Genomic DNA, 57,671 nt, shown 5'->3' with positions numbered 1-57,671 from the left:
CCGCGCAAACTGGAGATATCTTCTCTATTTTGCGCTTTTGTATGAATTTTAAAAAGGTTCTGCCGGTTTAAAAAGCACATTATATGATGTTCATGATGAAACAGCAGCTCGCCAGAATGTTGTGTAAAGAACTGATCTAAACGTAAAGTCATAGCTGGAGTCATGGTTTTAGCGAGCTCAAGCGGTTCAAGACCATAAATACGTAATTTCTGGTTAATCTGTAGGTCACTGCTATACCAGGCAGAGCTATACGGAGGACCAAACTCTTTATTGGATGTTGTTACTGCCAGCCCAAGTGCGGGAGCTTCAAAAACAAAGATTCCCCATAAAGTCTTCTGCGTTCTTTGTACCGCTACTTGCTGTGTATCTTGCCCGGCGATTTTTATTTCATTGATGAGATCGTACTGAAAAAGCATGATTGGCCGCTCTCGGCCCTGTTGATCTTTCCAGGTGGTGCTGGCATATACAGGTAGCATATTTGATACAGAACCCTGCTGAAATACAGGAAACAGGTTTTTAAGCCGGGCGATGAAGAAAAAAGGCTGCGTAGAATCTGGAAAATGAGGGGGTAATTCCTGAAAGTTGAGCTGATATTTTTTCTCGAGTATTTGCTGTTCCAGAAACTGAATCACTTCAGTGAGTGGCTGATCCGACTCATAACAGAAATAGGCAAATAGTCCCAAAGCAAAGGCAGTTAAAAAGCTTAATCCGGCAATAAGGCCGTGCTGTATAAAAAATATTCCAAATAATATAAAGCCACTTGCTATAACGAGCAGTATGAAAGGTAATACATTATTGAATTTCAGGCCAGGATGATCTCCCCAGGGATGGAGTTCATCTAGAATATCCTGATAGGTTTTTGCCTGTTGGCCCACTTGCCACAGCCGGGCGATATTATCCAGAACCTGCCGGTTGATCTTGCGATGAATACGTAGCGTATATTTAACAGTTTCAACCGGCATAACTATTTACCTGTTCACTGTTTTATCGATTAGCATGGCATCACCATAACTGAAGAAACGGTAATGTTTTCTTACGGCATGTTCATACGCTGCCAGAATATGATCACGTGTTGAAAGTGCTGAAACCAGCATCAGCAGGGTAGACTCCGGTAAATGAAAGTTGGTAATCAGCCGGTCTACTACACAGAATTGATAGCCCGGATAAATAAAGATCTGGGTATCTCCAGTCCATGCCTCAATTTTACCGTTATGAGCCTGCGCTGCGCTTTCAAGTGCACGTGTAGCAGTAGTACCTACTGCAATAACTTTATTACCGCGAGCCTGTACCTGTTTAATCAGCTCTACCGTATTCTCGGGCACTTCACACCATTCACTGTGCATAATATGATTTTCAATGTCTATACTACGAACAGGTAAAAAAGTACCAGCGCCTACATGCAGGGTAACAAATGCTTGCTGTACACCTTTTTCTGATAATTTGTTTAAAAGTACTTCATCAAAATGCAGACTGGCAGTAGGTGCAGCAACACTGGCAATTTTCTCTGGATCGTGAAATACCGTCTGATAACGCTCGCTGTCAATCGCCTCTGCTTCACGGTTAAAATAAGGCGGAATGGGTAATTGCCCGTGCTGATCCAGGACCTGCAAAATCGGTTGTGAAAACTCGACAACGAACAGGTTCTCATGGCGGCCTTGTACAGTGACTTTAACCTCATCTGCACCAATAAACAGCTCTGCACCAGCTTTAGGTGAATTACTGGCTTTAATATGACAGTGGGCAATAGTCTGATCAAAAATACGTTCTACCAGTATTTCAACTGCTCCACCAGTTGCACGCCTGCCTTTAAGTCGAGCCTTCATAACTTTGGTATCATTCAGGACCAGCAGATCACCGGGTTCAAACAATTCCAGAATATCGGTAAAGTGACGATCGCTATATTGGCCCTCACTATTTAAGTGTAAAAGCCTTGAAGCACTACGCTGTGCTAAAGGGTAACGTGCAATTAATTCATCGGGGAGGTTAAAAGAAAAGTCAGAAAGTTGCATGACACAAAACAATTAAAAAATTGTACCTAGTATAGTGCTTTTTGATTAATGATGGAAAAAATACGGTTTTGTTCAGCTATTGCTTTTATTGTGATTTAAAAATAGGCAAACAGTCAGTACTTTACATTGACAACATGTGGAAAGACGCTATTATACACACACCCACTCTTCTTCCCGAGGTGGTGAAATTGGTAGACGCGGCGGACTCAAAATCCGCTGTCAGAGATGACGTGTCGGTTCGAGTCCGACCCTCGGGACCACTATAATTAGATCCAAATATCTATTATTATAATTTCCTTTATTTCAAATATTTACCAGTATATAACATGTTTTGTTTCTTAATTGTTATTATTGCCGTTGTATCTATGTCTAAAGTTTGCTAATTGTTTAATAAAGATTTATTTTTAACTGATTTTTACTGAAGTTGCGGTTATTACCTACAATATTTTTAATGAGGCGAGCATGACATTACAATTATTAGAGTTAGATCAGGCTGATCAGCTCAGTGCTTGTAAATTATCGTTATTACTGGGTATCTTCGAACCGCATAACCAGGTGGAATCCTGTTTACGTTTTGCTCGACGTATTTTAAGAAGTAAAAACGCTATTTTAACTTTTAAGGCAGAGCCTTATATCTGGTATCTTTCTTCAAAGGGTATGAGACTTTTTCATAGCCATCCTGATGCAGATTTAGGACCTTATTTCAATAGTCAACCTTATATAGACCAGCAACATTCTGATTATCACGGCTTTTGTCAGCATATTCGTCACTTGGGTGTAGAGCATCAGCGCATGGTTGCTTTTGATATGCTCAAGACTGATAAAGAATCAATTGGACAGATTCTGTTTTTTGATGACAGCTCTGAGCCTTTTGAAAATGAAGATATTGAGATAGTTAAAGATTACTGTGAACGTCTGGTTCGCTATTTAGAGTTAAAATTCGAGCATGCTGAACTTAAGGAATTATATGAACAGCAATCGGCATTAAATTTTAGTAAAACCAAGTTTTTCCAGATTATTGCACATGACCTGCGTGCACCTTTTCATGGGTTGCTCGGTTTCTCTGAAGTATTGTCACAAGAGCGCAATACGCTTGACGACTCCAGTATCCAGAATATTGCAGATTATCTTTATGATACTGCACAGTCGACTTATAACCTTTTAGAAAGCCTGCTCAACTGGGCAATGGCAGAAGGCGGCCGGTTTGTCTATCATCCGATCAACTTCAATTTAAAGCAGGTCACCAAAATTGTTCGTGATGTACTTAATACACTAGCGATTAAGAAAAACATTCAGTTAATTGATGAAGTGCCGGATGATCTCAAGGTATATGCAGATATTAATATGCTGACTTCGATTATCCAGAACCTGGTATCAAATGCATTAAAATTCACGCCAATGGACGGTACGGGTAAAGTGACCATTCAAGCACAGCCCGGCCCAGATGGGGTGGAAATTTATATCCGGGATACTGGCCTGGGTATGTCTGAAGCACAAATAGCGAATATTTTTCAGCCGCGGATTACTGTCAGCCTTAAAGGTACGGCGGGGGGAAAAGGAAAAGGGCTGGGGTTGACACTCTGTAAGCGGTTTATAGACCTGAATAAAGGTGAAATTTGTGTCATGTCTAAGGAAGGTGAAGGTACTACTTTCAAAGTTACTTTGCCCGAAGCAACTGACCAGCATACGGTTTTGCCACTTGATATGGCGAAGTCAGACAGCACTACAAATTTAGTATAATTATTTTCCTAAAGCCAAATTCACCTGTTATAACTACATATAAATACAGGTGAAGGATGGTTTATGAACGCGGAGCAGTTGCAAAAGACTTTAAGAGCCAGTCAATATGCTGAACAGATACTAGGTCTTTATCAAAACGAACTTGAACAAGATTATACTGTAGATCAGTTTGCAACCCCGCTATCACATGAACAGATTAAAGATCGGGTGTCTTTTGTACTTGACTCAATTCAGGATGAGCACGCATGGATGCGAGCAATCCGAATACTTCGTGCTCGTCTCATGTTTCGCTGGATCTGGCAAGATGCTAACCACCTGACTGATGTAGTTACACTTACACAAGAACTCTCAGATTTTGCTGATGCCTGTATTTGTGCAGCAAAGGCCTTCGCCCGTATTCCACTGGTATTAAAGCATGGCGAACCAATCGGTTATTCGGGCCAAGTCCAGGACCTGATTATTATTGCTATGGGAAAACTGGGAGCACAGGAACTTAATCTGTCGAGCGATATTGACCTGATTTTTGCCTTTGATGAGCAAGGCGAGACCAATGGCCGTAAATGTATTGATGTACAACAGTTCTGTATTGCGTGGGGCCAGAAAATTATTTATTTGCTGGAGCATATCACTGCTGAGGGTTTCGTCTTTCGTGTAGATATGCGCTTACGTCCCTGGGGAGATGGTTCGGCACTGGCCATTAGCCATGCAGGATTAGAAAAATATTTAAGCCAGCATGGGCGTGAATGGGAGCGCTATGCCTGGATCAAGGCCCGTATTGTGTCTGGTGGAAGGGCGGGCGAAGAGTTACTGGAAATGACCCGTCCTTTCGTGTTTCGGCGTTATGTCGATTACACCGCGTTTCAGGCCATGCGTGAAATGAAGGTCATGATTGAACGTGAAGTCATGCGCCGCAATATCGAAGACGATATTAAACTCGGTGCCGGTGGTATCCGTGAAGTTGAATTTATTGTGCAGGTTTTTCAGTTGATTTATGGTGGTTCCAAACTTGAACTACAGGAACGCCAGTGTCTGGCAAATTTGACGCATCTGAGCGAATCAGGTCTGCTTGAGCCAGAAGCTGTAGCGGATCTGGAAGATGCCTATCTGTTTCTGCGTCGTCTGGAACACGCCATTCAGGCACTGAATGATCAGCAGACCCAGTCCCTGCCGACTGAGCCGGAGCTGCGGCAGCGATTGATTGATACCTTGGGCTTTGATAGCTGGGAGAGTTTTCTGGAAGTCCTTAATCAGAAACGGTCTAAAGTCTCTTACCAGTTTGCACATCTGATTCAGGAGCGTGACAGGGAAGCACCAGTAGAGAACTTTCAGCATCTCGAAGAAGAGCTGGAGAGTGTGCTTGATTCCAATGCACAAAAACTGATTCATGAGTTTTGGCATGGCCACGCCTTGAATAAGTTACCAGCTAAGGCCGTTCAACGTTTAAAAACCTTTTGGCCTTATCTGGTCGATGCAGTGTTACAGTCGGATAAACCACAAGTTGCATTATTACGTTTAATGCCTTTAATTGAATCTGTAATGCGCCGTACGGTTTATCTGGTAATGCTGATTGAAAGTAAGGGAGCATTACAGCGTTTGGTAAAGATGGCCACAGTGAGTCCATGGATACTGGAGGAGCTGACTCATTACCCGGTATTGCTGGATGAGTTTCTCACAATGGACTTCGAGTTGCCCAAACGCCGTGATCTTGAAGATTCACTACGGCAGCAGCTCATACGCATTGAGCTTGAGCAGGTTGAAGACCAGATGCGGGCCTTGCGCCTGTTTAAAAAATCTAATGTCTTGGCTGTAGCAGCCAGCGATGTACTGGCAGAAAGTCCGCTTATGAAAGTATCTGATGCCCTGACAGACATTGCCGAAGTTTCTATTATTGCTGCGTTGAATCTGGCCTATCAGATCGTGGCAAAAAAACATGGTTATCCACTAGATGCTGACGGACGACGCTGCTCCTTGGACTATCTCGGATTTTCTGTAGTGGGTTATGGTAAAGTCGGTGGTATTGAGCTGGGTTATGGCTCAGATCTGGATCTGGTGTTTATTCATTATATGAGCGAACAGGCGGATACAGATGGCCTGAGACCTATCAGCGGTTTCGAGTTTGCCATGCGGGTAGGGCAAAAATTTATATCTCTTATGACGACTCAGACCCTAGATGGACGAGTATATGAAGTAGATACACGTTTACGCCCTTCTGGAGAAGCTGGTCTGCTGGTGACCAGTTTAAAAGCCTTTGAACAATATCAATTAAAAAATGCCTGGCTTTGGGAGCATCAGGCATTGGTTCGGGCCCGTTCGATTGCTGGGGATGACAGTTTACGCCAAAAATTTGAAACGTTACGCTGCCGTATTTTAACTCTACCGCGTGATGAAAAATTTGTACGTACTGAAGTTTTAAAAATGCGTCAGAAGATGAAAGCCCACCTGGGTTCTTCCAAAGAACAGAAAAAAGGTGGAATTTTTCATTTAAAACAGGATGCGGGTGGTATCGTTGATATCGAATTTATGGCACAGTATATTGTGTTGGCATGGGGTGGGGCGAAACCGGATCTCGCTCACTATTCCGACAATGTAAGAATCCTAGAAGATGCTGCGAAAGCCGGTTACTTATCCAGTGACGATGCAACAGCACTGATTCAGGCTTATCTCAGTGAACGAGCCGAGAGCCACCGTTTAGCACTTGCAAATCAATCCATGCAAGTCAATGCTGCGGACTGGCACGATACCCGCGAGATCGTTTGCAAGTTATGGCAAAGATTAATAGATCCCACAGCAATACTTGCTTTGGATAGTGACTGACTGTGTAAAAATTTGGAGTGTGTGCCATGAATTTGGCTGATCGTGATGGTTTTATTTGGCAAGATGGACAACTGGTTGACTGGCGTGATGCAAAAATTCATGTCCTGACCCATACTTTACACTATAGTATGGGCGTCTTTGAGGGCGTCCGGGCATATGAAACTCCACAAGGCACAGCCATTTTTCGTCTACAGGACCACACTAAGCGCTTGTTAAACTCTGCAAAAATTTATCAGATGAAAGTTCCATTTGATCAGGCAACATTAGAGCAGGCGCAAATCGATGTGGTTCGTGAAAATAAGCTGGCGTCTTGCTATTTACGCCCATTAATCTGGATTGGTTCTGAAAAACTTGGTATTGCTGCAACCAATAATACGATTCATACGGCAGTTGCAGCTTGGGGCTGGGGTGCTTACCTGGGTGAAGAGGCGATGGCTAAAGGTATTCGTGTAAAAACTTCTTCCTTTACTCACCATCATCCGAATGTGACCATGTGTAAGGCCAAGGCTTCGGGTAACTATACGCTGTCTATTCTTGCGCACCAGGAAGTAGCACATTCAGGCTATGATGAAGCTATGCTGATGGACCCGCAAGGCTATGTATGTCAGGGTTCAGGGGAAAATGTTTTCCTGGTTAAGGATGGTGTGTTGCACACTCCGGATATTGCGGGTGGAGCATTGGATGGTATTACCCGTCAGACCGTCATTACAATTGCTAAGGATTTAGGCTATGACGTGGTAGAACGTCGTATTACCCGTGATGAATTCTATATTGCTGATGAAGCATTCTTCACCGGTACTGCAGCTGAAGTTACACCAATCCGTGAATATGATGACCGTGAGATTGGTTGTGGTGCACGTGGGCCAATCACTGAACAGATCCAGACTACATTCTTTAATGCAGTGCAGGGTAAAGATCCGAAATATGCACACTGGTTAACTTACGTAAAATAAGTAAAGCCGATATGATTAAAAGGCGAAATTTTATTTCGCCTTTTTTTTTATTATGGAATTGGGTTATGCATATTCTTTATGTTAGTGATGGAAAGGCGGGGCACCGTTCACAGGCGCTGGGACTTTACCGCGCTATAGAAAGGCAATCTGTGCATAAAGTCAGTTTTGAGGAAATTTCAATTGAACAGCTGCCATTAATCAGCTTATTTCTTTCTGTTCTCAAAAAACAATCTCCTTTTTTAAAACAGACGCCTAATTATATTGTTGGGGTGGGAAGTCATACCCAGCTTCGAGTGCTGCTTTTAGGAAAAATTTACCCAAAAGCTAAAACTGTTATTCTAATGAAACCCAATTATCCATATATATGGTTTGATTATGTAGTGGTGCCACAGCATGATGGGCTAGCTAAACGGAACAATATTATTCTCACTCAAGGTGCATTAAACCCAATTGTGAATGAACAACGACACCAGACGGATCGTATTTTGATTGCACTGGGAGGCACATCAAAACGCCATCAGTGGAATGAACAGAAAGTTCTCACAGCCATTCATGACATTGTAGAGTATAATCCGGCCTCTGAAATTATTTTAACGACCTCCCGCCGTACGCCCTCAAGCTTTTTGAATTATTTGAGCGAGCAAGATTTTTCCAAGAAAATACAGATTTTTCCGGTAGAACAGACACCACAAGGCTGGATCTTTGAAGAAATGCAAAAAGCGCAGGCAGTCTGGGTAACCGAAGATAGCGTCTCTATGATCTATGAAGCATTAACTGCCGGATGCCGGGTGGGTGTAATGATGCTTGACCGCTTAAAACATGACCGGATTACCCGATCTATAGATAATTTATTGCAACAGCACATCATCAGTACCACTACCACTTTGCAACAGCTACCTGTACAGAATACTTTTAAAGAGGCTGAGCGTGTGGCAACATACCTTTTAGCAAAGAATTAAATTTTATATCTGAGTAAATAAATGAAAATATTGCATATTGCAAATTTTGGTTTTAATAAACAGGGTGCGCACTTTTATTGTACTGATCGCAAGATTTCGGCTGGATTAATTGAAAATGGCCATTTCGTTTATGATTTCAGTTTTCGGGATATGGCCCGAATGGGGACGATTTTTAAGACAAAAAAACTGGGGGCTAATTGGGCTAATAAAGAAGTCCTAAAAGTTGTTAATAATATTGAACCTAATTTAGTTTTGGTTGGACATAGTGACTTGATGAGTCCAGAAGTTTTAAGACAAATTAAAGAATCTTATCCAAATACTAAAATCGCATTTTGGTATGTCGATCCACTTTATCTTGAAAGCAAACTCGACTTTGTAAAATTATTTTCACCCTATCTTGATGCTATTTTTTGTACGACGGGTGGCGAATATCTTCAAAAGTTAAAGCAACCCCATTTAAGCGTAGCCTATATGCCAAATATTGGCCATCATAATGTAGAAACGCTGCAACAGTTTTCAAATTCTAAAACTGACAAAACTTTTATTTTTTGCGGTGTGGTTTATAAAGAGCCCGAGCGTGAAAAGTTTTTAAAAGACTTAGCTGATGCATTACAGCAGGCTCGGGTCAACTATCAATACTATAGTTGTTTTGCACAGCAAGGTGTTTATGGCAAAGCGTATTATAAGGTTCTGTCTGAAACTAAAATGGGACTGAATTATTCACGCCGTAATGATGTCACTTTATATAGCTCTGACCGTATTGTGCAGCTGACAGGTAATGGTTTACTCACCTTTAGCCCAAGAATTCCAGGTTTTGATAAACTCTACACCGAGCAGGAAGTGGTTTACTTTGATGACCAGTTTGACTTGGCCAAGAAAATCCAATTCTTTGATCAAAATCCTGAGCAGGCTGAAAAAATAGCGAAAGAGGGATGGCAGAAGACCCGCAATTCTTTCAATGCTAAACGTATCACCCAATTTATGGTTGAAGTGACATTTAAGCAGCCCCTTTCAGAAGATTATGAATGGTCACATGAGGTTTATGCATGATGTGGTTTTTGTATGTTGCGGTAGGCCTATTAGTACTTGCTGCATTGTTATATATGCTGGGTAATTATACATTCTGGCTTCCGTTCCGTTCGAACAAATTACCACGCATTGTGATGCTACATCAGGTTACCCCTAAAGATGCAGCCTCTGGCATGAACATGCCTCCTGAAAAGTTTGAGCAACTCTTACAGTTGTTGACGCGTAAAAAAGCTATTTTTTGTTTTGTCTCTGAGCTTGAACAATATCGTCATCAAAAAAATGTGGTGGCTTTAAGTTTCGATGATGGGTTTATGGATAATTATCTTTATGCTTATCCATTACTTAAAAAATATAACGCGAAAGCAACTATTTATTTGGCAACTCAAATTGAAGGTATCGAAAAGCTGACTCATGAGCAAATTCATGAAATGGCGAATTCTGGTTTGATTGAGTTTGGTGCGCATACCCAGCATCATGTGAACTTACTTAAACTTGATGATCAAACTGCTTATGACGAGATGCTTCAGTCTAAGCGTGATATTGAAGCATTAGTTGGCAAGTGCCCGAGTTTTGCTTATCCATTTGGTCGATTTAACGAAAAACACCAGAAAATGGCTCAAGAGATTGGCTTTAAAAACGCAGTATCGACTCGTAAAAAAATCGAAGCGTATGAAGCAAATAACCAATTTAATATTCCACGTGTCAGCACGCATGGTGCCATGAATGCTTTACAGATGCGTATCGCCCTTGCTAAAGGACGTTATAAGTTATGAATAAAATTCCATGTAGTGTCTATATCGTCACTTTAAACTGTGGTGCTTGGTTAGAGCGAACTTTGCAAAGTGTCAGTGAGTTTGATGAAGTTATTATTTTAGACTCGGGCAGTACTGATAATACTTATGAAATTGCTCAGCGTTTTGAGAATACGCAGATTTCTCACCAAGACTGGCAGGGTTATGCCGGGCAAAAGAGTTTAGCTTTAGCTAAATGCAGAAATGATTGGGTGCTTAACCTAGATGGCGACGAAGTCTTATCTAAGGAATTAAAACAAGAGATTGTTGAGACCATTCAGCAAAACAAGTTTGATGCATTAATCACACCAATTAATGATGTGTTCTTAGGTGTTCCCAACAGTAAACATACTAAAAAACATGCAAAGGTGCGTTTTTTCCGCAAGTCCAAGGGGCATTATGACCTTGCTAATAAAGTTCATGAAAATGTAGTTGTAGATGGTCAATCTCAGCGTGCCCAACACGACATTTATCATTATGGTGAGTCGAGTATTTTCGTTAAGGTCGAAAAAAATAACCAATATTCCAACTTAAAAGCATTAGAGAAATACCAAAAAGGAAAGTCTCCAAGCGTTGCTAAATTGGTTTTAGTGATGCCTATGACTTTTATGAAGTCTTATTTTATTCGCCGTAGTTGCTTAAATGGTTGGCGTGGTTTCGTAAATAGTATGATTAACGCATTTTATGCATTTCTAAAAGAAGCCAAACTGTTTGAACAGACCATGAATAAAGATAAAAATAAGTAGGCAAGCTATGAAAATTGTTCAGGTATTGGCAACAAGTGGTGGAGTTGGTGGATTAGAGCAGCACACTTTTAATCTTGTTAATGAGCTTGCTTTAAATCATGAAGTACATGTGATTGCACATCCTTGCTATGTAGACAAGTTTAGCCAACAAGTACATTTTCATGCTGTCGATTTTGCACGTAGCCGTTGGAATATTTTTTTACTTTGGCAACTTAAAAATCTAATTCAACAAATCCAACCCCCCATTGTTCATGCACAAGCAGGAAAAGCGGCTGAACTGATTGCCCGTATTAAGCCATTTTTATCTGGCCCGAAGTTTGTAACGACTGTTCATGGTACTAAAAAGAATAAATCTGCTTATTTAGCTGGTGATGCGGTTATTGCAGTAAGCCAAGCGCTCACGAAAGGTATTCCTGAGTCTAAAGCACACGTGGTTTATAACGGTGTATATCCTCAACCCGTACTTACAGTTGAAAATAAAGAAAAGTTACTCCAATCGATTCAAAAAGATTTTGCTAAGCTAGATACAAGCAAAAAAGTTGTTATGTGTATTGGGCGTTTAGAACCAGTAAAAAATATCAGTTTATTGATTGAGTCGATGCAACAGATCAATGCCAATTTATGGATTGTTGGCGATGGCTCACTTCGAGCAAGTTTAGAAAAACAAGTCAGCGTATTGAACATGCAAAATCGGGTCGCTTTTCTGGGATTGAGAACCGATGCTCGAGATCTGGTGCAACTAGCAGATATCGTGGTTTTGTCATCAGATCGTGAAGGTTTTCCACTTGTTATGGTCGAAGCTTTACAGGCCGATAAAGCGATGGCTTCAACTAAAGTAAATGGTGTAATTGAGTGGCTGCCAGAACAATATTTGGCACAAATTGGAGATGCCCAAGGTTTAGCAAAAGCGATTCAATGTGCACTTCGACCTGAGGCGCAAAGTGACTTTGGCCCTTTATATGCAAAAGCCAAGGCTGAATTGACTGTACCAGCCATGGCAGAGCAGACGCTTAATATTTATAAAGCTCTGCTAAAAACTTAATTATTTTTTGGCGTCAGGCGGATGGCATCCAGTACCATGAAGTTATCTTCGACATTAATGGTATGGCAACCATCATCTGCCTGATTCCATTCGGGTAAAACCACTTCTAGTAATTTTTCTTCATAAGCTGTCGGGCTAAGTTGAATAATGGCCTTTAATTCGATATTGCCGCCATAACGTTTTAAAGAATCTTGGCTTGGTCGAACCAGTTGCCCTTTATAAATAAAAGGTTTGCCTGCCATACGGAACTGCTGACTGCCACGACATACCGGATTCATTGGGTGCTCTTGCCAGTTAGGATTTAAAATATTCTCGGTAAAGAACAGGTCTAAACGGTCACCAAACTTCTTGCAATCACGACGCGTTGAGGTAAAAAGATACCATAAGCCCTCATGGTAAAAAGGGGTACTGTCGACTGCTTCAATATTTTCAATAAGGTTCGAATGTTTTTCCCATTTCAGCGGAAACTCAGTACATTTCCAAAGCTCAATAGTTTTATTGGCAGAAGACTCTGGGATCATGTACCAAGTGTGATCTATTTTAAATACGCAAGGATAGGAGAGATGATAATCGAGTTTTAATATGCTTTCAGGTGGTGTGTAAGTGCCATCCTTAAAGACTTCTAAAACCGAAAGAAAGCCTACCGGATGCTGATCATCGACTTCTTCAAAAAAAATGAAATGGCGGCCATTTTCATAAGCATGAAAGCTATCTGCAAATGTAAACTTTCTAGGGGAATGGATCTCAAAGAGTGAATCTAATTGCTCAAGTGTAGTAAAAGGTTGTTCTAACCAGCCAAAACGCATATACCAATGGGAGTCAAAAGTTTTTGCTTTTTTTGCTTGTTGGTACTTGTACCATTTTTTTTGAATTGAACGAATCATGACAATACAAGAAAATAATAAAGCTATATTAGCTCTATTTTACATTAGATATCTGATTTGCTGTTAAAGGGGTTTTATTAATGAATATTTATATTGTCAGTATTGAAAATGAGAACTCACCTCGTTTGAATAAGTTTCTTGCCCAAAACTTTTTTGAGCAAGGGCAATTACCTATAACTAGAGTAGGAGTTAAAGGGGGAGAGCTATCAGCAAAAGAGTATTTTGAAAAAGCAGTAAAAGGACGGGCTAAACCTTTAACCCCAGCAGAATTAGGTTGTACCTTATCTCATCTTCTGGCTCTAAAAAAATTCCTGGAAACGGATCAACAGTTCACATTAATTCTTGAAGATGATGCTATTTTGCCAAATGATCTAGATTTAAAAAAGTTAGAAACAGAACTTAAAAAATTAAATCTGCCTAAAAATACATTATTTAGTTTAGGGGGAATACAAATGAAAGAAAGTTTAAAAGTTAGAGGAATATTGAGAAGTGATAAGTTTTTAGAAAGAGAAGTATTGAAAGTCCATCCTCATTTTTATAATCGGGTAAATTATGCAGTCGCGTATATAGTTGATCGTGAAATGGCAGAAAATCTTATTAATTACCATCAGCCAATTAGAAAAGCAGATGATTGGAGTTATTTATACGATTTTAATAATCAATCTAATATCTTAATGACATATTTAATTGATCATCCTATAATTAATGTTGGAGAGCAAAATACTCAACTAAGTACAATTGAAGGTGAGCGGGCAAAATCATCTGATTTACCTAAAAGCCGCTACGGTGAATCTATGAACTATAATTTGTCTAAACTATTCTATAAAAAATATCCTCTTAATAAATAAATTTTAGAAATGGACAGGAGGTAGTCGGTTTAACTGCCTCTTAATTTCAGAAATCTAAGAAAGAATTATTTTTAAATTTATTTTTAAGCACATAGGGTGTTAATAGATTTCGATCTGAACCAATTAATTTAATTAAATGAGGCATTCGTTCTGGCCTGTATTTTAAAACTAAAGATTCAATAAAATAGATATTACATTTTAAATCTATATTTTGGTATAGAAATGCATTCTTATCACAGTTAATAAGAGAAATACTAACAGGTGTCTCACGTAACACTTTTTGACAAGCTACATAAGCAACTAAATATTCTAATAATCCTATATTTTGGAAATAATCTGAATAGTTTTTTCTTGTATTTTTTATCTCTGCAATATAGTTTCTAACTCCCAACTGTAAGGCATAAGATAACTCATCTAGCCAGTGTTTAAAAAAAATATTGCCCTTCTCTGATGCTAGAAGCCAGTTTTCTATAACAGGATACTCTTTTACAGTAACGTTTGCTGCTCTATAATAAGCAAAAGTAGAGGTCTTATTCTCTATACAGTAATCGATTATCCAATCAAGATTTGTATAGGTAATCACACTGGCATCCAGCCAAATACCGCCGTAATGATAAAGAAGATAAAATCTTAATAGGTCAGATCGTTGCTGTGGGGTTAAGTTTTCATATATAGAAAAGTCTAGATCGCAGAAATCAGAGATAAGATCTGAATTTAATATATAAATCTGATACTCAGGATTTAACTGCTGTACTTGTCTGAAACAATTATTAACCAGCTTGGGTACTTCTGAATCCCAGTACATCCATATTATTTTAGGAATATCAACTTGATGATTATCTATAGGATTTAAAATGATAGGATCTGCAAAATTTTCTGAATCTAAATTTTTATATCTTACATTTTTATAAAATCTTAAATTGAATAATAAAAAGCGGAATAATTTTCTTGTAGATTTTCGTAAGCCCATAACGACCCCAATAGATAAATAAAGTTATTTATCTGAATTTCCTTTCAATACCATATAAATCAGTGAAACAAAGATTAGAAGAGCGCCACCTAAACTGCTGACACAGAAATAAAGAATTCGCTGATTAGTATCAAGAGACCATAAATCATTGGCCAAGATATAACGCATGAAAAGCCACTGCACAAATGAAAATACAATAATCACAATTGCACGACGACGGACTTCAGGACGCATAGCCATGAGCAATAACCTCAAATTTGAATGGCCTTTATTATGCCATTGCTCAGGTATGTTCACAATCCAAGAAAAAGCCCCGCAAGTCGCGGGGCTTATTTAAATCTTCAAGATATTATTCTTGAGATTCAGCTTTTGGTTTTTCACGTAAACGGATACCTAAATCACGTAGTTGATTTGCCTCAACCGGCGCAGGTGCCTGAGTCAGTGGACATTCGGCAGTTTTAGTTTTAGGGAACGCAATCACATCACGAATTGAAGATGCACCAGTCATCAGCATGACCAGACGATCCAGACCAAATGCCAAACCGCCATGTGGAGGAGCTCCATAACGAAGGGCATTGAGCAGGAAGCTGAATTTCTCTTCTGCTTCTTCTTCATTAATACCCAGTGCTTCGAAGATTGCTTTTTGCATCTCTAAAGTATAAATACGAAGTGAACCGCCACCGATTTCAGTACCGTTCAATACCATATCATAAGCAACAGATAATGCTTCACCTGGATTGTTCTTCACTTCCTCAACGCTTGATTTAGGCAGCGTGAATGGGTGGTGAACAGAAGTCCATTTGCCATCATCTGTTTCTTCGAACATTGGGAAGTCAACCACCCAAAGCGGAGCCCACTCACATGTAGCAAGATTCAAGTCATGACCAATTTTCACACGAAGTGCACCCATTGCATCATTGACGACTTTCGCTTTATCCGCACCGAAGAATACGATGTCACCATTTTCAGCACCAACACGTTTTAACAGATCCAGCACGATTGGCTCAATGAATTTTACGATTGGAGATTGAAGACCTTCAATACCTTTTTCAAGTTCATTGACTTTGATGTAAGCCAAGCCTTTTGCACCGTAGATGCCAACAAACTTGGTATATTCATCAATTGCGCTACGTGGAAGTGAGCCTGCGCCTGGGACGCGAAGTGCGACAATACGGCCTTTCGGATCTTTTGCAGGACCTGCGAATACCTTGAATTCAACGTCTTGCATTAAATCTGCAACGTCAACGAGTTTCAAGGGAATACGCAAGTCTGGTTTATCAGACGCGTAGTCACGCATTGCCTCGCTATACGGCATACGTTGGAATTTGTCGAATTTAATGCCCAGAAGTTCGTCGAACATCTTAACGGTCATACCTTCCATCAAATCCATGATGTCATCGTCACTCATGAACGATGTTTCAATATCGATTTGAGTAAATTCAGGCTGGCGGTCTGCACGCAAGTCTTCATCACGGAAACATTTTGCGATTTGGTAGTAACGGTCAATACCGCCCACCATCAATAACTGCTTGAATAGCTGTGGAGATTGTGGCAAGGCATAGAAGCTGCCATTTGAAACACGGCTTGGTACCAGGTAATCACGTGCACCTTCAGGCGTTGCACGAGTTAAAATTGGAGTTTCAACATCAAGAAAGCCATTCTCATCAAGATAATTACGGATCAGATTGGTAACTTTAGAACGGAAACGTAAACGGTCCAGCATCTCCGGACGGCGAATGTCTAAAAAGCGGTATTTCAAACGAATTTCTTCAGAGATATTCGTATTTTCATCATTCAACGGGAATGGAGGTGTTTCAGACTGAGCCAAAACTTCAATTTCTTTACCTAATACTTCAATCTGGCCACTGATCATATTGGCATTTTCTGTACCCGCATAGCGGCGACGTACACGACCAGTAATTTTCAATACATATTCAGAACGAGCTTTGTCCGCTGTTGCAAACGCTTCAGGTGTATCTGGGTCAATAACCACTTGAACTAGACCGTCGCGGTCTCGCATATCAAGGAAGATCACACCACCGTGGTCACGGCGACGGTGTACCCAGCCACACAGAGTTACGGTTTGGTCAATTTGAGCTTCTGTTAAAGAACCGCAGTAATGAGTTCGCATCATAGCGTCTAAAATCCAACTATATGGGTTAGTGAAAGCGTATACGTAAACAGCGTACCGCCTTAAGGTAATGGGAGATTATGCCTCTTAGAAGATTCTGTCACAAGAACTAGATCAAAAAACCCTGATAAATTGTGCTTATAGTTTGCAAGAGAAATATCTTGGATCGGTTCTGGTCAGATTAGTAATATTTAAGAGAAAAAATATGACTAATCCATAAGATGTTTCCGATCTAAAATTAAAAACAGGATACATCCTAAGCTGAAAATAGCCAGTGAGGCCTGACTGAACTCGTTAATAGATTTACCGGTAAAAAAATAAAGCTCAGATGAGATTAACTCTGGCTTGAAATAGCTCAGGTAGTCATAAACAGACCATGCACCAGCTAGGAATGCCAAACCAAATAATATCCAAAAATAAGTTTTAATTTTAGAAGACACTTTCAAGTGCTGCCGATAAAGCAGGTAATAACGCCAGGAAAACCAAAACAGAACAGGTAATGCCAATATTGAAGTACCAATCTGTAGCACCATATGTAGAGGATAACTACTGCCTAATAAAACAATGTTTTGGCTTAAAAAATTATAGAAGGCAAAAGTTCTGTAGTCAGCATGAGTTAGCCCGTCCCAAAGGATATGCGTTGCTGTGCCCAGTAAAATGGCAATACTACAGCTTATTAAAAAAATAAGAGCTTGCAGAGGGGTATGAATATTTAGAGGTTTATGGATACCTAAAAAACGGTATAACGCAGGCCGGTAAATCAGATACCAAACCAGTGTGAAAGCTAGGCCAATCCATAAATTAGGATGCAGTATTGAGGCCCACTGGTGAGTATAACCTGCAGCATCTGCAACAAATAAACGGATCAGGTCAGGCACCATGCAGCCAATGGCTAATGCAGCCAGAGGCAGGCGGTTACCACTAAGTTTTGCTAGTGGTGGCGCCAAAACTGCATGAGAGAGCGTAAAAGGCATGAAAACTGATAAAGACTAAAAATAATGAACCACAGTTTACTTAAAACTTTTTATTAGAATGTTTTTTATTGCAAAAATAGTGAAATGTTATAATATAACATTTTATTAAAAGTACACTTGAGTCAACAAGATGCAGTTTTCTAAGAACTTTCTAACTTTATCGATTATGGCGGTGGTTTCTCCGGTAATTTTTGCTGAAGAAAATAGCTCTGTTCAGCAGCTGGAAACAATACAGGTAACAGCTCATCCGCTGGTACAAAGCGCTGTAGATTACGCGGCGGCAGATAATATTATTGAAAAAGAGCAACTGGTCCAAGGCGGTACAACAATTGGTGAAGCTTTAAGTGATCAGGTGGGGGTATATTCCAACCAGTTCGGACCCGGTGCTAGCCGCCCTGTAATTCGCGGGCAGGAGGGGGCACGAGTGAAGGTACTGCAAAATGCCTCAGAAACCATGGATGTTTCCACCTTGTCGCCTGATCATACTGTTATGGTTGACCCTGCGCTTGCCAAGCAGGTAGAGATCGTGCGTGGGCCATCTACCTTGCTGTATGGTGCCGGTACAGTGGGAGGGCTGGTTAATGTTACAGATAGTAAAATTCCGACACGCATACCTGATAATGGTTATGAAGGTAGTGCAGGGCTGCGTTATAACAGTGGTAATGATGAGAAGCTTGGAACAGCAGGTGTGACATTAGCTTTGGGAGAACAGGTGGCACTTCGGGTTGAAGGGCTAAAACGTGATGCCAACAATTATATTGCGCCAGACTATTATCATGAGCATAGCCACGGCGACCACAGCCATCTGGTAAAAGAACGCAGGGTTGATAATACCTTCGCACAATCCGATACAGCCAGCGTCGGACTTTCCTGGATTCATGATCGCGGGTTTACCGGCCTTTCCTATACGAACCGCCAGGACCAGTATGGTTTACCTGGACATAGTCATGAATATGAAAGCTGTGAAGCCCATTTATCCGGTAGGCCTCATCTAGATTGTGGTGATGAACATCATCATGATGAAGAGGGGCATCAACACGAGCACAGTCATGAAGAGGATCATGATCATGCCGGTCCTTGGGTTGATTTGAAGTCTGAACGCTATGATTTTAGAACCGAGCTGGATGATCCTTTTGCCGGATTTAAAAAATTACGTGCTCAAGCCAGCTATACCGACTACAAACATGATGAAATTGAAGAGGGTAAGCAGCTACCACATTTAAAAGTACGGGTTATGATGCGCGTCTGGAACTGGTGCATCAGCCGGTCGCAGCATGGGAAGGCGTCATCGGTACGCAATTTGGTCGTCAGAAGCTGAATATTACTGGTGAAGAATCTTTATTTGCCGGGCCAACCACAACAGATAAGTGGAGCCTATTTGCTTTAGAACACACCCAGTGGAATGATGTACATTTTGAGCTGGCAGCGCGTTTTGATCAGCAAAAGATTGAGATTGATTCACCACAAAAAAATTATGATGATCATGCCTTTTCTTATTCAGGCGCTGCTAACTGGGAATTCTTGCCTGATTATAAACTGTCACTGGTTGCCTCGCATCAGGAGCGTTTACCTCTGGCTCAGGAACTTTATGCCAAAGGCAAGCATTTGGCCACCAATACCTATGAAATCGGTAATGAGAATCTGGACACAGAAAAATCAAATAATATCGAACTGGGTTTTCATTATGAGGGCGACAAGCTGAATTATCATGTTCATGCTTACCATAACTGGTTTGATGACTATATTTATGCTCAGACACTGGACCGCTTCGAAAACTTCCGCCTGGTTGAATATACACAAGATAAAGCACGTTTTTATGGTGCTGAAGGTGAAGTGTCCTATCAGCTGTCGCCACGCTATAAAGCCAGTCTATTTGGTGATTATGTTCGTGGCAAGATCGAAACAGAAGGTAATGCACCACGGATTCCGGGCGGACGTCTAGGTAGCAAGATTGATGCGGACTTTGGTGATGGTTTCTCTGGTATGGCTGAGTATTACCATGTCTTTACCCAAGACAAAATTGCGGCGTATGAAACTGAAACAGAAGGCTATAACATGGTCAATCTGGGCTTGGCCTATTCGGCACGAGCGACAGATAAAACCGATTACCGCATCTATGTGAAAGCCAATAATCTGCTGGATGAAACGGTTTATAACCACGCTTCTTTCCTTTCAAATATTCCACAGGTTGGCCGTAACTTTACTGTCGGGCTGGATTTTAACTTTTAAATAAAGGGCCTGAGCTATTTAAATAAAAATGGCTCACGAAAAAGCTCTTGAAAAATCAGCTGATAAAACCTAGCCTGAACCGATTGGGTTAGGTTTTATCATATGCGTATCTTTCATCGAATTCATCATAAACTGAACTGGTCAGGCCGCCGTTATATCGCTACGATTATAGCCTTAATGGCTGTAGGGTACTTCGCTTCAGCCATTTATCATATTTATAAACCTCTACCAGAAGGACTGGACTTCGAAGGCCGGTTGCGCCATGCCAATATTAAGTTTCTTGCCGATGAAACCTATATTGATATTCAGGGACGGCAGCAGGCGGACCAGCAGATATTCAATGAAATGCTGAAACTGATTCAGGAAGCCCGCACGACCATTGTGCTGGATATGTTTTTATATAATCCCGAAATTGGTGCCGCCAAGATTACTCACCGTCCTCTCACCCAAGAACTCACCAATGCGCTGATCAGTAAGCGCCGACAAATTCCGGGTATTGATATTACCGTGATTACTGACCCGATAAATTCAGTCTATGGGGGAATTGCGCCTGAACATTACCGACAATTGCGTAAAAGTGGTATTGAGGTTATAGAAACTGACTTAACACCATTGCGGGCTTCTAATCCATTATGGTCAGGTTTCTGGTATATCTGCTGTCAGGGATTAGGGAATAATCCAGAGAAAGGCTGGCTTCCCAACCCGTTCGGGCAGGAAAAGGTAACTTTACGCAGCTATTTGCATCTCATTAATTTTAAAGCCAATCATCGTAAAACACTGGTGGTTGACACTGAAGCTGGCTGGAAAGCACTGGTTACTTCAGCCAATCCGCATGATGGCAGTTCACGTCACTCCAACATTGGACTGGTCGTAACAGGCAATACCGCTATGGATGTGCTGAAAACTGAGCAGGCTGTAGCCAGAATGTCTCAAGGAGAAGCGCCAGTTGTAGTAGTCGGTGAGTTTGAAGAGGATTCAAATTATCCTCAGGTTCAGGTTCTTACAGAAGAAGCAATTTACCGGAAAGCTCTGGATTTAATCAATTCTGCCAAGGCTAATGAACAGATTGATCTGGCCATGTTCTACCTTTCGGAACGGCATATTATTAAGGCATTAATTGCTGCCCATGGGCGGGGGGTAAAATTGCGGATACTACTTGATCCGAATAAAGATGCTTTTGGCCGCCAGAAAAATGGTATACCTAACCGTCAAGTAGCAATGGAGCTGCATCAGGTGGGGATTCCTTTACGCTGGTGTAATACCCAAGGCGAGCAATGCCATAGCAAAATACTGTTGAAACGTGGTGAGAATCAAAGTGAAATAATTGCCGGCTCTGCCAACTTTACTGCAAGAAATTTGAAAAATTATAATCTGGAAACAGATTTAAGAGTAGTTGGTCAGCCGCAAGCACAGGTTTTTGTTGATGCTCAACGCTATTTTGATACAGCTTGGTCTAACCTGAATGGACGGTCTATGAGCGTACCTTATTCTCAATATGCTGATCACTCAAAATTAAAATACTGGACATATCGTTTTATGGAGTGGAGTGGTATATCCACTTTTTAGAATATTCTAAAAAGGGCAGGAGGTTTATATAATCTCGTGCCCGATAAAATAATCAGTGAGTGGGCGGGATCAACTGATCAAGTTCGGCAGGTGTCAAATTCTCCAGTTCACTCAGGTCAGTTTTAATATGCCACTGACTTTCATCATCCACTGGATTCGGCAAGCGGGCTTCTAGCCAGTCGCAAACCACATCAGGTGGAAAATCTGCATGATTACATTGAATTACCCAAGCGAGAAAGTCCTTGGCTGCTCCATTCATATAAGGTGGAGGTGAAACGGGTAAAAACTGTGTGGGCAGGCGTTCATTGGTCGATAGATAATTCAAAACATGGCCCAATTCCTGTACGGTTTGCCAAGCTAGCGGGTGTTCAATATCGATGTAAAATTTGAACCACCAGGCATGTTCACCATCATTTCCATGTGCTGCAATTCGCTGTTCCTGTACACATGGAACCCTACTGAAAAATTGATAGAGCCGTTCAAAGCTTAAGTCAGACACAGACCTGTTTCCCATAGCAAAACAAAAACGCATCTTAGCATATTTTTGCTTTTACCCGATTTCAGCCAGTTCTTTCAGTTTGGAAAATAAGATATTTAAAAAATGTTTATTTTTTATTCATATTTTAGGGCTAAGATAGAAATATATGGATCTGGAGTACTGCCATGCATAACTTATTGCGTCTAGCTGTCCTTGGCAGCCTGTGTTTGGGAATGGCATTATCTGTTTTTGCTGACAGCAGTAACCGCTGGGGAAATTATCGAGGTGTAGAGCGCCCTACGAAGCCATTGCCTCCGCCACAGTACCGTCCGCCTCATCAAAGACCTCCACAATGGGGCACAGGTCCGCATCGGCCTCATCCTCAATATTCTTATCCACAGCAGAGAGGGCCTTATGTTGAGTACCGTTACGAGCTACCTAGACACTATGAATACAGTAATCAGCGACAGGTGATCTTGAATAGTCAATTTCCAACTCAGTATCAGGGAAGCCAATATATTATTGATGAGGGAAGTGAGCCGAAATTACCTGCTCCACCAAGAGGTTACCGCTGGGCGCTATCCTCTGGTTACTATCAGCTGGTTCCAGTTCAATAACTATGTATAAATTCAGAGACCAGTAGTTTTTATGAGTATTAAATAGAGATAAGTAATTTAAGTGCTTATTTTGACAACTTTAATAAAAGATAAATCTATTTATAATGAAATAGCTTAAATTAACAAAAAGAAGCAAGCTCTTCATCGGCACAAAAGAAATTCGGTTTAAAATTTGATTATCCCTAAATTACAATAAATGTTGAGTTCAATTATGCAAAGTAATAACCCTGTATTAACCCGGGTTGAAACCTATAGTGATTTCAACCGGCCTATGACCATCCGGGGCGCAATTCAAAAATCAGTGATGCTGACTGTTGTATCTGCTGTAGTCGGTATTGCGCTCTTCTTTTACTGCGCTATGACTGCCAATGCTAACCTGGCCTATTCAGCAGCCTTGGTCGGTATGTTTGGGGGGCTGATTCTGGCATTGGTGACAACGTTTAAGCCTAATACTGCTCCCACACTGGCCGTTCCTTATGCTTTATTTGAAGGTGCTTTCTTGGGCGGTATTTCTTTTGTATTTCAACTGAAATACCCAGGCGCACCACTTCAGGCCTTACTGGCTACCTTTGTGACTACACTGGTCATGTTTGCCCTGTACCGTATGCAGATTATCCGTGCGACTGAAAAATTTAAAGCAGTGGTGATGTCTGCAACCTTGGCACTGTGTATTGTCTTCGTCATTCAGCTCATCATGCAGTTTGCCTTTGGTTCGGCCATTCCTTACCTGTTTGAGAGTAACTGGCTAGGTATTGGTTTCGCCGTATTTGTTGCAGTCATTGCTTCATTAAACCTGATTCTGGATTTTGACCTGATTGAGACAGCCACAGCCCAAGGTGCACCAAAATCCATGGAATGGCTGTGTGGTATTGCCTTGCTGGCTACTCTAGTCTGGATGTATATATCATTCCTGCGTTTGATCGGTCTGTTATCGAATGACTGATTTTTCTCTATAAAATTTGCAAAAATTGCCTCATGTATTGAGGCAATTTTTTATAAAAAGAAAAAATACGAAAAAAGGTGCTTTATGCAATTTCACAATTAGTCAAGACTTGGCATTATGCAGACAAATTATTTAAAGTGAGAATCCCATGGCACAAGGATTATTGGCAGGTAAACGCTTTTTAATTGCGGGTATTGCGAGTAAGTTATCGATTGCATTTGGTATTGCACAGGCACTGCATCGTGAAGGAGCTGAGCTGGCTTTTACCTATCCGAATGAAAAATTAAAAAAACGTGTGGATGATTTTGCTGAACAGTTCGGTTCTCAACTGGTATTTCCTTGTGATGTGGCGAATGATGCTGAAATCGAAACAGCCTTTACCGAGCTGGCAAAGCACTGGGATGGTCTGGATGGTTTAGTGCATTCAATTGGCTTTGCTCCGGCACATACACTCGATGGCGATTTTACCGAAGTTACAGACCGTGAAGGTTTCGGTATTGCACATGACATTAGTGCTTACAGCCTGATTGCCATGGCACGTGCTGCCAAGCCTTTACTGCAGGCGCGTCAGGGTTGTGTACTCACGCTAACCTACCAGGGTTCAGAGCGCGTGATGCCTAATTATAATGTCATGGGTATGGCTAAAGCTTCATTAGAGGCTGGTGTTCGTTATCTGGCATCAAGCATGGGTCCTGAAGGTATTCGTGTCAATGCCATTTCTGCCGGTCCAATCCGTACACTGGCAGCTTCCGGAATTAAATCTTTCCGTAAAATGCTGGATGCCAATGAACGTGTTGCGCCATTACGCCGTAATGTCACTATTGAAGAAGTCGGAAATGCGGCTTTATTCCTGTGTTCTCCATGGGCATCTGGTATCACTGGCGAAATCCTGTATGTTGATTCTGGTTTTAATACAGTTGGCATGAGCCAGGCTTTACTAGAAACTGAATAAAAGATATTTACTTAAAAACGGCCATTACAGGCCGTTTTTATTTTTATAGTCCTATTTTCATTAAATCTAAAAAGGTCTAGTCTTAAGTTCTTAAGGGCATTTATAAAAGTAAGTTTTACTAGAGTCGAATGGGCTGATGAAATAAAAATTTATGGCTAAGTTTAAATACTGAATAACATATAAATACTTGAGAAATTAAACACTGATTATTAACAAAATTTAAAAGAACAGGTATTAATCAGTAAAAAAGCCCAACAATGAGCTTTTTTTAAAGTTTTTCTCTGTTCAAGGAAGCTGTTGAATGGGACTGCCACCTAAAGCCTGCATTAAGGTAACATAAGCATTATATTGGTTCTGTTTAGCCTGAACCAAGGCAATACGAGCATTACGAGTAGTTTCTTGAGCATCCAGATAGTTGCTTAAAGCCACAGCACCATTGCGATAACGTACCTCATATAAACGTTCAGTCCGTTCCGCCAAAGCCAGATTCTGTTCCTGATAGCGAACCTGTTTATCCAGTTCAGTCCGGGCTGAGAGTGCATTTTCTACATCAGCGAAAGCTTGATAAAGAGTCTGTCGATAGTTCAGGATACTTTTTTCATAATCCAGTTCACTGATAGCTAAATCACGCTTCATATCATTCCACTGCAAAAAAGGCAGGCTTAAATTCGCTCCCAGCGTTAGCGCAGGATTTTGTAAAAGCTGGGTCAGGGAAGTACTGGTTGAACCCAGATTTCCAGTCAGGCTGATTGAAGGATAATAGCTGGCTCGAGTTGCATCTTTGGTTGCCAAGGCCTGACGTAAACGTAACTCGGCAGCACGTAAATCTGGGCGACGCGCTAAAATTTCTGCAGGTAGACCCGCGCCAATAACAGGCAGGCGAATGACAGGTAAGCGCTGCGGTTCCTGAATATTTAACTGCTGTACCGGAATCTGTAAAAGTATAGCGAGTGCAGTGCGTGTCTCCACCAGCTGTTGTTGTAACTGGCTCAAACTGGCTCGCTGACTTTGTACGGCCTGTTCTGCCTGGGCTACTTCCAGTCCAGACACAGCACCTGCACGGTATTGTACCCGGACCAGATCTAAAAGCTTTTGTGAACTTTGCAGGTTCTGGTTCTGTACAACCAGGCGCTCATTCAGATAGCCTAACTGCCAGTAAAGATTTGCTGTGTTACCAATCAGACTTTGGGCAGTAGCCTGTAAATCCTCAGCCGTTGCTGCAGCTTCCCAGCGTGCAGCTTCAGTCTGCCGGTCTAAGCGACCAAACAGATCCACTTCATAACTCAATCCACTGCTAAGGGATACCCCCTGCGACTGGTCATCACCTGAATTCAGATCAATCCGATGTCCTGTCGAGACACCTGCATTTACCCGGGGTAACTCGGCATTACGTGCCAGCTCGGCACGTAAACGCGCCTGACGTAGAGTTAGTCCCGCGACAGCTAAATCTGTGTTGCTGGCTAAAACCTGATTTACCAGAGTGTTTAACTGCTGGTCTCCAAACAGTGTCCACCATTGATCTGCATAAACATCGGCATGAATTTGCTTACCATTTACCGGGCTGTTCTGAAAGCTGCCCGGAATTTGTATATTTGGCTGCTCATATGGTGTTTTTACTATTGCCGCACAGCCGACCAGAGAACTTGTCAGAAAAAGTGCGGCAGCAAGTTTAGTCAACTGCAAAGACATGAAATTCTCCTTATTCTCTTGAAAGGGCGGCAACAGGATCAAGCTGTGCAGCATTACGTGCCGGTAAAAATCCAAATACAATACCAATCATGCTGGAACAGACAAAGGCTGCAATCATGGAGGTGGTGGAGTAAGCCATCTGGAAAGACCCGTTAGAGAGCTTGGTAACCAGCTGGCCTAAACCGAGGGAAAGCAAAACGCCCAGAATCCCGCCTAAAATACAGACCAGTATGGCTTCAATCAGGAACTGTTGCAGAATATCACTCTGGCGTGCTCCTACCGCCATCCGTACCCCGATTTCCTGGGTACGTTCGGTGACTGAAACCAGCATAATATTCATAACCCCTATCCCGCCCACGACCAGAGAGATTACTGCAATTGCAGACACCAGCAGGGTCATGGTTTTGGTTGTATTCTCAATGGTTTCGCGGATGCTATCCGAGTTCTGACTGTAAACGTCCTGAGCACCATGACGCTGTTCCAGCAAAGACAGAATGGCATTTTCAGCGGCCGAACTGGAATATTCATCTTTTACCCGTACAATAATACTGCGCACATTGGACTGGCCCAGCATCCGGCTCATTACAGTAGAGTAGGGCAGATATACATTTAAACTGTCGGAACCAAACATACCGGCATTGGCTTCAACTACACCAATCACTCGACTTGGTACGCTTCCGAGCAAAATGACCTGTCCAATCGGATCGGAACCATCTGCAAACAGGGTCTTTTGAGTATTACTATCAATAACGACATCCTGCGAGCGTTCATTAATAGCAAATTTATCAAATGCCTGCCCTGCAGTGAAATTTAAACCACGCACATCAAAGAACTGATCACTGACTCCATTTACAGTAATCGAAGCCTCAGTATCCTTAAAACGGCCAGTGACACTGTTATTGACTGTCGGAGAAACCCCCTGGACATAAGGCTGATCTGCCAATGCGTCGGCATCAGCCGGAATCAGGGTTTTTACCTGAGAAGAGCGTGAATTATCGCCAAATCCACGACCCTGATAAATGGTAATAGTGTTGGTACCCAGACTGCTGATATTTTCCAAAATCTGTTTTTGTGAACCATTACCGAGTGCTACCACTGACACTACCGAAGCAATCCCGATAATAATACCCAGCATAGTCAGAAAGGTCCGCATCCGGTGCGCATTCATGGCCAGTAAGGCCATACGGAATGCTTCACCTAAACGGTCCAAGGCCGAGCGCCAAGATGAAATTTTTGCTTGCGGTTCTTTTACTAAGGTTTGTACTGGCTCTAGCGCTGCTTCATTTTCCTGATATTCCGGTATGTTTTGCCGGTCATCAATAATCTGTCCATCACTGATTTCGATAATTCGTGTAGCATTTTTGGCAACATTAATATCGTGTGTTACCAGAATAATCGTATGGCCTTTGGCATTCAGTTCACGCAAAATGCGCATTACTTCTACACCACTATGCTTATCCAGCGCGCCAGTTGGTTCGTCAGCCAAGATGACATCACCGCCATTCATGAGTGCACGGGCAATTGAAACACGCTGCTGCTGTCCGCCAGATAACTGGCTTGGACGGTTTTGGGTCTTATCTCCTAAGCCTAGATCTGTCAGTAACTTCTGTGCACGTTCATGCCGTTCAGTGCTGTCTGCACCTGCATAAATTGCTGGAACTTCTACATTCCCTGCTGCACTCAAATCACCCAGCAGATGGTAGCGCTGAAAAATAAAGCCAAAATACTCACGGCGCAACTGAGCCAGCTCATCTGGTTCCAGTTTGCGGGTTTCTTTACCATTGACCTTGTAACTACCCTGGGTGGGCTTGTCCAGACATCCCAGAATATTCATCAAGGTCGACTTGCCGGAACCGGACTGACCAATAATAGCCACCAGTTCACCTGGATAAATTTTTAGATCAATGCCTTTAAGAATCTGGACAGTGCCTTCACCCGCCGGAAATTCACGAGTGAGCTGGCTGACCTCCAGTAAAGGTTGCTGCTGATTCTGACTCATGCTTACATTCTCATTGGGCCGCCACGGTTACTGCGTTTGGCATTTTCATTCGAGTTATCGGAACCATCTGCAATGATGACCTGATCACCCTGTTTGAGCCCTGCAATAATTTCTGCAGTGACTCGGTTATTCAAACCCACCAGTACCTGTTGTGGACGGCTACTACCATCAGCTTGTAATACCCTGACACTCGAGAGTTTGGCTTTACCTTGTGCCACCAGTTGACGCTGCTCGGCAGTCAGGTTAAGACGTTGCGGGCGGTTCGGGTTTGCAGATTTATTATCAGTATTTCTATCTGGGCGTTTATCACCGCCTGCTGCGCTACTGCCTTCACCACGTGTACGTTGTGGACGGTTGGCAGTTGTAAGGGCAGAAGCCGGTACAGTTAACACGTTATTGGCTTCTGCCAGAATAATGTAGACCTGTGCAGTCATATCAATACGCAGCTTGCCATCTTCATTGGGCACATCAAATAGTGCGTTATAGTACACTGCAGTACTGGATGAGCTTGAAGTATTATTGGTAGTTTCTGAATTGATTGAGGTTGGCGCAGGCTCAACCTGACGCAGGCTGGCATAGTGTTTAGTTTCACTATCACCTAGTGTCGTAAAATAGACTTTTTGGCCAGGCTCTACTTTCATTACATCAGCTTCAGAAATTTCAGCCTTGATAGTCATATTGTCGAGTTTTGCCAGCTTAACAATGGTAGGTGCACTCTGGTTTGCGTTTACGGTCTGACCTTCTTCAGTCACGATCGCAACGACAGTACCATCCATTGGTGCTACAATGCGGGTATAGCCTAAATCTTCACGCGCGGTAGCTAAGGTTAAACGCGACTGTTCAATCTGGGCATTAATTGCTGCAATTTCTGCCTGAGCAGTACGATAACTGGCGAGAGCGGATTCATATTCAGCACGTGAGGTAGCATCCTGTGCGTACATGTTTCGCTGGCGCTGGTACTCAGCTTCAACTTTAGCCAGATTGGCCTGTCTGACCGCCAGCTGCGCCTGCTGGTTTTTGATATTCGCCTCAGCGGTCTTAACTTCATTTTCTTGACGAATCGAATCAATCTGTGCAATCAGCTGGCCTTGCTTTACCTGATCTCCCAGTTTCACATTCATTTTTTTGACCTGACCAGAAACTTGGGCCCCGACATTAACCATTTGGGTCGCTTCCAGGATACCTGTTGCCAGTACCGAATCTTCAATATTGCCGCGTGTGACCTCAGCGGTAATATATTGCGGCTGTTCAGGTTCCGGCTTCAGAAAATACCAGGCAAGGGCTGCAATTACGGCAATACTGACTGCGATGATAATCGCTTTGGTTGGCTTTATTTTTCGCATGATGATTCAGGTTAAGGGAAAAAATTTGTTTAAGTATAAGAATAAAATGAGGATAAATATTGAATTTTTTTAAATATCTGATAATGAGTTACATTTACTCAACTGTTTTAATCAGGCTGAGTATTCAAATAGGCTAACACCGCATAGTTCGGCAATTGCCTGCTGACAGAGATGCTCGGCATTTTCTTCACTCATGCCCTTAATTGCAGCATCAATGTGCAACAGCAAACCCGGCCAGGTTAAAAACTGTCTCGGATTAAGACGGCGTAAAGCCTGCTGGTAACTGGAGATTTTAGTCTTCCAAATGCCCAGTTGCAGTGCATTCTGTGGTTGCTCAAATAACTGCATCAATAGCCGCATTTCACGGCTAATAGTCCAGAGTATTAGACTCATGGGTTCACCTGAGGCCAGCAGATACTGGAAAATACGGATTGACTGTGCCAGATTGCCAGCTAACAAAGCATCGCTCAGATCATAGGTGCTATAACGTGACTGGTCCTGTAAACAAGCATATAAATGTTCAGTGAGAATTAACCGCTGTTCGGGAAACGTATCACTAACACGCATCAGGCTGTTTTTTGCAGCAAGCAGATTATGTTCATGATGCTGCATGAGCCACTGCCAGGCTTCCTGATCCAGCTGGATACCTAGCTTTTCTGCCTCAATGCTTAAAATCTGCTGGCGTTCCTTAGGATAATTCGCCACTAGCGGCACCACTACACCATTTGCCTCAACTACTTGAAAAAAGGCAGATTTGAGACTGCTACTATCCTGCTTTGGCATCACCACTAACAGTAGGTTAGACTCATTATGCTGGATATAGTTTTTCAGCTGCTTGAGGGCGCCAGCATCTGGTTTGATATTGCCGTGTACTTCAACAGCAAGATGCTGTGAAAATAATGACAGGCTATTAAGCGCGTTAAAGACATGCTTCCAGTCAGAAACACTGGAAATATCATAACGCTGCCGTTCAGTTTCCTGTACCTGCCATGACTGGCGAAATGCATCAAGCAAGTTCTGTTCCAGTAATGGTTCCTGCCCGTGCAGGATCCAGGTACCGCGAGCATCCGCGACACGTTTTAAAGCCTGGAGGTAATCAATTTTCATAAACTGTATTTACAGGCTGTCAGGATGCATTCTGTATACGCGGCAAGCGGTTAGAGCTGATCTGGCGACTGATTTGCTGGGCAATATCATCAATTAGTAGCCGCTGTAAATAGCCTTCTTCCTGATTATCTGTATTTACAGTTTCCACATCATACTGGTAGCTGCGTGATGCAGTAAGGGTACGTGGTTCGGTGACCGGATTACCCTGATGATCTTCAATCTGGATGGTGACAGTCAGACGCAGTAAAACCTCGGTGAGCTTACCATTAAGCAGTTGGCGTCTTGGTGTATATTCTACTACCCGAAGTACATAAGCATCTGGTGAATTGGTCAGCTGAATGCCTGCGGCAGTCAGATAAATACTTAACTGACTCTGTAGCTCTTCAGCATTTGCAGGTAAGACAAGACTTAATTTTTGATAGGCCAGAGGCATTGCTGTAGGTTCTGTTCCCTTGAGATGAAACCCACAGCCAACCAGGCCTGCACTTAAGCCTAAAGTTAAAACAATTGCTGCTAAACGTTGGGCCAGGTGCATGCCATTTCCTCTTTGCTATGTATTTAATTAAACGACCAAGTTAACCAGTTTGTTTGGCACAACAATTTCTTTTTTGGTTGGTCCTGTCAGGAACTGCTGGATATCTGGCAGGGCTTTGGCCTGAGCCAACAGTTCCTCTTTAGAAATATCGACAGCAACTTCAAGTTTGCCACGAAGTTTACCGTTTACTTGTACCACAATAGTCTGCGTATTACGAGCCAATGCAGACTCATCCACAACAGGGAACAGTGCAGCGGTTAAATCACTTCCAAACTTGGCCAGTAATGTCTGACTTAAGTGTGGCGCGAAAGGAGCAAGCAATGTAAGCAGTGCCATGATGGATTCACGTGCAACTGCCACATCATTATCATCTTTTGCCTCAAACCTGTTATTGGCATTCAACAGTTCCATCATTGCCGCAATGGCTGTGTTAAATGCATGACGACGTTCAATATCATCACTAACTTTCTGGATGGTTTCATGTGTTTTACGACGCAAATCTTGCGCGGCAGCAGACAATGCAGTTTTGTCGATGTTTGATGCATTGTTACCTTTTTCAAGGAAGCCAGTGGCTAAACGCCATATCCGTTTCAGGAAGCGGTTTGCACCTTCAACACCTGCATCCGACCATTCAAGTGACTGATCTGGTGGGGCAGCGAACATCATGAATACACGAGCTGTATCTGCGCCGTATTGATCAATAATGGCTTGCGGGGCAATACCGTTATTTTTCGACTTGGACATTTTTTCTTGTCCGCCGATAATCACTCCTTGACCATCCCCTGTATATTTTGCAGAAATGATGCGGCCTTTCTCATCACGTTCGAGTTCGATATCAGCAGGATTAAACCAAGTTTTCTTACCATTTTCTGCTTCACGATAGAACGTATCTGCAAGTACCATGCCTTGAGTTAACAAGTTGGTAAATGGCTCATTACCTTGTACAACACCTTCATCACGCATTAATTTGTGGAAGAAACGCGCATAAAGTAAGTGAAGAATCGCGTGTTCAACACCACCAATGTATTGGTTTACAGGTAGCCAGTTTTGAGCTGCTTCAGGTTTAACCATGCCGCCAGTGAAGTCTGGAGATGCATAGCGCGCATAGTACCAAGATGACTCTACGAAGGTATCCAATGTATCTGTTTCACGGCGTGCATCGCCACCACAGCAAGGACATTTGGTCTCGAAAAACTCAGGCATTTTATTAAGCGGGTTACCTGAACCATCTGGAACAACGTCAGTCGGCAATACAACCGGAAGTTGATCTTCTGGAACTGTGACTTGACCACAAGTATCACAGTTAATCATTGGAATTGGACAACCCCAGTAACGTTGACGAGAAACACCCCAGTCACGTAAACGGAATTGAACTTTAGAATTTGCTAAACCTTGTGGTTCTAATTTCGCAAGGAATGCATCAAATGCAGCTTGGAATTCTAGACCGTCAAACTCGCCAGAGTTAACAAGTTTACCTTCTTTAGAACCGTACCATTCTTGCCACTCGGTAGCAGAGTAGTCTGCATCGTCAGCACCTTTGGCATCAATCACTTGCTTAATTGGCAAGTTGAATTTGTTGGCAAATTCAAAATCACGTTCATCATGTGCCGGTACAGCCATGACTGCGCCAGAACCATAAGACATTAATACGTAGTTTGCGATCCAGACAGGAAGCTCTTCACCAGTTACAGGGTGTTTTACAAACAAGCCTGTTGCCATGCCTTTTTTCTCGGCTGTTGCCAAGTCTGCTTCTGCAACTGAACCCATGCGGCACTCTTCAATAAATGCAGCCAATTCAGGGTTATTTTCAGCAGCTTTAAGCGCAAGAGGATGTTCTGCTGCAACAGCAACATATGTCACGCCCATAAGCGTGTCAGCACGTGTTGTATAAACAGTTAGGCCGTCAGCATAAATTTCGGTATTAGCAGATGGGAAAGTAATTTCCATACCAGTAGAGCGACCGATCCAGTTACGTTGCATGGTCAACACTTGTTGAGGCCAGCCGTCTTTTAGCGTGTCTAGGTCGTCTAATAATTCTTGTGCATAGTCTGTAATACGGAAGTAGTACATTGGAATATCGCGTTTTTCAACCAATGCACCAGAACGCCAGCCGCGGCCATTTTCTACCTGTTCATTAGCTAAAACTGTTTGGTCAACCGGATCCCAGTTTACTGTTGAAAGCTTACGGTAGATGAGCCCCTTTTTATAAAGCTGAACAAATAACCATTGCTCCCAGTGATAATATTCTGGTGTACAAGTCGCAAATTCACGATCCCAGTCTACAGACAGGCCGAGTTTTTTTAATTGGTCTCGCATATAAGCGATATTTTCAAATGTCCATTTTGCTGGAGCAACCTTATGTGCAATTGCCGCGTTCTCAGCAGGTAGGCCAAACGCATCCCAACCCATAGGCTGAAGCACGGTTTCACCCTTCAGACGATAAAATCGGCTAATGACATCGCCAATCGTATAATTACGCACATGACCCATATGGAGTTTGCCACTTGGGTAAGGGAACATCGAAAGGATGTAACGGTGCTTACCTTCAACCGTATCGGCAACTTTAAATACTTTACGATTATCCCAGTCTTGTTGGACTTGAGGTTCAATCGCGCTCGCTTGATATTCAGGGTCAATGTGAGTAGTCATAAACGTCTAATGAACAGCAATAAAAATTTTGTGGAAAGCATAGCGCAAAATATACCTAAATGTGAATTTTGCAGGTGCTTTCTTTATGAAAAGTTGTACTTTAATCAAAGATTGGCTTAACGAGGCTGCTGATTCACATTTTCTGAAGGAGTTGCCAGTGTTTGAGGGGCAGTAGCAGGAAGAACTGGAATAGCCTGCGTTTGTCCATTTTGCTGAGAATTACCGGATGGTACAGAATTAACTTGTGGCGTCTGCATATTCTGCGGCAATGCTACAGCTTGGCTATCTTGAGTATTAGGCTGGTTTGTATTGAGTGGGGCTGAATTATGCCAGCCATAAGTTTCCACTTTGCCTTTTTTCTTGGCTGTTTTGGGCGGTGGAGTGGTCGTATAGTGAGTTGTCCCTTTACGGTCTACCCATTTATAATATTGCTGTGCTAATAACGGCTGGCTAAGACCTGCACCCGTACTGATAATAATCAGATGTATCAAGCTTTTACGCTTTAATGAATTCAATATCATGGCTTTCATCCTTATAAAAATCAGAGAAGGGTTTAGCGTTTCCAAGCAATAGATACTATTAAAATATACCTGTTTAAATAGGTAGTAATTATCAGCGACTAATCTGCCTCATTATATTTAATTTAGAAAGAAAAATATGGGTAATTTTTTATACAGAGGATTATGCATATAACTTTTTATATTCAATTTTTTTAAGAGATTTCAAACTTTTTTTTATAATTAAAATACTGATTCTATTTGTTAAAAAATATATTTATGAATTTTTTAAGAAAATAGTAGAAAAATTGTTCGAACTATTTATTGAGCAAAAAAAGCCAATCTTTCATCTTGACTTTACAGTCTGAAACAAGAAAAATGCTTGCTCAGGTTTTATATGCATCTGTTCGATCACCCTTCGAATAAGTGACATGATACGCAATGGGCATTTCCTCTAGCCGAGGAGATGTACAAAACCGTAAAATATGTTTATCCCAGCATGTTTTAGATCACTGTGCCGCTCAAACAGCAGCCCGATCAGAATTTTTTCCTATTGCGGCAAAAACTATGAAATATGTGTGCTATAACAGTGCAGACAGTTAATGAATTAAGCACTTATCTATGCCTTCCATATGATAATGCAAATAAGATTAGGGTGAATCACGTTGGAACTTTTATCTGGTGGTGAAATGCTCGTTCGCGCACTTGCGGATGAAGGCGTTGAACATGTTTTTGGATATCCAGGCGGCGCAGTTTTACATATCTACGATGCGCTATTTCAACAAGACAAAGTCAAGCATTACCTCGTGCGCCATGAACAGGCTGCAGGTCATATGGCTGATGCTTATTCACGCGTTACCGGCAAAACTGGTGTAGTTCTGGTTACCTCAGGTCCAGGTGCAACCAATACTGTAACTCCAATTGCAACTGCTTATATGGATTCAATTCCAATGGTCATTCTGTCTGGCCAGGTTGCAAGCCATCTCATCGGTGAAGACGCATTTCAGGAAACAGATATGGTCGGTATTTCCCGTCCAATCGTAAAACACAGTTTCCAGGTCCGTCATGCCAGTGAAATTCCGGCAATTATTAAAAAAGCGTTCTATATTGCAGCATCTGGTCGTCCGGGCCCTGTTGTGGTTGATATTCCTAAAGATGCGACCAATCCGGCTGAAAAATTTGCCTACGAGTATCCGGAAAAAGTGAAGATGCGTTCTTATCAGCCGCCTTCACGTGGTCATGCAGGTCAGATCCGTAAAGCAATTGACGAACTGATCTCAGCCAAACGTCCAGTAATTTATACTGGCGGTGGCGTAGTACAGGGCAATGCTTCTCATCTGCTGACTGAACTGGCGCATACTCTGGGTTATCCGGTGACTAATACCCTGATGGGACTGGGAGCATTCCCGGGTAATGACCCTCAGTTTATTGGTATGCTAGGCATGCACGGAACTTATGAAGCCAATATGGCGATGCATAATGCTGATGTAATTCTGGCGATTGGTGCACGTTTTGATGACCGTGTTACCAATAATCCGGCAAAATTCTGCCCAAATTCTAAAGTTATTCATATTGATATTGACCCTGCGACCATTTCAAAAACGATTATGGCGCATATTCCAATTGTAGGCGCAGTAGAGCCGGTACTACAGGAAATGCTGGCCCAGTTGAAGCAGATGAATGTTTCCAAGCCGAATCCTGAGGCAATTGCTGACTGGTGGAGCCAGATCAATGAATGGCGCAAGGTACACGGCCTGAAATATCAAATGGCTAATGATGGTTCAATGAAACCGCAACAGGTAGTAGAAACCCTGTGCAAATTGACCAATGGAGATGCCATTATTACTTCTGATGTAGGGCAGCACCAGATGTTTGCTGCACTTTATTATAAGTACAAGCGGCCACGTCAATGGATCAACTCTGGTGGTCTGGGTACCATGGGCGTAGGTTTACCATATGCCATGGCTGCCAAACTGGCCTGTCCAGAACAGCAGGTGGTTTGTATTACTGGTGAAGCTTCTATCCAGATGTGTATTCAGGAATTATCGACCTGTAAACAGTATGGCCTGAATGTCAAAATTCTCTGCCTGAATAACCGTGCACTTGGTATGGTAAAACAGTGGCAGGATATGAATTATGAAGGTCGTCATTCTAGTTCTTATGTCGAGTCCTTACCTGATTTTCCAAAACTGATGGAAGCGTATGGTCATGTTGGGATCCAAATTGATCATGCAGATGAACTGGAGTCTAAACTAGCCGAAGCGATGGCGATCAATGACAAGTGTGTCTTCATCAATGTCATGGTAGACCGTACTGAGCATGTATATCCTATGCTGATTGCAGGTCAGTCTATGCAAGATATGTGGTTGACAAAAGGAGAGCGCACGAAATGAGACATATTATCTCTGTACTCGTAGAGAACGAAGCCGGCGCGCTTTCCCGTCTGGTTGGTTTGTTCAGTCAGCGTGGCTACAATATTGAAACCCTCAACGTGGCACCAACTGAAGACCCAACCTTGTCACGTTTGACCTTAACAACTTATGGTGATGACCATAAGATCGAACAGATTACCAAGCAGTTGAATAAGCTGGTTGAAGTAGTAAAAGTGGTCGACCTGTCTGAAGGTGCTCATATTGAACGCGAGCTGATGCTGATTAAAGTTAAAGCATTAGGTGCAGCGCGAGCCGAGATCAAGCGTACCGCAGACATTTTCCGGGCCCAGGTAGTGGATGTAACCCCAACCACCTATACCATCCAGATTGCAGGGACAACAGAAAAAATAGATGGTTTTATTGATGCACTTGCAGAGAATACCATTCTTGAAGTGGTTCGCTCTGGTGTGTCAGGTATCGCGCGTGGCGAAAAAGTTTTAACCATCTAACTGAATTTAAAAAGCATTATAGCGGAGATAACAAATGCAAATTTTTTATGATAAAGACTGTGATTTATCAATCATCCAGAGCAAAAAAGTAGCGATTATTGGTTACGGTTCACAAGGCCACGCACATGCACTGAACCTGAAAGATTCTGGAGTAGACGTTACGGTTGGCCTGCGTGCAGGTTCTACCTCTTGGAAAAAAGCAGAAAATGCTGGCCTTAAAGTTTCAGAAGTTCCTGAAGCAGTCAAACAGGCTGATCTGGTTATGATCCTCACTCCAGACGAATTCCAGTCACAACTTTATCGTGATGTTATTGAACCAAATATTAAAGAAGGTGCAACACTTGCATTTGCCCACGGGTTCTCTGTTCTTTATAACCAGGTTGTTCCGCGTAAAGATCTTGATGTCATCATGATTGCACCGAAAGCACCAGGCCATACCGTACGTTCAGAATTCCAGCGTGGTTCAGGCGTTCCTGATCTGATTGCGATCCATCAGGATGCTTCAGGTAATGCACGTAATGTTGCGCTGTCTTATGCTTCGGGTGTAGGTGGTGGCCGTACTGGTATCATTGAAACTTCTTTCCGCGAAGAAACTGAAACTGACCTGTTTGGTGAGCAAGCTGTACTTTGTGGCGGAGCGGTTGAACTGGTTAAAATGGGATACGAAACACTGGTTGAAGCAGGGTATGCACCAGAAATGGCTTACTTTGAATGTCTGCATGAACTTAAACTGATCGTAGATTTGATGTTTGAGGGTGGTATTGCAGATATGAACTATTCAGTATCAAATAATGCTGAGTATGGTGAATATGTGACTGGTACTGAGGTTATTAATGAACAGTCTCGTGAAGCAATGCGTAATGCATTAAAACGTATTCAGTCAGGTGAATATGCGAAGATGTTTATTCAGGAAGGTGCCTTAAACTATCCGTCCATGACTGCGCGTCGCCGTCAAAATGCTGCTCATGGTATTGAAGTAACAGGCAATAAACTTCGTGCAATGATGCCGTGGATTCAAGCTAACAAGATTGTTGATAAAGAGAAAAACTAAGTTTCTGTCTTTATTTATAAAAACCCTGCATTATGTAGGGTTTTTATTTTATGAGTGAAAAAATTAGAATACCTATTTAGTGATTATTAAATATTCTGTTTTTAATTTTTTATTAAGTACTCTTTCTTAAATTCTACTTCATGATAAACATCTTGAGACTTAAAATTGTTAAATAATGATCTGTTTTAATTGTTCTCAAGATTTATAAAATACCAAATTTAAAAATAACTTCAGGCTAAGTTAACGAAAAAATTTACCGGATTCCAGAATATATATTTCATATTGGATGTATGGCTATTATGAGTTTTAAAATGATGAGCTAAAAAGGACTGGAAAATAAATCATCTATTATTTCGTGCTGTTTTTCTGGTCATTTATTTTTATTTTAACGTTCTATAGAATTTTCCAGATAAAAGGTAATTTTTAAAGCATTATTTAAGAAATTATTTAATTGATAATGAAAATAAAAAGAATTAACCTAAATGCAGGAATAAATAATCTTACCAATTCTTTACGCTACTCATAACAGGTATGCTTTAAGGTACTTAACTTGCAAGAAGAATAATTATCATTTTGTTTTGGATTGTTTATGGTTCATATGCATTATAACAGCATACTGGTGTTAGGCTCGGTCTTGGTGGCCGTAGCCGTCTGTTATATTGCAATCTCGCTACGTGAGCTTTTAATTCAAAATACTTTTCCTAAGTATCATAATGTAGTTCTTGCCGGGAGTGGTTTGTTTTTAGGTCTGGCGATCTGTTCAATGCATTTTGCCGGGCTTCTCGCTGTGCATCTTTCCCAAGAGTCAGTATTTGACCCTGCCTTAACCATCGTTTCATATTTAGTTGCTTCAGCTGCTTCTATCTTTGCACTCTGGTTAACTTCTCGTGAATTTCTGTCCCTACCACGTTTGGTACTTGCTGCAGTAGTGATGGGGCTTGGAATCTCTGGTATGCATTATACCGGGATGATGGGTCTCATCCTGCATGGCTATATGATCTATTACCAGCTTTTGCTGGTAATTCTTTCAGTGTTAGTTGGAATACTGGGAACAGGATTGTCATTCTGGTTGGCTTTTAAATATCAGCATGCTACTAAATACCGGTTCTGGATTAAACTGGGTGTAGCGCTGGTATTTGCACTCAGTATTTCCAGTGTTCATTATATTGCCATGGCTGGTGTCGTTTTCTATACCGGTGGACAGATTGAAGTTCTGGAACATTACCAGGCAGGACGTACACTCTTATTATTTACTATTGTTTTTATTACCTGTCTGGTACTCATGACAGCATTTCTGGTAGCGATTCTGGAAGAGCGTCTGGAAGAACGTAACCGGCGCCTTATGGAAATTAATAAAGAACTGGCCAACCTGGCTGTTCAGGACAATTTGACTCGGCTTCCTAACCGCCTTTTTCTGCTAGATTATGCCCAATATTTATTTATTGAGCATAAAATAAATAAAAAGAGTTTTGCCTTTTTATATATTGATCTGGACCGTTTCAAGGCAGTAAATGATGCTTTTGGCCATCAGGTAGGTGACCAGTTATTGATTCAGGTAGCTGCCCGTATTCATCAAAATCTTGGCCCTGAGGCTAAACTGTTACGTGTAGGGGGAGATGAATTTCTCCTGATCATTGAAAATACTGGACGTAAACGTGCCATTTATTATGCTGAAAAAGTTTTAAGCCTAATTCAGGCAAGCTATCTGATCGCGGGCAAGGAAATCAATATTTCGTGCAGTATCGGTATTGCGATTTATCCAGAGCATGGTACTAATTTGCAGGATCTGTTGATCAATGCAGATGCTGCTATGCTGGCTTCGAAAGAACAGGGTCGCAATACCTATGCTGTCTTTAGTTATTCTGTGCATCAGTATGAAGCTCAAAGTCAGTCTAAACTGATTAATGATATGTATAAAGCTGTAGAAGAGCGGCAATTTATCCTGTTTTATCAACCCAAATTTTCAGCTAAAACCTATGAAGTTTGTGGGGTAGAAGCTTTAATTCGCTGGAAGCATCCTACCTTGGGCCTGCTTAGCCCTAATATGTTTATAGAAGGGGCTGAAAAAACCGGTCTGATTATTCCGATGGGATATTGGGCGCTTGAAGAAGCTTGCAAACAGATCCAGTATTGGGAACAAAATGGAATCAGCCTCTGTCCGGTTGCTGTTAATCTCTCTGCAATCCAGTTCGAGCATCAGAAGCTGTTTGATACCTTGGAAAACCTCTTGGAAAAGTACAGGATCCAGCCAAATAACCTGATTATTGAAATTACTGAATCTACTGCCATGCATCATATTGAACTGAGTATTCGTAGTTTTGAGCGACTCAGAAAAATGGGAATCCGTCTTGCGATTGATGATTTTGGTACCGGACATTCAAGTCTGCTGTATTTAAAAGATTTACCTGTAGATGAATTGAAGATTGACCGGGGTTTTATTGTCGGGTTAAAGCCGGGGAATAAAGAAGAAATTATTCTAGAAAGTATTATTCAGTTAGCGACAAAACTTGGCTTGATTGTCACTGCCGAAGGTGTGGAGACACCACTGCAGGCGGAAATTCTGACACGTTTAGGTTGTCAGCAATTACAAGGTTATCTATTAGGTGCGCCTGTTGAGGTTGAGCGCTTAAAAGTTTATAAACAAAGCGTTCAACTCTAAAAGATAAAAACTCTCAAAAATAAAACTGCCATACAACTACCGATTTAAAAGCAGTCTTGATCTGCTACAATTGCGCCAATTTCAAATTTTTCTCTCACATGCTTTCAGAACATCACGTTGATGTTTTAGACAGGATGTGTACAAATGCAGATTTTTATCAATGTTTAAAGATGAATTAATCAGTCAGGTAAAGGCGCGCAGGACTTTTGCCATCATTTCGCACCCCGATGCCGGTAAGACGACCATGACCGAGAAACTCCTGTTATGGGGTAAAGCTATTCAGGTAGCAGGTATGGTTAAAAGTCGTAAGTCGGACCGTGCAGCGACTTCTGACTGGATGGAAATGGAAAAAGAGCGGGGAATTTCGATTACTACATCAGTGATGCAGTTTCCCTATAAAAATCATGTAATTAACTTGCTTGATACGCCAGGACACGAAGATTTCTCGGAAGATACTTATCGTACACTGACAGCCGTTGACTCTGCATTAATGGTGATTGATGGGGCGAAAGGTGTAGAAGAGCGAACCATTAAATTAATGGAAGTCTGTCGGATGCGTGATACGCCGATTATTTCTTTCGTCAATAAAATGGACCGTGAAATCCGTGAGCCCCTAGAATTACTTGACGAAATTGAAAATGTTCTCAAAATCCGTTGTGTGCCAATTACCTGGCCCTTGGGTATGGGGCGTGATTTTGCCGGGGTATATCACATTGCGGAAAACAAGCTGTACCTATACAAGCATGGCTTCGGCTCAGTGATTACTGAGATTGAAGTACGTGACGGCTACGATCATCCCGATATTCGTGAAAAAGTAGGCGATTTGGCCTTTGCTGCTTTTGAAGAGTCACTGGAGCTGGTACAAATGGCGAGCGATCCATTTGACCGTGACCTGTTCCTGCAAGGTAAACAGACACCTGTGCTGTTTGGTACTGCATTGGGCAACTTCGGTGTAGATCACGTGCTGGATGCATTTATTGGTTGGGGACCTGAGCCTAAGGCACATCCGGCACAGGAGCGTGTAGTTGAAGCGACTGAAGAAGAATTCTCTGGTTTTGTTTTCAAGATTCAGGCAAATATGGATCCCAAACATCGGGACCGAATTGCCTTTATGCGAATCTGTTCGGGTAAATATGAAAAAGGTCTAAAGATGAATCATGTCCGCATTGGAAAAGAAGTGCGGATCAGTGATGCACTGACCTTTCTGGCAGGTGAACGTGAGCATCTGGAAGAAGCATGGCCGGGTGATATTATTGGGCTTCATAATCACGGGACTATTCAGATTGGTGATACTTTTACCTCGGGCAAAAGTCTGCATTTTACCGGTATTCCACACTTTGCACCTGAAATGTTCCGTCGAGTCCGTCTTAAAGACCCTTTAAAATCCAAGCAGCTACAAAAGGGGCTGAAAGAACTTTCTGAAGAAGGTGCAACTCAGGTATTTATGCCACAGATCAGTAATGATCTGATTGTGGGAGCAGTCGGGGTACTACAGTTTGATGTAGTGGCTTATCGCCTCAAGGAAGAATATAAGGTGGACTGTCTTTATGAGCCGGTCAGTATTAATACGGTGCGCTGGATTTACTGTGATGATGAAAAAATCTTGAATGAATTCAAGAAAAAAGCTCATGATCAGCTCTCTGTAGATGGCGGTGGACATCTGACTTACCTGGCGCCGAGCCGGGTGAATCTGCAACTCATGCAGGAACGCTGGCCAGATATTGAATTCCGCAATACACGTGAACACTAAATAGTCATGATATAAAACAGCTTCTTCGGAGGCTGTTTTATTATAAAGTTCATTGAGCAGAAGGAATATAAAATGCGTAACAAGCCCTACTTTACACTTATCCTGATCTGCTCAGTACTAAGCCTTATGGGCTGTGAAGAAAAACATAAGGCCTCTGAGTCAAAAAGCCAGCAACATTATGCTGAAAAAGTAATAGATCAGGCTGATGTGCTTCCTTATTTAAATATTAAAGAGCAACGTGCTGAGTATGCTTTGCCATTTTGTGAAAAGAAAAACTGTATTGATATCGATATTCAAACTATCAATACTCAGGATGTCTGGCTAAATCAATGGATCGCTAAAAATCAGGCACAGATTATTCAGCAGCAGATTGATCTGAATCAGAATTTGAGTTTACAACAGGCAGTCAATGCTTTTATAAAAGCTTCAGATCAGTGGCAGGCGAAATATTCTAAAAACCGTGCATACGAGCTGAAAATGAAGACTCGTATCGCATCACAGCGTAATCAATATGTACTGTTGCAAATAGGCATAGACAGTAAAATTGAAGAACTAACTATTAAAGACCGGCAATATTTTTTTGTAGCAGACCGCAAAGTCCAGAAAGCTTTGAGTTTAAATGATATTTTAAAGCCTGAGCAAAAAACTACATTAAACACCTTGGTTCAGCAGCATTATCAGGACTGGTTAGAAAAAGAGACAGCCGAGGTTCGTAAAGATGCTCCTAAAAAATTATCTTGGTCTCAGTCAGACTGGTTTTTTGATGGAGAAGGGATAGGTATACATTATCGTGCACATGAGATAGCGCCTGAAGCCAGCCAGCTGGATATCTATCTGAACCGCAAACAGACCCAGCAGATACTTAAACCTGAAATATATCAACAAATGTTTTAAGTTGAGATACAAAAAAAATTGTGAATTACTGAATAAAGCCATTAGGCTAATACAAGGCGGTCTAAAGTAAGACGAAAATGGGTGGGCAGTAATGTTAAGAACTCAACAGGTATTAAGCTTAAGTTTATTGGTCGGAGTTATAGGTTTGACGGCATGCCAGCCGAAGGATAAACCGGAACAAAAGCCACAGACTGAACAAAAGTCTGCGGTGCCTCAACAGAAAGAACCGGTTCTAGAGGCGAAACAGGTTGATGTGATTGTCACTATGCCGGAATGTAAAGGTAATACCTGCCCACAGTTCGATGTAAAACGCCTCAGCTCTAATTACGCCTTTGTAGATGATGCAGTAGACCAGGCTGTTTTAAGCAGTCTAGAGCAGATTCTTGACGTTAGTGAAATGGTAAAAAAACCGGTTGAAAATTCAGAAGTTCAGTCAAAAAAAGATACTGCTGAAAGCCAACCTGAAACCAGCCAGACAAATTCAACCACTACTCCAATTGATCAGCAAAACTTTGATGCTCAGGTGCAGCGTTATGCCGATGTCTTTTTAGATCTAGACCGTGAAATCAAGACATTAAGCGCCAACCAGCAGATCAGTCTGACCGTGGCGCCCAAGGTACTTCAAAGTAAAGGTCCCTTGGTGACAGTTGTGTTAAATACTAGCAGTTACTTGGGCGGTGCACATGGCTCAGCATCTCAGCAATATTATAATTTTGATCTTGTGAAAAAGCAGCAGCTACAGCTAAAAGATATTTTAAATGGCAATCAACAGGCAGTACTCGAAAAGAAATTTTATAGTGCCTTCCAGAACTGGGTGATGGAGAACAAGCTCGCCAGTAGTGTAGAAGAATATGAACAGGTCTGGAAATTCAAGCTCTCTAATAATTTCTTTTTAGCCAAGCAGGGATTGATTTTACAATATGGAGAATATGAAATTGGCCCCTATGTGGTTGGCCTGCCACGTCTTGTAGTACCCTACAGTGAGCTACAGGATGTGATCAAAACAGAATACTTGCCACCAGATGTCAAAACTACTGCAGTTCCGGCTACGCCCGAAGCGGACAAATAATTTATGGACAGGCTGGCGCTATTTGATACTCACACACATTTTGATGTGCCAGATTTTGACGAAGACCGTGAACATCTGGCCTATCAGGCTAAAGCAGCCGGAGTTGAAAAGCTGGTATTAATCGGTTTTGTGGAGTCGCGCTTTAATGACCTGGTTGATACCCATCATTATATAAATAGTTTAAAAGATGCACCAGAGAGTTATCTCGCACTAGGTTTGCACCCTTTTTATATTGAACAGCATCAGTTTTCAGATCTGGATCGGCTGGAAAATCTACTAAAAACTCATGAGAGTGTCGCTATAGGGGAAATCGGACTAGATACTTTACTTAAACAGCATAAGCAGCCAGAAGTTTTTCAAAAGCAGCAGGATTATTTTTCTGCACAGCTCGAGCTGGCAGCACAGCATCATAAACCGGTGCTGTTACATATCCGTAAAGCACATGCTGATGTACTGAACTTACTCAAGAAACACAAGTTTAAACTGGGCGGTATTGCCCATGCGTTTAGTGGCGGTATTGAAGAGGCAAAAGTATTTGTAAACTTGGGTTTTAAACTGGGCATTACAGGGCAGGTGACTAATCCCAATGCAAAAAAATTAAGAAAAGTGGTGCAAGATATAGGACCTGAATATCTGGTTATTGAAACAGATTGTCCTGATATGACGCCTCTATGTTGCCAAACTTCAACTGAACAGCGTACCCGTAATGTACCCGGTAATTTAACTTATGTACTGGATGAACTGTCTGTAATATTTGGAATCTCACATGAGGAATTAGCCAAAACTTTATGGCATAACTCATTCACTGCCTTGCATATAAGCCAGAAACTGACGAAGAACTAGAAACGTAAAATCAGATATTAACTAATCAATAACACTGTATTCCTATTCTTGGCATACATTAAATGGAGCATGATTGACAAGAACAAAGTTGAAGCCGGAGGATTGCCGTATGGCTAAGTACAGTACAATTAATAGTTTTAATTCACTGACGACTTTAAAAACAACAAAAAAAAACTATCAGATCTTCAGTTTAAGACAGGCCCAGCAGCATCTGGATGATTTTACCAGGCTACCTAAATCTTTAAAAATATTACTCGAGAACCTGCTACGTTTTGAAGATCAGATTACAGTAAAGCAGGAACATATACAGGCTTTAGTTGAATGGCAGCAGAATCGCAGTTCGGTTCAGGAAATTCAGTATCGGCCAGCGCGGGTTCTAATGCAGGATTTTACTGGAGTACCAGCTGTAGTTGACTTGGCTGCCATGCGTGCAGCAGTCGAAAAGGCAGGAGCTGATCCAGAAAAGATTAATCCGCTAAGTCCTGTTGATCTGGTGATTGATCATTCTGTTATGGTTGACCATTTTGCAGATGAACATGCTTTTGAAGCCAATGTTGCTGTAGAGATGCAACGCAATGGCGAGCGCTATCAGTTTTTGCGCTGGGGGCAATCTGCTTTTAATAATTTTAGCGTCGTTCCTCCAGGCACAGGAATCTGTCATCAGGTCAATCTTGAGTATCTCGCACAGACTGTATGGACTGGTGAATCAGATGGAAAAGAATTTGCTTTTCCAGATACGCTGGTAGGAACAGATTCCCATACAACCATGATCAATGGTTTGGGAGTGCTGGGCTGGGGCGTAGGTGGAATTGAAGCAGAAGCAGCCATGCTAGGACAGCCCATTTCCATGCTCATTCCTGAGGTAATCGGTTTTCAGCTCACCGGAAAACTGCGCGAAGGAATTACAGCTACAGATCTGGTACTGACGATTACCCAGATGCTACGCCAGAAAGGGGTGGTTGGAAAATTTGTCGAGTTTTATGGTGACGCGTTGGCTGAACTGCCACTGGCGGACCGTGCCACTATTGCCAATATGGCCCCCGAATATGGTGCAACTTGTGGTTTTTTCCCGGTTGATGAGGTCACCTTGGGTTATTTACGCCTGACCGGCCGAGATGCTGAACGGATTGAACTGGTTGAAGCCTATTGTAAAGAGCAGGGCCTATGGCGCGAAGCAGGAGATGAACCGGTCTTTACTGATACGTTAACCCTGGATATGAGTACAGTCGAAGCAAGCCTGGCTGGACCAAAGCGCCCACAAGACAGAGTGGCACTTTCTGATGTACCTCATACCTTTCAGGCACTCATGGATCTGCATTTAAAGCCTGCTAAAGCTGAGAAGGAACGACTGGAAAATGAAGGGGGCGGTGGAACAGCTGTTGAGGCAGAACAGGCCAATTTACCCCATTCTAATCCTTGCTGCGTAATAGAGGGTAAAAATTACTTCCTTTCTCATGGTGATGTGGTGATCTCAGCCATTACCTCATGCACCAATACATCAAATCCGAGTGTCATGCTGGCAGCAGGTTTGCTGGCTAAAAAAGCAGTAGAACAAGGCTTGCAACGGAAAGCATGGGTAAAAAGCTCTCTGGCTCCAGGCTCCAAAGTTGTGACTGATTATTTGAAAGCATCTGGACTGATGCCTTATCTCGATCAGCTGGGTTATAACCTGGTAGGGTATGGGTGTACCACCTGTATCGGAAATTCAGGCCCTTTGCCAGAACCTATCGAAGAGGCAATCCAGAACTTTGACTTAAATGTAGCCGCCGTACTCTCTGGGAACCGTAATTTTGAAGGGCGTGTTCATCCACTGGTAAAAACGAACTGGCTGGCATCTCCCCCTCTGGTGATCGCCTACGGTCTGGCTGGAAATATTCGCACTGATTTAAGCTCTGAACCAATTGGTGAAGGAAAAAATGGCGAAAAAATTTATTTGAAGGATATCTGGCCGACCCAAGCTGAAATTGAAGAGGCCTTGCATTATGTAAATACCCAAATGTTTCATAAAGAATATGCGGCTGTTTTTGAAGGTGAAGAAAACTGGAAATCTCTGCAAATTCCCGAAACTAAAACTTATCAGTGGGATGAGCACTCTACCTATATCCGTCATCCACCGTTTTTTGAAAAAATTGATCAGCCCCCACAAGCGGTTAAAAATATTGAAAAAGCACGAATACTGGCTGTTCTGGGGGACTCAGTCACTACTGACCATATCTCACCGGCGGGAAATATCAAGCAAGACAGCCCGGCAGGCCGTTATTTGCAGGAACTGGGTGTAGAGCCAAAAGACTTTAATTCGTATGGATCACGCCGTGGTAATCATGAAGTAATGATGCGCGGAACTTTTGCCAATATCCGGATTAAAAATGAAATGCTGGGTGGTGAAGAAGGTGGCAATACACTCCATATACCCACTCATAAGAAAATGTCTATTTATGATGCGGCCATGCAATATCAGGCAGAAAACACACCCTTGGTTATTATAGCAGGTAAGGAATATGGCACAGGTTCATCACGTGACTGGGCAGCTAAAGGAACTAATTTACTGGGAGTGAAAGCTGTTATTGCCCAGAGTTTTGAGCGAATTCACCGCTCCAATCTGGTGGGTATGGGAGTGTTACCTTTACAGTTCATGCCAGATGAAAGCAGGACTTCACTCAATATTAATGGTGATGAAATTCTGTCAATTCATGGTTTATCTGATGACTTGTCACCGCAGCAGATTCTAAGGGTAGAGCTAGAACAACCTGATGGAACGCAATCAAGTTTTAAGGTTCTGTGCCGTATCGATACTGTTAATGAGGTCGAGTATTTTAAGGCCGGTGGCATTCTCCATTATGTGCTGCGGCATTTGATCGCTTCCTGAAGAGTAGTTGCCTGAGCTTTATATCATTTATATGGTTCACGCAGCAGAAATTTTTTGGATCTTATGAGCTGTCACACTGAGGTCATTCCCGTTAAAATAGAGTGATCTGTAATATTTTCATGGAATGTAATGATTGAACTTCTCCGAAACGATGAATATGAGCGCCGATTTGCGGGTGTGGCCAAAATCTATGGAGATGAGGCATTTAATTACTATGAACACAGTCATGTTATGGTGATTGGAATCGGCGGTGTAGGTTCCTGGGCAGTAGAAGCTTTGGCCCGTTCCGGCATAGGTGAGTTGACATTGGTCGATATGGATGTGGTAGCTGCATCTAATATTAATCGGCAGTTACCTGCTATGACCGCTACCTTGGGACAGGAAAAAATTGCTGTCATGGCTGAACGTTGCTATTCCATTAACCCCAGAATTAAGGTCAACTTGGTTGATGACTACCTGTCTTCGGACAATGTAAAAGAGATACTTGCTATGGCGCCTGATCTGGTACTGGACTGTATTGATGATGTCAAAGCTAAACTGGCCCTCATGCTGCATTGCCGCTTTAATAAAATCCCTCTGATTGTTTCTGGTGGAGCAGGAGGCAAGCTTGACCCGCTTAAAATCAGAGTGGCAGATCTGTCAAAAACCGAACAGGATCCTATGCTGGCTAAACTACGTACCCAGTTACGCAGTAAAGGAATTTGCAAAAAGCCAAAAGAGAAATTCGGCATTATCTGTATTTATTCAATTGATAATCCGTTTTCCAGTAGCGAAGTTTGTGCTAGTGCAGGGCTGCGCTGTGGAGGATATGGCTCTGCTGTGGTGGTAACTTCAAGTTTTGCCATGGTGGCAGTCGCAGAGGTTTTGAGAAAACTTGAAGCAATTAAGGCAAAACAGTAACGCTACTGCTTGTATTTTATAATATGCTTTTAGAAATAAAGCCCCTTAAACAGGGGCTTTAACGTTTAAAAAATATGTTGTTCTTTCAGGTAATCTTCAGTGCGCTGCATGGCAGCCTTAATATTCTGAATCGCACTTTCGACATCGGCATAAGTTTTGGCATTTCCTCCACTTAAAGCCTGACGCCATTTTCGGGCTCCAGGTAAATACTGGAATAAACCTAAAATATGCCTGGTAATCACAGATAGTGGTGCACCCTCTTCTAGCCGTTTGGCAATATAAGGAAGCATCTGTTCCATAATTTCAAAACGGTCTGGCATGGGTAAATTCCAGAGCTCACCTAATTCGGCCAGCAGATAAGGATTATGGTAGGCTTCACGGCCAATCATGACACCATCTACATGTTTCAAGTGCTCTTGTGTCTCAGCTAAAGTTTTAACGCCGCCATTAATTTCAATCGTGAGGTCAGGACGTTCCTGTTTTAACCGGTAGACATCCTCATAACGCAAAGGTGGAACTTCACGGTTTTCTTTTGGAGATAATCCTTGTAATAGGGCAATACGGGCATGCACAATAAAATTATTACAACCAGTTTTTGCTACTGTGTCCACAAAATGCAGCATCTCTTCATAAGATTGCATGTTATCAATTCCGATTCGATGTTTAACCGTAACTGGAATATTAACTGCCTGGCGCATCGCTGAAATACATTCTGCCACCAGCTCAGGCTCTGCCATCAGGCAGGCACCAATTTTATTATTTTGTACCCGGTCACTTGGACAGCCGACATTCAGGTTGACTTCATTATAACCCCAGTCCTCAGCCATCTTTGTACATGTGGCCAAATCTTTTGGATTGGAGCCACCGAGTTGGAGTACAATCGGATGTTCTTCCCGATTGTAATTTAGATGGCGGCCAGCATCTCCAAATAAGATCGCTCCAGTCGTGACCATTTCAGTATAAAGGATCACATTTGGATTAAACAGGCGAGCAAAGAAACGGTAGTCACGGGTCGTCCAGTCCATCATCGGCGCAACCGAAATACGAGGCTGAGGTGACTGAAGAATTTGCATATCCGGACCTGAAGCTAACAGAAAAACGAAGAGGCGTATTATACGGGGTTTAGATCTGATACAACAGGGTAAGCTTTTAACTGTAGGGCCAAATCACGAGGTATAAAATAAAATTAACCTCTGGTCACAATAAGTATTTGAAGTAACCTCAGCTTTAGCGCTATTTTAAAAATATAGACAAGATAAAATAATCATAAGTGGGGTAGGCAATGTTAGTGCTAGAAGAGGTTTTCAGAGAAAAAAAAGCCGAATATCCTGAGCATTTTAATTTGCGGATGCAGCGTAGCATCAGCTGGTTGAAGCAATCGATTGATCTCGATGAAAATCCCGGGCTAAAGATACTTAGCCTGTGGATTAGCTTACAGGCCCTATATGTGACCTCAAAAATAAACCAAATTTCACATCAAGAAGAACTCTGCCTATTTTTAAAATCACTCTTGCAATATGATGTAGAAGGGAAACTTGAGCGAACTTTATGGGGAAGGCTTTATCCAGCTATACAGACTTACCTGATGAGTCAATATAGCCGGCAGTCCTACTGGCAATATCGTCATGGCCAGCTAACACAGCCAGAATGGCAGATGCAAGATTTACAGGAGCAGCAAAACTGTGAACAGATATTCAGACATAAAGACACTGCTGCATTACTAGAAATAGTATTTGCAAGATTAATAACGCTACATACTCAAATTCTGCAAGGTGGCATCACCTGCAAAAGCCAGTTACAGGCTGAGCTGAATGAGCTGGCTTCCCGTATCCTGACTACATTGCTTCCTGTGTTAATTTTAATCATGCTGGAACATGGAGAATGTTTTAGCCATAGCCAGCAGCCTTTTTATCCTCAAGTTGCAGTTTGCTAGCTTCTAGGTGATCAAAATTTTTTAAGCCTGCTGCGGCTCATGCTTGATTAACTGGTCAATCAGGGCAAATATTGTTGCAGCTAGAGCTAAAGAGAAACCAGCCAGACAGGTCATCAGCCATCCCCCATGATGCCAAGCATAAATTCCTAATGCAGAACCGCCCGCAGCTCCAATAAAATACATGGTCATGTAAATGGCATTTAAACGGGATTTGGCATCTGGGCGTAGCCGGAAAACAATATTCTGGTTGCAGCTATGCACTATTGCCAAACCCAGATGGATTATACCGAAGCCAGTGACATAACTTATTAAGCTATACTGGGTAAAATAAAATGCAATCCAGCTGATACCTAATAGCCCGCAACCGATCCAGGTAAGAATCCGGGTATAACCTTTATCTGCCTGTTTACCAATCCACTGGGTGGATAAGGCACCAAATATGCCCATAAGAGGTATCAAGCCAATCATAAAGTCAGGTAGCTGGAATGCAGGCCCTGAAAGTAATACTGCAATTGTTGAAAAAAGTGTACTGACTGAAGCGAATGCGCACCCACCGACGAGTGAGCGTAAGACCAGACGTTTTTCTTCTTTAATCAGGCTGGCCATTGAACTAAAAATTTGCAGATAGCCCATCTTGAAACGCATGACATAAGGCAGCCGACTTTTTAGCAGGTAAGCCAGGCATAACATCATGACCGCGCTAGCCAAATAAATAATGTTCCATTCAAATAGATTGGATAATACGCCTGCCAGACTGGTTGAAAGAAGTATCCCGATTAACAGGCCACTCATTAAAAAACCAACGACCTCTCCGGTCTTTTCCGGTTGAACCGCCATGGTAGCCAATGGAATGAGCACCTGAGCAGCAACTGAAAACAGACCTGCTATAACAGTGCCAACCCAGAGCATAGGCAGGTTGATAGCAAAACCACAAAGAAGCAGACCAATAGCAGCAAAAAACATGAGTAAAGGAATAAATCTGCTTTTATTGAGAATATCCCCTAAAGGTACAATAAACAGCAAGCCTAGCGCATAAGAGACCTGAGCAAAAGTAACAGTTAAAGCTGCTTGGGCCTCAGTTACGGCAAAATATTGCTGAATAGAATGTACCAGTGGCTGACAATAATAATTTACTCCTGCACATAGCCCACATGCGATTGCCATTAGCCAGAGCAGTGGTCTGTTCTGGCTAATATCCTGAGAGTTATCCATTTTACTTTTCCGGAATTAAAAAATGGCCAAATCTGGCGGTTACTTTTCTGAAACTGTATTTGCTATAGAGATGCAGGGCAGCTCCAGCTTACATTAAGTTGCTGCTATTCTACTTTGATACGCAGTTATTTAAGATTCTTCATGCACTCTTTTAGCACATTATGAAAATAACTATTATAGACAAGCAGAATATCTAACTTCCATAAAAGTAAAATTCAATGCTGCAGCTTTCGCTTACTTAATGTAATTATCATTACACCAACAATATTTAAGATACATCCTAGCCACTGCCAGCCATTCAGGTATTCGTCTAAAAATACTACGGCCAGAAGCAGTGTCAAAATTGGTCCAATAGAGGAAATCATGGCTGATTGCGCTGCACCCAATCGCTCTATACTCTGCATAAGTAAAATAGTGGGTAATACCGTCACCAGAATTCCCAGTGCAATACCGTACCAGATCACAGAGGCAGGTAACTGTGTAATCAGTCCTAAAGGTTGGGGGGTGGCAAGAAAATAATGTATTAAAGTACCACCACAAGCTACACTCAGAGCTAGGCCTGTAAAATTCCAGGAACCAAATTTATGGATTAGATGCGGTGTAAGCAAAAGGTAAGCTGAAAAGGCCACAGCACTGGCAAAAACCAGTCCTGCACCTAACCATAAAGAGTTTTCAGGACCAGACTGAGGTTCCTGTAACATCACCAAAACTGTACCACCATAGCTGAGTAAAATTGCAAAAAGCATTTTTGGAGCGAGCTTTTGCCGGTAAATCAGACTAGAAGCCAGTACCGTTAGAGTTGGATATAAAAATAGGATAATCCTTTCCAGTGAGGCACTGATAAACATTAATCCTAAGAAATCAAGCCAGCTGGCAAGGTAATAGCCGAGTATTCCCGCCAACACCAGTAATAACCATTCTCGCGGTCTGATATCCTGATTACGGTGACGATTCAGCCAGCAAATAATAAGAAAAAAGGGTAAGGCACTCGCCATTCTCAGCGCCATCAATAGCGTAGCGTCAACCAGTGGAGAAAGAGCATAAGTCTGCTTGATAAAAATTGCTTTGGTACTAAATAGAAAAGCAGAGCAAATGGCAAACAGGGAACCAAGCTGTATCCGGGTAATGGAAAATTTCATTTTATAGTCTTGTTTAATCACTTTGCCTGATGCAGCCAGAGCGGCAAACGTATCGATACTTGAATTATAAAGTTTTACCGTGGCGAGAGAAAATATAAAAAAGTCATTAATCCTTAAAGCTTAGGGAATAAGTCAATTTGTTAAGATTATTTATTAGAGAAAGATTCGCTTTATCAGAACACAGCAGAATAATCACTATATATAGAAATTTAATTTATACAGTCTTAGCTCTTGTTCTGTTTATGCCCAAAAATAGTGCAATTTAAATCAAAAAATAGAAATAGATCAGCTGTTCATCATCAGATAAAATGATGAAAAAACTTTTTCTGTAAATTTCTATATTTTTTTCAAACTATGATAAAGCTCTAGATTTAACAAAATATCTATCACTACTAAGTGTAGCTAACCAGTTTAATATGCTTTATTCATGATTCACTTTTTTGTCTAGAACTTTAAAGAACACTGCTATTTTCTTATTTTAATGAACTCACTATTCTGTCAGAAAAGCAAAATATGCCGTCATGTAGAATTAAATTGAGTACAGGTTACTGGAAAATAAAGTCGGCAAGTGGTGTGATGAATGTTTAAAAGTGTTCCATTCATTGTCAGAAATGCCATTCAATGTTGCTATAGAAAATTATAAAAAATATATAACAAGGAAATTAAAAGAAAGGGTGGATAAAAAATAAACATAATGAATAAAAAATATTCATTTAATGTATAAATAATAATTATATTTTATGGTTGGATTTTTTATATTTATGAATCATCAGTTCAAAATATAGGTATTTATTAAATAAATATTGGGTAGTATTTTAAAACGGTTCAATTAGAATCCAGAAATTCAACAAGAATACATCCTGGGGGAAACATCGTTTTTGGCGATGTTTACTTAAGAAAAATTAGCTTGAGGAACGCTCATGCAGATCGGAATCCCAACCGAAACTGTTATCGGTGAAAATCGTGTGGCTGCTACGCCAGAGACAGTAAAAAAGTTGATCAATGCTGGTCATAGTGTCGTTATTGAACGTGGAGCAGGGGTTAAAGCTGCTTATATAGATAGCGCTTATGAACAGGTTGGTGCAACCATAACCGATGATGCCTATCAGAATAGCCAGATTATTTTAAAAGTTCGGGCACCTAAAGGGGAGGAGATTCAGAAACTTTCTCCTCATACAACGGTTGTGGCAATGTTTGATCCATATCGTAATACTGAGCTTGATCAGTTTGCATCACAACAGGTTTCTGCATTTGCCCTTGAGTTGTTGCCCCGTACTTTGTCTCGTGCACAAAATATGGATGTACTGTCTTCACAGGCCAACTTGGCCGGTTACAAATCGGTACTGCTGGCGGCCAATGAATATCAACGTATGTTCCCAATGCTGATGACCGCGGCTGGTACTGTAAAGCCCGCCCGTGTAGTGGTCATGGGAGTGGGTGTTGCAGGCCTGCAGGCAATTGCAACAGCTAAGCGCCTGGGTGCAGTAGTTGAAGCAACTGACCTGCGTCCAACTGCAAAAGATCAGGTTGAGTCTTTGGGTGGCAAATGGCTGGATGTACCCATGTCTGCAGAAGAGCAGCAACGTGCTGCGGAAGCTGCAAAAAATGGTTACGGCTGGATGCCTGGTGAACAATATATTAAAGATCAGGCCGCTATTGTTGATAAAGCTGTTTCCAATGCCGATATTGTAATTACTACGGCACTGCTACCTGGCCGCGATGCGCCGCGTCTTATTAAAGCTGAAACTGTGGCCAAGATGAAACCGGGCTCAGTCATTCTGGATATGGCAGTTGAGTCAGGCGGTAATGTAGAAGGCTCTAAATGTGGTGAGACAGTCACGACCAGTAATGGTGTAAAAATTCTGGGTGTGCCGAATATTCCTGCCACTGTGGCGACAGAAGCTTCAGCATTGTATGCCCGTAATGTATTCAATTTTGTCGAAACCCTGTTTGATCAAGAAAAAAACTTTACGGTTAACCTGGAAGACGAAATTCAAAAAGCCCTGCTGGTCACTCACAATGGCCAAGTCCTGCTTAAACGTGGTTAAGGAGACTGCTCATGGTTGAAACTATTACAATTTTTGTCCTAGCCATCTTTGTGGGTTATTACGTGGTATGGGGCGTTACTCCGGCATTACATACACCGTTGATGGCAGTAACCAATGCACTTTCCTCAATTATTATTGTGGGTGCCATGATTCAGACAGTAGGTATGCCTGTGTTTGGTGTAGATGCAAATGTAGCGTTCCAGAGCATCAATGTAGTGAGTGTACTTGGTGCAATCGCAGTCTTTCTGGCCAGTATTAATATTTTTGGCGGTTTCGCTGTAACGGCACGCATGCTTGAAATGTTTAAGCCAAAGCAAAAGAAAAAAGAGGGCTAATAAATGGAATTTATTCGAGCAAATGCGGATTGGTTCTACCTGATTGGTGCCATTCTTTTTATTCTGACCTTACGCGGTTTATCAGGCCCTAAAACAGCGATTGCTGGTAACCGTTATGGCATGATTGCTATGGCGATTGCGGTAATCACTACATTCTTTGTTGCAGATCATCCAGTCATCTGGATGATTGTAGGAGCAATGGTACTGGGTGGGTTAATTGGTATTGCCCGGGCACGTACTGTACCGATGACTCAGATGCCGGAAACTGTAGCTTTAATGCATTCTCTGGTGGGTCTGGCAGCAGTTCTGATTGCGATAGCAGCCATTCTGCATAATAACCAGCTCAGCGCATTGTTTTTACAAAATGAAGCGGCCCTGACTGCTGCTGGAGTTGAACATGCCCATATGAACAAGGTTCACCTGTTTGAACTGTTTGTGGGTTGTTTTGTAGGTGCAATTACCTTTACAGCCTCAGTATTTGCTTACGGTAAATTGGCTGCAAAGAAATGGGCTAAAACGATCTCTGGCGGCTGGGTAAAACCAGTACAGGCGATTATCTTTATTGCCATGTTAGCATGCGGTTTTTACTTCTTTACAACAGGTAATATGCAGGCGTTCTGGGCAATGACTATCTTGGCACTGGTCTTTGGCTGGGTATGGATTGCACCAGTTGGCGGTGGTGATATGCCGGTAGTGGTTTCGTTACTCAACTCTTTTTCTGGCTGGGCGGCTGCGGGTATTGGTTTTACCTTGGAAAATAATATGCTGATAGTGGCAGGTTCACTGGTGGGTTCATCAGGGGCTATTTTGTCTTATATCATGTGTAAAGCCATGAATCGCTCTATCATTAATGTACTGTTTGGTGGCGCGATGGGCGGTACTGCGGTCGCAGGAAGTGCAGCCGCAGGTGAGCAGGTACAGCGTAACCACCGTTCAGGTTCAGCTGATGATGCTGGCTTCCTGATGTCAAATGCAGACAGTGTAGTAATTGTGCCAGGTTATGGAATGGCGCAAGGCCGTGCGCAAAATGCGGTCAAGGAATTAGCCAATCTGTTAAAAGAGCAGGGTGTTACTGTACGGTTTGCAATTCATCCGGTTGCAGGCCGCATGCCGGGGCATATGAACGTTTTACTTGCTGAAGCTGATGTACCTTATGAAGATATTCTGGAAATGGATGAGATTAACTCAGATTTCCCAGCAACTGACGTGGTACTGGTAATTGGTGCAAATGATGTAGTCAATCCGGCTGCTAAAGATGATCCAAACTCGCCAATCTATGGTATGCCAATTCTTGAAGCGCATAAGGCACGTACTATCATGGTAATCAAACGTTCAATGGCAACTGGTTATGCTGGACTCGATAATGACCTGTTCTACAACGAAAAAACTATGATGATTTTCGGTGATGCGAAGAAAGTGGTCGAGGATATGACCAAAGCAATTAATGGCACGGGTCACTAATTTCTAAAAAATAATGAAAGCCATCTTAGGGTGGCTTTTTTTATAATCTTATTTAATGTAGGCAAACAAAATTTATTCTAAACTCCTATATAGTATTCAATTTAGCTTTCCTCATCTGTTTTATGGTATTTATTAA

45 protein-coding genes, 1 tRNA gene and 1 pseudogene (1 of these 47 only partly in view) are annotated in these 57,671 nt (G+C 42.0%); 29 read left to right on the top strand and 18 right to left on the bottom strand.

Going from position 1 to position 57,671, the window contains the following annotated elements; genetic code table 11:
* A protein-coding gene (locus J502_RS00515) for a hypothetical protein (protein WP_005405844.1) crosses the window boundary here: on the bottom strand, nucleotides 1-962 show its 5' portion. It extends 70 nt beyond the left edge of the window; 962 of the gene's 1,032 nt are visible here — the first part of the coding sequence; the start codon lies at nucleotides 960-962; its stop codon lies beyond the left edge, outside the window.
* A 6-nt stretch (nucleotides 963-968) separates the two neighbouring features.
* On the bottom strand, nucleotides 969-2,009 hold the full coding sequence (gene queA, locus J502_RS00510) for a tRNA preQ1(34) S-adenosylmethionine ribosyltransferase-isomerase QueA (protein WP_005405763.1): 1,041 nt from the start codon (nucleotides 2,007-2,009) through the stop codon (nucleotides 969-971).
* A gap of 173 nt (nucleotides 2,010-2,182) precedes the next feature.
* On the opposite strand from queA, the gene J502_RS00505 reads away from it, so the two are divergent.
* From J502_RS00505 to J502_RS00465, 9 genes are all read left to right on the top strand, one after another.
* Nucleotides 2,183-2,269 (top strand) — tRNA-Leu (locus tag J502_RS00505).
* Nucleotides 2,270-2,471: 202 nt separating this feature from the next.
* Nucleotides 2,472-3,749, top strand: coding sequence for a sensor histidine kinase (locus tag J502_RS00500; protein ID WP_034682687.1), 1,278 nt, complete (start codon nucleotides 2,472-2,474; stop codon nucleotides 3,747-3,749).
* 63 nt (nucleotides 3,750-3,812) lie between these two features.
* Complete coding sequence (glnE, locus tag J502_RS00495; protein WP_005405743.1) at nucleotides 3,813-6,563, top strand: bifunctional [glutamate--ammonia ligase]-adenylyl-L-tyrosine phosphorylase/[glutamate--ammonia-ligase] adenylyltransferase; 2,751 nt, start codon at nucleotides 3,813-3,815, stop codon at nucleotides 6,561-6,563.
* 26 nt (nucleotides 6,564-6,589) lie between these two features.
* The gene (locus tag J502_RS00490; protein ID WP_005405742.1) at nucleotides 6,590-7,516 is read left to right on the top strand and encodes a branched-chain amino acid transaminase; all 927 of its coding nucleotides are present in this window, start codon (nucleotides 6,590-6,592) and stop codon (nucleotides 7,514-7,516) included.
* A gap of 65 nt (nucleotides 7,517-7,581) precedes the next feature.
* Nucleotides 7,582-8,475 (top strand): ELM1/GtrOC1 family putative glycosyltransferase, encoded by an 894-nt coding sequence (locus J502_RS00485; protein WP_005405804.1) that lies wholly within the window; start codon nucleotides 7,582-7,584, stop codon nucleotides 8,473-8,475.
* Between the two features lie 21 nt (nucleotides 8,476-8,496).
* Complete coding sequence (locus J502_RS00480; RefSeq protein ID WP_005405946.1) at nucleotides 8,497-9,525, top strand: glycosyltransferase family protein; 1,029 nt, start codon at nucleotides 8,497-8,499, stop codon at nucleotides 9,523-9,525.
* Complete coding sequence (locus J502_RS00475; RefSeq protein WP_005405703.1) at nucleotides 9,522-10,277, top strand: polysaccharide deacetylase family protein; 756 nt, start codon at nucleotides 9,522-9,524, stop codon at nucleotides 10,275-10,277. Before J502_RS00480 ends, J502_RS00475 begins: the two co-directional genes overlap by 4 nt.
* Nucleotides 10,274-11,041, top strand: coding sequence for a glycosyltransferase family 2 protein (locus tag J502_RS00470; RefSeq protein WP_005405882.1), 768 nt, complete (start codon nucleotides 10,274-10,276; stop codon nucleotides 11,039-11,041). Before J502_RS00475 ends, J502_RS00470 begins: the two co-directional genes overlap by 4 nt.
* Nucleotides 11,042-11,048: 7 nt before the next feature.
* Nucleotides 11,049-12,083, top strand: coding sequence for a glycosyltransferase (locus J502_RS00465; RefSeq protein ID WP_005405881.1), 1,035 nt, complete (start codon nucleotides 11,049-11,051; stop codon nucleotides 12,081-12,083).
* Here the strand turns inward: J502_RS00465 and ghy are convergent.
* Nucleotides 12,080-12,967, bottom strand: coding sequence for a glycosyl hydrolase Ghy (ghy, locus tag J502_RS00460; RefSeq protein ID WP_005405890.1), 888 nt, complete (start codon nucleotides 12,965-12,967; stop codon nucleotides 12,080-12,082). The two genes, J502_RS00465 and ghy, sit on opposite strands and share 4 nt — an antisense overlap.
* An 80-nt stretch (nucleotides 12,968-13,047) precedes the next feature.
* Here ghy and J502_RS00455 point away from each other — a divergent pair, with 80 nt between their 5' ends.
* Nucleotides 13,048-13,815 (top strand): glycosyltransferase family 25 protein, encoded by a 768-nt coding sequence (locus tag J502_RS00455; protein WP_005405920.1) that lies wholly within the window; start codon nucleotides 13,048-13,050, stop codon nucleotides 13,813-13,815.
* 46 nt (nucleotides 13,816-13,861) lie between these two features.
* On the opposite strand, the gene J502_RS00450 is transcribed toward J502_RS00455, so the two are convergent.
* The 4 genes from J502_RS00450 to J502_RS00435 form a co-directional block, all read right to left on the bottom strand.
* The gene (locus J502_RS00450) at nucleotides 13,862-14,785 is read right to left on the bottom strand and encodes a glycosyltransferase family 32 protein (protein ID WP_005405780.1); all 924 of its coding nucleotides are present in this window, start codon (nucleotides 14,783-14,785) and stop codon (nucleotides 13,862-13,864) included.
* A 24-nt stretch (nucleotides 14,786-14,809) separates the two neighbouring features.
* Nucleotides 14,810-15,025, bottom strand: a complete 216-nt coding sequence (locus J502_RS00445) for a hypothetical protein (RefSeq protein ID WP_005405695.1) — start codon at nucleotides 15,023-15,025, stop codon at nucleotides 14,810-14,812.
* Between the two features lie 109 nt (nucleotides 15,026-15,134).
* Nucleotides 15,135-16,919 carry an aspartate--tRNA ligase gene (gene aspS, locus J502_RS00440; RefSeq protein WP_005016423.1) on the bottom strand — a complete coding sequence of 595 codons (1,785 nt, stop codon included), beginning with the start codon at nucleotides 16,917-16,919 and terminating at the stop codon, nucleotides 15,135-15,137.
* A gap of 206 nt (nucleotides 16,920-17,125) precedes the next feature.
* Nucleotides 17,126-17,890: a DUF4184 family protein gene (locus J502_RS00435; RefSeq protein ID WP_005405816.1), complete on the bottom strand. Its 765-nt coding sequence runs from the start codon at nucleotides 17,888-17,890 to the stop codon at nucleotides 17,126-17,128.
* Nucleotides 17,891-18,020: 130 nt separating this feature from the next.
* Between J502_RS00435 and znuD the strand changes: the two are divergent.
* A pseudogene (gene znuD, locus J502_RS00430) lies at nucleotides 18,021-20,119 on the top strand (zinc piracy TonB-dependent receptor ZnuD).
* 102 nt (nucleotides 20,120-20,221) lie between these two features.
* Nucleotides 20,222-21,685, top strand: coding sequence for a phospholipase D family protein (locus tag J502_RS00425; RefSeq protein WP_034682685.1), 1,464 nt, complete (start codon nucleotides 20,222-20,224; stop codon nucleotides 21,683-21,685).
* Nucleotides 21,686-21,737: 52 nt separating this feature from the next.
* Here J502_RS00425 and J502_RS00420 read toward each other — a convergent pair whose 3' ends face one another.
* Nucleotides 21,738-22,184 carry a hypothetical protein gene (locus J502_RS00420; protein ID WP_005405931.1) on the bottom strand — a complete coding sequence of 149 codons (447 nt, stop codon included), beginning with the start codon at nucleotides 22,182-22,184 and terminating at the stop codon, nucleotides 21,738-21,740.
* A gap of 164 nt (nucleotides 22,185-22,348) precedes the next feature.
* Between J502_RS00420 and J502_RS00415 the strand changes: the two genes are divergently transcribed.
* From J502_RS00415 to J502_RS00405, 3 genes are all read left to right on the top strand, one after another.
* Nucleotides 22,349-22,780, top strand: coding sequence for an RcnB family protein (locus tag J502_RS00415; RefSeq protein WP_005405977.1), 432 nt, complete (start codon nucleotides 22,349-22,351; stop codon nucleotides 22,778-22,780).
* A gap of 211 nt (nucleotides 22,781-22,991) precedes the next feature.
* Entirely contained in the window at nucleotides 22,992-23,723 is a 732-nt protein-coding gene (locus J502_RS00410) for a Bax inhibitor-1/YccA family protein (RefSeq protein WP_005406016.1), read from the top strand.
* 148 nt (nucleotides 23,724-23,871) lie between these two features.
* A complete protein-coding gene (locus J502_RS00405; RefSeq protein ID WP_005016413.1) occupies nucleotides 23,872-24,675 on the top strand; it encodes an enoyl-ACP reductase FabI in 804 nt (267 codons plus the stop codon).
* Between the two features lie 285 nt (nucleotides 24,676-24,960).
* On the opposite strand, the gene J502_RS00400 is transcribed toward J502_RS00405, so the two are convergent.
* From J502_RS00400 to J502_RS00370, 7 genes are all read right to left on the bottom strand, one after another.
* On the bottom strand, nucleotides 24,961-26,364 hold the full coding sequence (locus J502_RS00400) for an efflux transporter outer membrane subunit (RefSeq protein ID WP_005405740.1): 1,404 nt from the start codon (nucleotides 26,362-26,364) through the stop codon (nucleotides 24,961-24,963).
* A gap of 10 nt (nucleotides 26,365-26,374) precedes the next feature.
* A complete protein-coding gene (locus tag J502_RS00395; RefSeq protein WP_005405801.1) occupies nucleotides 26,375-28,363 on the bottom strand; it encodes a MacB family efflux pump subunit in 1,989 nt (662 codons plus the stop codon).
* A 2-nt stretch (nucleotides 28,364-28,365) separates the two neighbouring features.
* The gene (locus tag J502_RS00390; protein WP_005405991.1) at nucleotides 28,366-29,706 is read right to left on the bottom strand and encodes a MacA family efflux pump subunit; all 1,341 of its coding nucleotides are present in this window, start codon (nucleotides 29,704-29,706) and stop codon (nucleotides 28,366-28,368) included.
* A 111-nt stretch (nucleotides 29,707-29,817) separates the two neighbouring features.
* The gene (gene holA, locus J502_RS00385; RefSeq protein ID WP_005016405.1) at nucleotides 29,818-30,813 is read right to left on the bottom strand and encodes a DNA polymerase III subunit delta; all 996 of its coding nucleotides are present in this window, start codon (nucleotides 30,811-30,813) and stop codon (nucleotides 29,818-29,820) included.
* A 19-nt stretch (nucleotides 30,814-30,832) separates the two neighbouring features.
* On the bottom strand, nucleotides 30,833-31,348 hold the full coding sequence (locus J502_RS00380) for an LPS-assembly lipoprotein LptE (RefSeq protein ID WP_005405723.1): 516 nt from the start codon (nucleotides 31,346-31,348) through the stop codon (nucleotides 30,833-30,835).
* A gap of 27 nt (nucleotides 31,349-31,375) precedes the next feature.
* Nucleotides 31,376-33,997: a leucine--tRNA ligase gene (gene leuS / locus J502_RS00375; protein WP_034682683.1), complete on the bottom strand. Its 2,622-nt coding sequence runs from the start codon at nucleotides 33,995-33,997 to the stop codon at nucleotides 31,376-31,378.
* A 116-nt stretch (nucleotides 33,998-34,113) separates the two neighbouring features.
* The gene (locus J502_RS00370; RefSeq protein WP_005405798.1) at nucleotides 34,114-34,518 is read right to left on the bottom strand and encodes a DUF4124 domain-containing protein; all 405 of its coding nucleotides are present in this window, start codon (nucleotides 34,516-34,518) and stop codon (nucleotides 34,114-34,116) included.
* A gap of 641 nt (nucleotides 34,519-35,159) precedes the next feature.
* On the opposite strand from J502_RS00370, the gene J502_RS00365 reads away from it, so the two are divergent.
* The 10 genes from J502_RS00365 to J502_RS00320 all read left to right on the top strand — a co-directional run bounded on the left by J502_RS00365 (nucleotide 35,160) and on the right by J502_RS00320 (nucleotide 49,407).
* Nucleotides 35,160-36,887 carry an acetolactate synthase 3 large subunit gene (locus J502_RS00365; RefSeq protein ID WP_005016394.1) on the top strand — a complete coding sequence of 576 codons (1,728 nt, stop codon included), beginning with the start codon at nucleotides 35,160-35,162 and terminating at the stop codon, nucleotides 36,885-36,887.
* Nucleotides 36,884-37,375 (top strand): acetolactate synthase small subunit, encoded by a 492-nt coding sequence (gene ilvN, locus J502_RS00360; protein ID WP_005016393.1) that lies wholly within the window; start codon nucleotides 36,884-36,886, stop codon nucleotides 37,373-37,375. The genes J502_RS00365 and ilvN overlap by 4 nt, the downstream gene beginning before the upstream one ends.
* Before the next feature lie 34 nt (nucleotides 37,376-37,409).
* Nucleotides 37,410-38,426, top strand: a complete 1,017-nt coding sequence (ilvC, locus tag J502_RS00355; RefSeq protein ID WP_005016389.1) for a ketol-acid reductoisomerase — start codon at nucleotides 37,410-37,412, stop codon at nucleotides 38,424-38,426.
* 589 nt (nucleotides 38,427-39,015) lie between these two features.
* On the top strand, nucleotides 39,016-41,085 hold the full coding sequence (locus J502_RS00350; protein WP_005405915.1) for a putative bifunctional diguanylate cyclase/phosphodiesterase: 2,070 nt from the start codon (nucleotides 39,016-39,018) through the stop codon (nucleotides 41,083-41,085).
* A gap of 160 nt (nucleotides 41,086-41,245) precedes the next feature.
* A complete protein-coding gene (locus J502_RS00345; RefSeq protein WP_005405912.1) occupies nucleotides 41,246-42,835 on the top strand; it encodes a peptide chain release factor 3 in 1,590 nt (529 codons plus the stop codon).
* Nucleotides 42,836-42,907: 72 nt separating this feature from the next.
* Nucleotides 42,908-43,729: a hypothetical protein gene (locus J502_RS00340; protein WP_005405680.1), complete on the top strand. Its 822-nt coding sequence runs from the start codon at nucleotides 42,908-42,910 to the stop codon at nucleotides 43,727-43,729.
* A 91-nt stretch (nucleotides 43,730-43,820) separates the two neighbouring features.
* Nucleotides 43,821-44,798: an RsiV family protein gene (locus J502_RS00335; RefSeq protein WP_005405722.1), complete on the top strand. Its 978-nt coding sequence runs from the start codon at nucleotides 43,821-43,823 to the stop codon at nucleotides 44,796-44,798.
* A 3-nt stretch (nucleotides 44,799-44,801) separates the two neighbouring features.
* A complete protein-coding gene (locus J502_RS00330) occupies nucleotides 44,802-45,641 on the top strand; it encodes a TatD family hydrolase (protein ID WP_005405775.1) in 840 nt (279 codons plus the stop codon).
* A gap of 109 nt (nucleotides 45,642-45,750) precedes the next feature.
* On the top strand, nucleotides 45,751-48,507 hold the full coding sequence (acnA, locus tag J502_RS00325) for an aconitate hydratase AcnA (protein ID WP_005405830.1): 2,757 nt from the start codon (nucleotides 45,751-45,753) through the stop codon (nucleotides 48,505-48,507).
* Nucleotides 48,508-48,636: 129 nt separating this feature from the next.
* On the top strand, nucleotides 48,637-49,407 hold the full coding sequence (locus J502_RS00320) for a tRNA threonylcarbamoyladenosine dehydratase (RefSeq protein ID WP_005405898.1): 771 nt from the start codon (nucleotides 48,637-48,639) through the stop codon (nucleotides 49,405-49,407).
* A gap of 65 nt (nucleotides 49,408-49,472) precedes the next feature.
* Here J502_RS00320 and dusA read toward each other — a convergent pair whose 3' ends face one another.
* On the bottom strand, nucleotides 49,473-50,480 hold the full coding sequence (gene dusA, locus J502_RS00315) for a tRNA dihydrouridine(20/20a) synthase DusA (RefSeq protein WP_005405907.1): 1,008 nt from the start codon (nucleotides 50,478-50,480) through the stop codon (nucleotides 49,473-49,475).
* Nucleotides 50,481-50,689: 209 nt separating this feature from the next.
* Here dusA and J502_RS00310 point away from each other — a divergent pair, with 209 nt between their 5' ends.
* Nucleotides 50,690-51,340 carry a hypothetical protein gene (locus tag J502_RS00310; RefSeq protein WP_005405994.1) on the top strand — a complete coding sequence of 217 codons (651 nt, stop codon included), beginning with the start codon at nucleotides 50,690-50,692 and terminating at the stop codon, nucleotides 51,338-51,340.
* Between the two features lie 21 nt (nucleotides 51,341-51,361).
* On the opposite strand, the gene J502_RS00305 is transcribed toward J502_RS00310, so the two are convergent.
* Together J502_RS00305 and J502_RS00300 are read right to left on the bottom strand one after the other, a co-directional pair.
* A complete protein-coding gene (locus J502_RS00305) occupies nucleotides 51,362-52,552 on the bottom strand; it encodes an MFS transporter (protein ID WP_005405950.1) in 1,191 nt (396 codons plus the stop codon).
* 215 nt (nucleotides 52,553-52,767) lie between these two features.
* Nucleotides 52,768-53,691: a DMT family transporter gene (locus J502_RS00300; protein ID WP_034682681.1), complete on the bottom strand. Its 924-nt coding sequence runs from the start codon at nucleotides 53,689-53,691 to the stop codon at nucleotides 52,768-52,770.
* Nucleotides 53,692-54,611: 920 nt separating this feature from the next.
* Between J502_RS00300 and J502_RS00295 the strand changes: the two genes are divergently transcribed.
* From J502_RS00295 to J502_RS00285, 3 genes are read left to right on the top strand one after another with little or no spacing between them, the layout of a single operon-like run.
* Nucleotides 54,612-55,739, top strand: a complete 1,128-nt coding sequence (locus J502_RS00295; protein ID WP_005023468.1) for a Re/Si-specific NAD(P)(+) transhydrogenase subunit alpha — start codon at nucleotides 54,612-54,614, stop codon at nucleotides 55,737-55,739.
* 11 nt (nucleotides 55,740-55,750) lie between these two features.
* Nucleotides 55,751-56,074 (top strand): proton-translocating transhydrogenase family protein, encoded by a 324-nt coding sequence (locus J502_RS00290; protein WP_005016254.1) that lies wholly within the window; start codon nucleotides 55,751-55,753, stop codon nucleotides 56,072-56,074.
* 3 nt (nucleotides 56,075-56,077) lie between these two features.
* Nucleotides 56,078-57,535, top strand: a complete 1,458-nt coding sequence (locus J502_RS00285) for an NAD(P)(+) transhydrogenase (Re/Si-specific) subunit beta (RefSeq protein WP_005023470.1) — start codon at nucleotides 56,078-56,080, stop codon at nucleotides 57,533-57,535.
* Nucleotides 57,536-57,671 lie beyond the last annotated feature (136 nt).

This window comes from Acinetobacter sp. 1294596, assembly GCF_000582925.1.
GTDB lineage: Bacteria > Pseudomonadota > Gammaproteobacteria > Pseudomonadales > Moraxellaceae > Acinetobacter > Acinetobacter radioresistens.
Note: the sequence above shows the minus strand (reverse complement) of the source record. Positions and strands in the feature narration are given on the sequence as shown.

Coding starts and splice junctions, on each gene's coding strand:
- J502_RS00290 (WP_005016254.1), top strand. CDS start 55,751: ATGGTTGAAACTATTACAATTTTTGTCCTAGCCATCTTTGTGGGTTAT.
- J502_RS00445 (WP_005405695.1), bottom strand. CDS start 15,025: ATGGCTATGCGTCCTGAAGTCCGTCGTCGTGCAATTGTGATTATTGTA.
- J502_RS00470 (WP_005405882.1), top strand. CDS start 10,274: ATGAATAAAATTCCATGTAGTGTCTATATCGTCACTTTAAACTGTGGT.
- J502_RS00395 (WP_005405801.1), bottom strand. CDS start 28,363: ATGAGTCAGAATCAGCAGCAACCTTTACTGGAGGTCAGCCAGCTCACT.
- ilvC (WP_005016389.1), top strand. CDS start 37,410: ATGCAAATTTTTTATGATAAAGACTGTGATTTATCAATCATCCAGAGC.
- J502_RS00295 (WP_005023468.1), top strand. CDS start 54,612: ATGCAGATCGGAATCCCAACCGAAACTGTTATCGGTGAAAATCGTGTG.
- J502_RS00350 (WP_005405915.1), top strand. CDS start 39,016: ATGGTTCATATGCATTATAACAGCATACTGGTGTTAGGCTCGGTCTTG.
- J502_RS00380 (WP_005405723.1), bottom strand. CDS start 31,348: ATGCACCTGGCCCAACGTTTAGCAGCAATTGTTTTAACTTTAGGCTTA.
- J502_RS00465 (WP_005405881.1), top strand. CDS start 11,049: ATGAAAATTGTTCAGGTATTGGCAACAAGTGGTGGAGTTGGTGGATTA.
- J502_RS00480 (WP_005405946.1), top strand. CDS start 8,497: ATGAAAATATTGCATATTGCAAATTTTGGTTTTAATAAACAGGGTGCG.
- queA (WP_005405763.1), bottom strand. CDS start 2,009: ATGCAACTTTCTGACTTTTCTTTTAACCTCCCCGATGAATTAATTGCA.
- J502_RS00475 (WP_005405703.1), top strand. CDS start 9,522: ATGATGTGGTTTTTGTATGTTGCGGTAGGCCTATTAGTACTTGCTGCA.
- J502_RS00450 (WP_005405780.1), bottom strand. CDS start 14,785: ATGGGCTTACGAAAATCTACAAGAAAATTATTCCGCTTTTTATTATTC.
- J502_RS00310 (WP_005405994.1), top strand. CDS start 50,690: ATGTTAGTGCTAGAAGAGGTTTTCAGAGAAAAAAAAGCCGAATATCCT.
- leuS (WP_034682683.1), bottom strand. CDS start 33,997: ATGACTACTCACATTGACCCTGAATATCAAGCGAGCGCGATTGAACCT.
- J502_RS00370 (WP_005405798.1), bottom strand. CDS start 34,518: ATGATATTGAATTCATTAAAGCGTAAAAGCTTGATACATCTGATTATT.
- J502_RS00400 (WP_005405740.1), bottom strand. CDS start 26,364: ATGTCTTTGCAGTTGACTAAACTTGCTGCCGCACTTTTTCTGACAAGT.
- J502_RS00405 (WP_005016413.1), top strand. CDS start 23,872: ATGGCACAAGGATTATTGGCAGGTAAACGCTTTTTAATTGCGGGTATT.
- aspS (WP_005016423.1), bottom strand. CDS start 16,919: ATGATGCGAACTCATTACTGCGGTTCTTTAACAGAAGCTCAAATTGAC.
- J502_RS00335 (WP_005405722.1), top strand. CDS start 43,821: ATGTTAAGAACTCAACAGGTATTAAGCTTAAGTTTATTGGTCGGAGTT.
- ghy (WP_005405890.1), bottom strand. CDS start 12,967: ATGATTCGTTCAATTCAAAAAAAATGGTACAAGTACCAACAAGCAAAA.
- J502_RS00410 (WP_005406016.1), top strand. CDS start 22,992: ATGCAAAGTAATAACCCTGTATTAACCCGGGTTGAAACCTATAGTGAT.
- dusA (WP_005405907.1), bottom strand. CDS start 50,480: ATGCAAATTCTTCAGTCACCTCAGCCTCGTATTTCGGTTGCGCCGATG.
- glnE (WP_005405743.1), top strand. CDS start 3,813: ATGAACGCGGAGCAGTTGCAAAAGACTTTAAGAGCCAGTCAATATGCT.
- J502_RS00435 (WP_005405816.1), bottom strand. CDS start 17,890: ATGCCTTTTACGCTCTCTCATGCAGTTTTGGCGCCACCACTAGCAAAA.
- J502_RS00485 (WP_005405804.1), top strand. CDS start 7,582: ATGCATATTCTTTATGTTAGTGATGGAAAGGCGGGGCACCGTTCACAG.
- J502_RS00425 (WP_034682685.1), top strand. CDS start 20,222: ATGCGTATCTTTCATCGAATTCATCATAAACTGAACTGGTCAGGCCGC.
- J502_RS00300 (WP_034682681.1), bottom strand. CDS start 53,691: ATGAAATTTTCCATTACCCGGATACAGCTTGGTTCCCTGTTTGCCATT.
- J502_RS00390 (WP_005405991.1), bottom strand. CDS start 29,706: ATGCGAAAAATAAAGCCAACCAAAGCGATTATCATCGCAGTCAGTATT.
- J502_RS00345 (WP_005405912.1), top strand. CDS start 41,246: ATGTTTAAAGATGAATTAATCAGTCAGGTAAAGGCGCGCAGGACTTTT.
- holA (WP_005016405.1), bottom strand. CDS start 30,813: ATGAAAATTGATTACCTCCAGGCTTTAAAACGTGTCGCGGATGCTCGC.
- J502_RS00500 (WP_034682687.1), top strand. CDS start 2,472: ATGACATTACAATTATTAGAGTTAGATCAGGCTGATCAGCTCAGTGCT.
- J502_RS00340 (WP_005405680.1), top strand. CDS start 42,908: ATGCGTAACAAGCCCTACTTTACACTTATCCTGATCTGCTCAGTACTA.
- J502_RS00455 (WP_005405920.1), top strand. CDS start 13,048: ATGAATATTTATATTGTCAGTATTGAAAATGAGAACTCACCTCGTTTG.
- ilvN (WP_005016393.1), top strand. CDS start 36,884: ATGAGACATATTATCTCTGTACTCGTAGAGAACGAAGCCGGCGCGCTT.
- J502_RS00320 (WP_005405898.1), top strand. CDS start 48,637: ATGATTGAACTTCTCCGAAACGATGAATATGAGCGCCGATTTGCGGGT.
- acnA (WP_005405830.1), top strand. CDS start 45,751: ATGGCTAAGTACAGTACAATTAATAGTTTTAATTCACTGACGACTTTA.
- J502_RS00285 (WP_005023470.1), top strand. CDS start 56,078: ATGGAATTTATTCGAGCAAATGCGGATTGGTTCTACCTGATTGGTGCC.
- J502_RS00490 (WP_005405742.1), top strand. CDS start 6,590: ATGAATTTGGCTGATCGTGATGGTTTTATTTGGCAAGATGGACAACTG.
- J502_RS00415 (WP_005405977.1), top strand. CDS start 22,349: ATGCATAACTTATTGCGTCTAGCTGTCCTTGGCAGCCTGTGTTTGGGA.
- J502_RS00305 (WP_005405950.1), bottom strand. CDS start 52,552: ATGGATAACTCTCAGGATATTAGCCAGAACAGACCACTGCTCTGGCTA.
- J502_RS00330 (WP_005405775.1), top strand. CDS start 44,802: ATGGACAGGCTGGCGCTATTTGATACTCACACACATTTTGATGTGCCA.